Consider the following 55,615-nt stretch of genomic DNA (forward strand, 5'->3'; position numbering starts at 1 on the left):
GGTGGGCCTTGGCGCCTTCCTCCATGGTCAGGAAGAACTCGTTGGCCAGCGACTTCATGACCAGGGCCACCTTGGGCGGGCTCTGGGCCCACGAGGGCACGGCGGCCAGCAGACTGGCCAGGGCCAGCGCGGTGGAAAGGGTGCGGCGGGTCGAACGCATGGGGGTGGACTCCTGTTGTGATGCGTTGGGGGAGGCCGCCAATATAGGAACACCAAAACGTTTGCGCAAACGTTTGCGATCAGGGCTTTCCCGCGAGATCGTTACAAGAGGTGAGGGCGCCCCGCGCGCTCGGGCCCTGCGCTCAGGGCGCGAGCCGCTCGCGCACCCAGCCGCCGCCGTCCTGGCGGTAGTTCAGGCGGTCGTGCAGCCGGCTCTTGCGCCCCTGCCAGAACTGCCATGCGCTGGGCACCAGGCGGTAGCCGCCCCAGTGCGGCGGACGCGGCGGCTTGAGCAGGAACTGCGCGCCGTACCGGGCCGCATTGGCCACCAGCACGCCGCGGCCGGAGATCACCTGGCTCTGCGGGCTGGCCCAGGCGCCGATGCGCGAGTCCAGCGGGCGGCTGTCGTAATAGGCGTCGCTCTCGGCAGCGCTGGTCTTCTCGACCACGCCCTCGATGCGCACCACACGCTCGAGCTCGACCCAGTGGAACTGCAGCGCCGCATACGGGTTGCCGGCCAGCTCCTGGCCCTTGCGGCTGTCGTAGTTGGTGTAGAAGACCAGGCCGCGTGCGTCGTAGCCCTTGACCAGCACGATGCGGGTGGACGGCTTGAGGTCGCTGCCCACGGTGGCCAGCGTCATCGCGTTGGGTTCGGGCACCTGGGCCGCAATGGCCTCGCCGAGCCATTGGTCGAACTGCTGCAATGGGTCGGCGTGCGAAGCCGATTCGTCGAGTTCGGCGCGTTCGTAGCTCTTGCGCAGCGCGGCGATGGAGGTCTGGAGTTCGCTCATGGGCCCGGATTGTGCAGCGCCCGGCGCGTACCATGCCGGCCCTGCGCCTTCCTGTTCCCTGTCCCGCGATGATCGTCCGCCCCCGTCCCCATTGGCTGCACCTGCTGTTCGTGCGCCACGGCTCCATCCTTCCGCTGATCCTGCCGCAGCTGCTCTGGGCGCTGGCCTTTTCCATCGCCGTCACCGTGCTGCACGGCCAGGTGCTGCAGTGGAAGATCCCGCTCAACTTCGTGCCGTTCTCGCTGATCGGGCTCACGCTGGCGATCTTCCTGGGCTTTCGCAACAGCACCAGTTACAGCCGCTGGTGGGAGGCGCGCGTGCTGTGGGGCACCTTGCTGGTCGAGTGCCGCGCCGCGATGCGCCACGCGCTGACCCTGGTCGACGGGCCAGAGCAGGCGCCGGTTCTGGCGCGCCGGCTGATCGCGCTGGTGCATGCGTTGCGCCACCAGCTGCGGCGCAGCGATGCCGCGGCCGACCTGGCGCGGCTGCTGCCGCCCGAAGAGGCCGCGCGCGTGGCCGGGGCGCGCTTTCCGGCGGCCATGCTGCTGCAGATGGCCGGCGAGTGGCTGGGCGACATGCGCCGGCAGGGCCGGGTGGCCGCGCCGCTCGTGCCCGTGCTCGAGCAGCCGCTGGCCCAGCTGGGCAACGCGCTGGGCGGCTGCGAGCGCATCGCCGGCACGCCGATCCCGTTCACCTACAGCGTGATCATCCACCGCACCATCTACAGCTATGTGCTGCTGCTGCCGTTCGGCCTGGTCGACGCCATCGGTCCCATGACGCCCGTGATCGTGGCCTTCATCGCCTACACCTTCTTCGCGCTGGAGGCGCTGGGCTCGGAGATCGAGGAGCCGTTCGGCCTGGCCGCCAACGACCTCGCGCTGGACACCCTGTGCTGGACCATCGAGACCGCCGTGCTCGAAAGCCTGGGCCGCAGCGACGGGCCGCCTCAGCCGCAACCGCGCAATTTCCAGCTCACCTGATTGACGACTGAATATTCATTCGCCTAAGATCGGCGACGTGAAACCCAAGGACGACGACAAGCAGCAAGCCATCGCCAGCGCGACGTTCGCGCTCGTGGCCCAGGTCGGCCTGTCGGGCCTGACCATGGCGGCCATCGCGCGCGAGGCCGGCATTGCCACGGGCACGCTGTACGTCTACTACAAGTCCAAGGAAGACCTGCTCAACGCGCTGTACGAGCAGGTCAAGGGCGCGCTGGCGCGGCTGATCACCGAGGAGGCCACGGCAGCCATGCCGTTTCGCGCGCGTTTCCAGCGCAACTGGCTGCTGCTGCTGCGGCACCGCCAGGCCCATTACGCCGAGACGGTGTTCATGGAGCAGTACTACAACTCGCCCTGGTTCAGCGAGGCCTCGCGCCAGTTCTCGGCCCGGTTCACGGGCGAGTGCCTGGGTTTCTTCGACGAAGCGCGTGCCCAGCAGATCGTCAAGGACGTGCCCACCATGCTGCTGGCCGCGAGCTTCTTCGGCTCGGTGCGCGAGACCGCCAACCTGCTGCGCAGCGGCGACCTGCAAGACACGGAGGCGGCGCTGGCACAGGCGTTTTCGATCTTCTGGGACGGCATCAAGGCCTGAGCGCGGCGGACCACGGCCTCCCTCAAGAACACATAGAAGAATGAACATTCATTCGCCCAACTTCCCCACCCACGAAAGGTCCCCATGGCCACGCTGAACATCAATGGCAAGGACGTCCAGGTCGACGTCGACGACTCCACGCCCATCCTCTGGGCCTTGCGCGACACGCTCGGCATGACCGGCACCAAGTTCGGCTGCGGCGCGGCGCTGTGCGGCGCCTGCACCGTGCACATGAACGGCGCGGCGATCCGCTCGTGCGTCACACCGATCTCGGCCGCGGCCGGCCAGAAGATCACCACCATCGAGGCGGTGGCCGGCGACCGCGTCGGCAAGGCCGTGCAAGCGGCCTGGGTCAAGATCGACGTGGCGCAATGCGGCTACTGCCAGAGCGGCCAGATCATGAGCGCCACCGCGCTGCTGCAGTCCAACCCGCGGCCCAGCGATGCCGACATCGACGCCGCCATGGCCGGCAACATCTGCCGCTGCGGCACCTATGCGCGCATCCGCGGCGCGATCAAGGACGCCGCCGCGTCGCTGGCCTGACACCGGAGAACACCATGCATCTGCAAGACCTCAGCGCCGACCAGATCCACGCCATGCTGCCGCCTGCACTGGCCCGCCGCCTGGACGATGGCACCGACACGGGCGCCGCCGGCCTGCCACGGCGCAGCTTCCTGAAGATGACGGCCGTATCCGGCTTCGCACTCGGCGCGTTCCCGTTGTTGGCCGAGGCACAGGCTCCGGCCGCGGCCGGCCTCAAGCCCGCGCAGCAACCGGCCGCCTTCGTGAGCATCGCGAAAGATGGCACCGTCACCGTGACGGTGAACCGCCTGGAATTCGGCCAGGGCACGCACACGGGTCTCGCCATGGTGCTGGCCGAGGAGCTGGACGCCGACTGGAGCCGGGTGCGCGCCGTGCACGGCAGCCAGGCCATCGCCTATGCCGACCCGGCCTACGGCATGCACCTGACGGGCGGTTCCACCGCCATCAAGAACTCCTACACCCAGTACCGCGAGCTGGGCGCCCGCACCCGCGCCATGCTGGTGCAGGCCGCCGCCACGCAGTGGGGCGTGCCGGCCGCGTCGCTCGCCACCGAGCGCGGCGTGGTCATCGGCCCCGGCGGCAAGCGGGCCGACTACGGCGCGCTGGCCGAGGCGGCGATGCAGTTGCCCGTGCCGACCCAGGTCACGCTCAAGGACCCGAAGAACTTCAAGCTGATCGGCCAGCCCACCGGCCGCATCGATGCGGCGGCCAAGTCCAGCGGCCGGCAGGATTTCGGCATCGACGTGCGCCTGCCCGGCATGCTGACGGCCGTGTGCCAGCACCCGCCGGTGTTCGGTGGCAAGGTGGCGTCGGTGGACGATGCTGCCGCGCGCGCCGTGAAAGGTGTGAAGGCCGTGCTGCGCGTGCCGCTGCACAACGGCGGCGAGGGCGTGGCCGTGGTCGCCGACGGCTACTGGGCTGCCAAGCAGGGCCGCGACGCGCTCAAGCTGGAGTGGAGCGATGCCGGCCGCCAGAAGGTCGACAGCACGGCGCAGCTGGCCGCCTACCGCGCGCTGGCCGCCAAGACCGGCCACGTGAAGTACCAGGCCGACATGGCCCCGCTGGCGGGCGCGCCGCACAAGATCAGCGCCGAGTTCCATTTCCCCTACCTGGCCCACGCGCCCATGGAGCCGCTGAACTGCACCGTGCAGCTCACCGGCCGTGGCGCCGATGGCAAGGCCAAGCTCTGGGTCGGCACGCAGATGCCCGGCCTGGAAGCCGCCGCCGCCGTGCGCGTGCTGGGCATCCAACCCGAGAACCTGGCCATGGAGGTGCAGATGGCCGGCGGCGGCTTCGGCCGGCGCGGCCTGCCGACCAGCGACTTCGTGGTCGAGGCCTGCACCATCGCCAAGGCCGCGCAGGCCGCCGGCATCGAGGCGCCGATCCGCACGCTGTGGAGCCGTGAGGACGACATCCGCGGCGGCTACTACCGGCCCATGCATGTGCACCGGGCCGAGATCGGTTTCGACGCCAAGGGCAAGGTGCTGGCCTGGGACCACGTGATCGTGGGCCAGTCCATCATGGCGGGCACCTTCTTCGAGTCCGCCATGGTCAAGGACGGCGTGGACACCACCATGGTCGAGGGCATGCGCGCGCCCTACGAGGTGCCGATGCGGCTGTCGGCCCACCACCCAAAGGACAACGTGCCGGTGCTGTGGTGGCGCAGCGTGGGCTCGACCCACACCGCCTACGCGATGGAAACGCTGGTCGACGAGATCGCGCGTGCCACCCGGCAGGACCCGGTGGCCTACCGCATGGCGCTGATGGACGCCAAGGCCACGCGCCACCGCGCCGCGCTGCAGCTGGCGGTCGACCGCTCGGGCTATGGCAAGCGCCAGCTGCCCGCGGGCCGGGCCTGGGGCGTGGCGCTGCACGAGTCGTTCGACTCGGTGGTGGCCTATGTGGTGGAGGCCTCGGTGGAGAACGGCACGCCCAGGCTGCACCAGGTCACGGCCGGCTTGCACTGCAACCTGGCGGTGAACCCCAAGAGCGTGGAGGCGCAGATCCAGGGCGCTGCGCTGATGGGCCTGTCGATGTGCCTGCCGGGCGCGGCCGTCACGCTCAAGGACGGGGTGGTCGAGCAGAGCAACTTCGGCGACTTCGTGGTGCCGCGCATCACCGACATGCCGGCCATCGCGGTGCACATCGTGCCCAGCGCGGACGCGCCCACCGGCATGGGCGAGCCGGGCCTGCCGCCGCTGGCGCCGGCCTTCGCCAACGCCATCGCGCGGCTGACCGGCAAGCCGCTGCGCGAGCTGCCCTTCAAGCTGGCCTGATGGCGGTGCCGGCAGCGCCCGTCGTGCTGGTGCTGGCCTCCGGCCGGGGCGAGCGCTTCCGCGCCTCGGGCGGCCAGGTGCACAAACTGCAGGCGCTGCTGGCCGGCAAGCCGGTGTTGCAGCACACGCTGGATGCGGTGCGCGCGAGCGGGCTGGCCTGGCATCTGGAGGACGCGGGCCACCCGGGCATGGGCGACTCGATCGCGGCGGCCGTGCGAGCCACCCAGGGGGCAGGGGGCTGGCTGGTGCTGCCGGGCGACCTGCCGTTGATCGAGCCGGCGGCGCTGCTGCGCGTGGCCGCGGCGCTGCGTGGCGCGGCCGTCGTGCTGCCGCAGCATGCGGGCACGCGGGGGCACCCGGTGGGTTTCTCCGTGGCCTGCCGCGACGAACTGCTGGCCTTGTCCGGCGAAGCCGGCGCGGCCGCCATCGTGCAAGCGCGCAAGCGGGCAGGGCAGGTGCTGGAACTGGCGCTCGACGGCGCCGGCTGCGTGACCGACATCGACACGCTGGACGACCTGGCGCGGGCCGAGGCCGCGCTGCTCAACCGGCCAGCCTGAGCAGCTTCTCCAGCGCCTTGTCGCGGATCTGGTGGCGCTTGAGGCTCTCGAAGGTTTCGCGCGCGTAGTCCAGCGTGGTGCCGAAGCGTCCGCAGGACTGCGTGAACACGCGCCGGTAGTCCTCGTCGGTCAGCGTGCGCGTGAAGCTCGGGCTCTGGCGCGACAGCGTGAAGGCCAGCGCCTTGACCGGCCCCTCGGGCGTCATGCAGTGCAGCCAGCGCGGGTCGTACACGCCCATCAGCATCTCGCGCGCCCACAGGCGGTCCAGCACCGCGTCGCCGTCGCACTGCGGGATGCGGAACACCACGCCCTGGCAGCTGCCGCCGGTCAGCAGCGCGAACACCAGGCCTGGGCACTCCGGCGTGCCGCGGTTGATGCGGCTCCACATCTTGAGCGCGCGGTGCCAGCCGTGCACGCGCGCGAGCCGGTGCTCCACATGCTCGAACTCGGGCCGCCAGATCAGCGAGCCGTAGCCGAACACCCAGTAGTCCTGCTGGCCACCCCATTCGCGCCGCGTGCGCTCGAGCATCGGCAGGGGATCGCGCAGGGGCACGGGCAGGGGATTCGGTTTCACGGCCGCCACTCTAGCAAGCCCGGCGCCGCCCTGCTGTTTGGTAACCCACTGGTTACCCCCGGCGGTCGGCGCGGCACCCATCGGGAGTAGGATCACCGCGCCCCTCCAAGCCCCGCCGCGCCGCCCCCCGGCCCAGAACGATGAACACCCACACCACCGTCGCCGCCGTCACCGACCGCATCCGCACGCGCAGCGCGCCCGCTCGGGCGGCCTACCTCGAACGCCTGGCCGCCATGGCCGCGCGCACGCGCGGCTCCGACCGCATGGGCTGTGCCAACGTGGCGCACGCCTTCGCGGCCATGCCGTCCAACGACAAGTTCAAGGTCGTGGCCGAGCGCGCGCCCAACATCGGCATCGTCAATGCCTACAACGACATGCTGTCGGCGCACCAGCCGCTGCAGCACTACCCCGATCTCGTGAAGGACGAGGCGCGCCAGTTCGGCGCCACGGCCCAGGTGGCCGGCGGCGTGCCGGCCATGTGCGACGGCGTCACCCAAGGCCTGCCCGGCATGGAGCTCTCGCTGTTCAGCCGCGACGTGATCGCCATGGCCACGGCCGTCGCGCTCACGCACGACATGTTCGATGCCGCGCTGATGCTGGGCGTGTGCGACAAGATCGTGCCGGGCCTGTTGATCGGCGCGCTGCACTTCGGCCATCTGCCCACGGTGTTCGTGCCGGCCGGGCCCATGCCCTCGGGCCTGTCGAACAACGCCAAGGCCAAGGTGCGCGAACAGGCCGCGCAAGGCCTGGTCGGCCGCAAGGAGCTGCTGGAGGCCGAGTCCGCCGCCTACCACGCGGCCGGCACCTGCACCTTCTACGGCACGGCCAACAGCAACCAGATGCTGCTCGAAGCCATGGGCCTGCACGTGCCCAGCACGGCCTTCGTGGCACCGGGCGGGGCGCTGCGCGATGCGCTCACGCGCGAGGCCGCGCGCACGGTGCTGGGCTATGGCACGGCGCTGGACGGCCAGGCCGCCAAGGCGCGCGGCGCGGTCCCACCCATCGGCCAGTTGGTCGACGAGCGCGCCATCGTCAACGCCATGGTCGCACTGCTGGCCACCGGCGGCTCGACGAACCACCTGATCCACTGGGTGGCCGTGGCGCGCTCGGCTGGCATCACGATCGACTGGGACGACTTCGCCGCGCTGTCGGCCGCGGTGCCGCTGCTGGCCCGCGTCTACCCCAACGGCAGCGCCGACGTGAACCAGTTCCAGGCCGCGGGCGGCACCGGTTACGTGATCCGCGAGCTGCTGGATGCCGGCCTCATGCATGCCGACGTGCTGACCGTGCGCAGCGAGGGCATCCGCGCCTACACGCACGAACCAGCGCTGGCCGGCGCATCGCTCACCTGGCAGGCCACCGGCCCGAGCAAGGACGAGGCCATCGTGCGCCCCGCCAGCGCGCCGTTCAGCCCCACGGGCGGCCTGCAGCTGCTGCAGGGGCCGCTGGGTCGCAGCGTGATCAAGGTGTCCTCCGTGCCCGACGACCGCCATGTCATCGAGGCGCCGGCCCGCATCTTCGATTCGCAGGAAGACCTGCAGAAGGCCTTCGCAGCCGGCGAGCTGGAACGCGACCTGGTCTGCGTGGTGCGCTGGCAGGGCCCGCAGGCCAATGGCATGCCCGAGCTGCACAAGCTCACGCCGCCGCTGGCCGTGCTGCAGGGCAAGGGCTTCAAGGTCGCGCTGGTCACCGACGGCCGCATGAGCGGCGCCTCGGGCAAGGTGCCGGCCGCCATCCACGTCTCGCCCGAGGCCGCCGCGGGCGGCCCGCTGGCCCGGCTGCGCGACGGCGACGTGGTGCGCCTCGATGCGCCGGCCGGCCGCCTGGAGGTGCTGGTGCCGCAGGCCGAATGGGAGGCCCGCCCGCTGGCCACCATGCCCGAAGCCCTGCGCACTGCCAATGGCCTGGGCCTGGGCCGGGATTTGTTCGCCGGCATGCGCCGCAATGCCGCCACTGCAGAAGAAGGAGCGCCGACATGGCTGTGAAGAACCTTGCCACCCCACTGACCGCCCGCGACGTGATGCGCGACGCGCCGGTCATCCCCGTCATCGTGCTGCACGACGTGGCCCATGCCGTGCCGATGGCGCGTGCCTTGCTGGCCGGCGGCATCCGCATGCTGGAGGTCACGCTGCGCACGCCGCAGGCGCTGGCGTGCATGGAGGCCATCGCCCGGGACGTGCCCGAGGCCGTGGTCGGCGCCGGCACCATCCGCACGCCGGCCGACGTGGCGGCCTCGGTGCGGGCCGGTGCGCGCTTTGGCGTGAGCCCGGGCTACACCTCCAAGGTCGGCCAGGCCTGCCGCGATGCCGGACTGCCGCTCTTGCCCGGTGTGGCCACGGGCAGCGAGATCATGATGGCGCAGGAGGATGGCTTCACGGAGCTCAAGTTCTTCCCGGCGCTGCAGGCCGGCGGGATCCCCATGCTCAAGGCCTGGCAGGGGCCGTTCGGCGAGGTCAAGTTCTGCCCCACGGGCGGCGTGAGCGCGGCGAACGCAGGCGAATTCCTCGCGCTGTCCAACGTGGCCTGCGTGGGCGGCTCGTGGATCGTGCCGAACGACGCGATCGTCGCGGGTGACTGGGGCCGCATCGAGCAATTGGCCCGCGAGGCCGCCGCCCTGCCGCGCCGCTGACGGCGCCGCCCTTCGGCGCAGCGGAACACCGGCTTTCGCAATCGTTGATTGCCGGGGAGACCGGCGCGCGGGATGATCCGCGGCTTCTGACCAGGAGACGCCGCCCATGCCTTCCATTTCCGCGAGCCGCCGCGCGCTGCTGGCCCTGGCCGCCGCTTGCGCGCTGCCGGCCGCTGCCCAGTCCGGCTATCCGTCGCGCCCCATCGTGCTGGTCGTGCCGCAAGCGGCCGGCGGCACCAACGACATCGTGGGCCGCATCGTCGGCCAAAAGCTCGGTGAGGTGCTGGGCGGCAGCGCCGTGGTGGAGAACCGGCCCGGCGCGGGCGGCAACATCGGCACCCAGTACGTCGCACGCGGCCCCAAGGACGGCCACACCCTTCTGATGACCATCAGCAGCAGCCAGGCCATCAACCCCTCGCTGTACAAGAGCCCGGGCTTCGACCCGGTGAAGGATTTCGTCCCGCTGGGCCTGGTCGGCGCCGTGCCCAACGTGCTGCTGGTCAACCCGGCGTTTCCGGCCCAGAACCTCACCGAGTTCCTGGCGCTGGCGCGCAAGAGCGGCGACGCCTTGCAGTACGCGTCGGCCGGCAACGGCACGCTGAACCACCTGCTGGGCGAGATGCTCAACAGCATGGCCGGGCTCAAGCTGCAGCATGTGCCGTACAAGGGCGTCGCGCCGGCCTTGAACGACGTGCTGGGCGGCCAACTGCCCATGCTGTTCGCGAGCCTGCCGTCCGCGCTCTCGCACATCCAGGCCGGCAAGCTGCGGGCGATCGCCGTCAGCGGCGCCAAGCGCTCGCCGACGCTGCCCAACGTGCCGGCCATTGCCGAGGCTGTGCCCGGCTACGACGGCCAGCTCTGGATCGGCCTGTTCGCCCCCACCGGCCTGCCGGCGCCCGTGCAGGCCCAGCTGGAGGAGGGCATGCGCAAGACCATGGCGGCCAAGGACCTGCGCGACAAGCTCGAGCAGCAGGGCGTGGAGATCGCGCCGCCGACCACGCCTGCGCAGTTCGCTGCGCTGCTGCAAGACGACCTGGCCAAGTGGGCCCGCATCGTCAAGTCCTCCGGCGCTTCCGTCGACTGATTTCCCCTCTCCTGCACGCACCATGACCCTTCCGCTCCAAGGCATCACCGTCGTCTCGCTCGAGCACGCCATCGCCGCCCCGTTCTGCACCCGCCAGTTGGCCGACCTGGGCGCGCGCGTGATCAAGGTCGAACGGCCCGAGGTGGGCGACTTCGCGCGTGCCTACGACCAGCGCGTCAAAGGCCTGTCGTCCCACTTCGTCTGGACCAACCGGTCCAAGGAGAGCCTCACGCTGGATCTGAAGCATCCCGACGCCATGGCCGCGCTGAAAAAGCTGCTGGCCGGCGCTGACGTGCTGGTGCAGAACCTGGCCCCCGGTGCCGCCGCGCGCATGGGGCTGGACTACGCGACGCTGAGCAAGATGAACCCGCGCCTGGTGGTCTGCGACATCTCCGGCTACGGCGAGGACGGCCCCTACCGCGACAAGAAGGCCTACGACCTGCTGATCCAGAGCGAGGCCGGCTTCCTGTCGGTCACCGGCACACCGGAGCAGCCAAGCAAGGCCGGCAACTCGATCGCCGACATCGCCGCTGGCATGTACGCCTACACCAACATCCTGGCCGCGCTGCTGCGCCGCGCCAGCACGGGCGAGGGCGCGCACATCGATGTGTCCATGCTGGAGTCGCTGGCCGAGTGGATGGGCTTTCCGATGTACTACGCGTTCGACGGCGCCACGCCGCCGCCGCGCAACGCGGCCTCGCACGCCACCATCTACCCCTACGGCCCGTTCCAGGCCGGCGATGGCGGCACGGTGATGCTGGGCCTGCAGAACGAGCGCGAGTGGAAGGTCTTTTGCGACGTGGTGCTGCGCGACACGCCGCTGGCGACCGAGCCACGCTTTGCCAGCAACGCCCAGCGCAACGCCAACCGCGCCGCACTGGCCGCGCGCATCGACGAGACCTTCAGGGCGCTGTCGACCGACCAGGTGCTGGCGCGCCTCGACGAGGCGCAGATCGCCAACGCCCGCATGAACGACATGGCTGGCCTGTGGGCGCACCCGCAGCTCAAGGCGCGCGAGCGCTGGCAGCAGGTGGCCTCGCCGGCTGGCGAACTGCCCGCGCTGCTGCCGCCGGGCCGCAGCAACCGCTGGCAAGCCCGCATGGACGCGGTGCCCGCCGTCGGTGAGCATACGGATGCGCTGCTGCGCGAAGTCGGCCTGGATGAGTCCGCCATCGCCGCGCTGCGTGCGGCCGGGGCGGTCTGAAGCCCGGCCGGCCAGCCCACCCCCTTTCCCCAAAGACTGGAGACTCCATGCGTTTGTGTTCCCCCACCGGCATCCGCCGCTCCGTGGCCGTCGCCGCCGCCTTGTTGCTGCAGGGTGCGGCCTGGGCCCAATCCGCCTGGCCCGAGCGGCCCGTGACGATGGTCGTGCCGTACTCGGCCGGTGGGCCGACGGACGTGGTGGCGCGCATGCTGGCCATTCCCATGGCCAAGACGCTGGGGCAGCCGCTGGTGGTCGAGAACACCGTGGGCGCGGGCGGCACCATCGGCCCGGCGCGCGTGGCCAAGGCCCAGCCCAACGGCTACACCATCCTGATCCACCACATGGGCATGGCGACCGCGCCCGCGCTGTACAAGAAGCTGCCCTACGACCCGCTCAAGGACTTCGAGTACATCGGCCAGGTCATGGACGTGCCCATGACGCTGCTCTCGCGCAAGGACTTCCCGGCCAATACCTTCCCCGAGCTGCTGTCCTATGTGAAGCAGCACAAGGACAAGGTCACGCTGGCCAACGCCGGCATCGGCGCGGTTTCGCAGCTGTGTGGCATGCTGCTGGCCCACCAGATCGGCGTGGACCTGACCACCGTGCCCTACAAGGGCGCCGGCCCGGCGCTGGCCGACATCATGAGTGGCCAGGTCGATCTGATCTGCGACCAGACCACGCAGACCGTGCCAGTCATCAAGGACGGCCAGCGCGTGAAGGTGTTCGGCGTGACCACGCCCAAGCGCCTGGCCAGCCTGCCCGACGTGAAGACACTGGACGAGCAGGGCCTCAAGGGCTTCGACGTGAAGGTCTGGCACGGCGTGTACGCGCCCAAGGGCACGCCGCCTGAGGTGCTGGCCAAGATCAACCAGGCCTTGCGCAGCGCGCTGCAGGACGACATGGTCAAGCAGCGCCTGGCGGACCTGAGTTCGGAGATCGTGTCCATGGACAAGGTCACGCCCGAGGGGCTGCGCAGCCACCTCGTGGCCGAGACCGAGAAGTGGGGTAAGGTGATCAAGGCGGCGGGCGTCAGCGCCGAATGACCCGGCGCGCGGCGGTCAACGCAGGCCGCCGCCCTCAGCGCCTTCTGCACGCTGAATGAGCTCAACCTTGTAGCCGTCCGGGTCGGTCACGAAGGCAATCACCGTCGTGCCGCCCTTGACCGGGCCGGCTTCGCGTGTGACCTGGCCGCCCGCGGCCTTGATGCGCTCGCAGGCCGCGTAGGCGTCGGGCACGCCCAGCGCGATGTGGCCGTAGGCCGTGCCCATCTCATAGCTGTCCACGCCCCAGTTGTAGGTCAGCTCCAGCTCGGCGTGGTCCGGGTTGTTGCCGTAGCCGACGAAGGCCAGCGAGTACTTGTACTCGGGGTTCTCCGACGTGCGCAGCAGCTTCATGCCGAGCACCTGGGTGTAGAAGTCAATCGAGCGCTGGAGGTTGCCAACGCGCAGCATCGTGTGGAGTAGTCGCATGCGGCCATTTTGCCGCGACACCTTCATCCGCGTGCTTCGAACACCAGGCAGGTGGTGGTGGCGTGGGCGTAGAGTTTGTCGTCCGGCCCCACGATACGGGCCTCGGCCGTGGCCAACTGGCGGCCGCTGTGGACCACCTTGCCGATGGCGCGCAGCGGGCCGCTCTTGACAGTGGCGGCGCGCACGATGTTCACACCCAGCTCGGCCGTGGTGTAGCCGCGCCCGGCCGGCATGGTGGTGTGGATCGCGCAGCCCAGCGCCGAATCCAGCAGGGTGGCGAACCAGCCACCGTGCACGCTGCCCAGCGGGTTGTAGTGCATGAGCTGCGGCGTGCCCTGGAACACCGCGAGGCCGTAGCCGACCTCGACCAGGCCGAAATCCAGCGTCTCGGCGATGTGCGGGTAGGGCAGCTCGCCTGCCAGCATGGCCTGCATGATCTGAAGGCCGGTCTTGCCCGCCACCTGCTCGGGCCGCGCCAGGCCGGGCTTGCCACCGCCGGCCAGCATGCGGTGCTTGGTGCCCTCGAATTCCTGCTCCCAGCGGACGCGGGCTTCTTCTTCTGTGCTCATGTCTTCTCCATCGATTGCAGCCACAACTGTTGCAGCTACAATCATTCTATGGGAACCGCGCTCCAAGCCAAAGCCATGCCGCAGGGTTGCACCCATCTGCAGCTGCGCCAGCTGATGCGCCGCGTGGCACGGCTGTACGACGCCGAACTCGCCCAGGCCGGGCTCAAGACCACGCAGTTTTCGCTGCTCACGGCACTGGACAAGCTCGGCCCGGCCCAGCCTGGCCAGCTGGCGCGGACCTTGCGCCTGCAACCGTCCACGCTCACGCGCAACCTGCAGCCACTGGTGGCGGCCGGCTGGGTGGAGCAGGGGCCCGGCAGCGATGGCCGCAGCCGGCTGGTGGCGCTGACCGAAGCCGGCCGCGCCAAGCGCGCCGAGGCGCGCCAGCGCTGGAAGAAAGCCCAGCTGGAACTGAACCGGCTGCTGGGCGACGCGCGCGTGGCGGCGCTGCATGCACTGCTGCAGGAATCGCTGGCACTGCTGGCGCCGGAGCCGCTGGAGGCCGCCGAAGACGTGGCCTGAGGCGGCCGGACGGCCAGCCGGACCCGACGCGCGGCGCCCCAGGGTGCAGGCCCTGGCGTGGCGCTGTGCCAGCATGGTCTACTGTGAACATGCCCCCGCCCGACATTCCCCCCGACAGTGTCCGGCCGCCGCCGGCGGGGCCGCCGGACCCGGAGTTCGACTGGATGCTGGCGCCGGTGCTGCAGGGGCTCGGCGTGCAGGCCGAGCAGGAGCCGCTGCGCAGCGCTGTGGCCCAGAGCCAGCAGCGCTTCCTGGAGATGGCCGGCCGCACCGACCTCACGGCCCACACCCGCGCCAAGCAGGAAAGCCGGCGCGATGCGCAGGACCGCATCCGCATCGCCCAGCTGCAGCAGGAATTCGCCGCCCTCGATGTCCCGTTGCAGTCGCTGATGGACCGCGCCGTGCAGCGCACGCAGGAACTGCTGAACGCCGACGGCATGTCGCTGGAGCTGGTCGATGAGGCGGGCGTGCTGGTGATCGCTGCGGGCTCCGGCCTGCTGCGCGAGCAGGTCGGCCGACGCTCCAACATGGACATCAGCCTGTCGGCGAAAGCCTTGGCCCAGGGCCGCGTGATGATCAGCGACGACACGCTGTTCGACGACCGGCTGGACCGCGCGCGGGCCCGGGCCGATGGCGTGCGCTCCATGATCGTCGCGCCGCTGCGTTCGGGCGAGGGCATGGTCGGCGTGCTGCTGGCGGCCTACGCCGCGCCCCAGGCCTTCTACGACCGCGACATCGGCAACCTGCAGATCCTGGGCGAGACGCTGGGCGTGACGATCGACCGCCACCGCATGCACGCCCGGCTGCGCGAGGCGGCCGACAAGTACCGCGCGCTGTTCGACCTCAACCCGCAGCCCATGTTCGTGACCGAGATGCCGACGCTGCGCGTGCTGGCCGTGAACCGCAGCGCGGCCCAGATGTACGGCTATGAGCCGCAGGAGTTGCTCGGCAGGCCCATGACCGACCTGCGCGCCCCCGGCGAGACGGCGCCGCGCGTCGCCATGCCGGGCGACGCCTTCGCCAACCTGCGGCTGCGACACCGCCGCAAGGACGGCAGCGAATTCGATGTCGAGGTCTCCGGCACGACGATCGACTTCGCCGGCCGGCCCGCCCGCCTGGTGCGCAGCCTGGATGTCAGCGCGCGCCTGCGTGCCGAGGCCGCACTGGCCCGTGTGAGCCGGGCCCAGCGCATGCTGTCGGCCTGCAACGAGAGCCTGGTGCGCGCGAGCTCGGAGCAGTCGCTGCTGGAGGAGTTGTGCCGCATCACGGTGGACATCGGTGGCTATGCCATGGCCTGGGTCGGCTTCGCGCGCGACGATGCCGAGCGCAGCGTCGAGCCGGCTGCCAAGGTGGGCGACGAACGGGACTACATCGGCAGCTTCCCGATGAGCTGGGATGCCGACAGGCCGGCCGGGCAGGGCCCCGTGGGGCTCACCATCCGCACGGGCCAGCTCATCATCGTGCCCGACGTGGAGCACGACCCGCGCTGCGCGCTCTGGGCGGGCAATGCCCTGGCGCACGGCTACCGCGGCCTGGTCTGCCTGCCGCTGCGCGACGGTGAGCGCACCTTCGGCCTGTTCTACCTGTATTCGGGCGAGGTGGCGACGCCGCAGGACGACGAGGTCGCGTTGCTGCGCGCGCTGGCCGACGACCTGGCCTTCGGCCTCATGACCTTGCGCGCGCGCGAGCAGCAGCGCCTCACGCAGGAGGCCCAGCAGCGCGTGCAGACGGCCATGCTCAAGGTCGCGGCGGCGGTGTCGGCCAGCACCGGCACGGAGTTCTTCGAGCAGCTGGCGCTGAACATGGCCGATGCGCTGGGCGCGCAGGCCAGCTTCATCGCCACGCTGGAGCCGAAGTCGATGGTGGCGCGCACGCTGGGCGCCGTGGTGCACGGGCAGGTGCGTCGCAACTTCGACGCGCCGCTGGCCGGCAGCCGGCTGGCCGGCCTGCTGGGCCGAGGTGCGTTCGTGGTCACCGAGGGCGTGGCCGAGGCCTTCGCGCCCTATCCGCTGCTGGCCTCCATCGGCGGCCAGGCCTACGCCGGGCACAGCCTGTTCGACGCGAGTCAGCGCGTGAGCGGGCTGGTGCTGGTGGTGTTCTCCGAGCCGCTGCGCCACCAGGAATTCCTGGCCTCCACGCTGCGCATCTTCGCGGTGCGCGTGGCGGCCGAACTCGACCGCCGCCAGGCCGACGAGCACATCCGCCACCAGGCCTCGCTGCTGGACAAGGCGCGCGACGCCATCGTCGTGGCCGATATCGACGGCCGCGTGCAGTACTGGAACAAGAGTGCGGAACGGCTCTACGGCTGGCGCGCCGACGAGGCGATCGGCCAATCGGTGGCCAGGCTGCTGTTCGAGGACGAAGCCATGGGCGGCCACGCCCATGAGGAACTCATGGCCAGCGGCGAATGGAACGGCGAGGTGGCGCGGCGGCGCAAACTGGGCCAGTCCGTGCAGGTGGAGGCGCGCTGGACGCTGGTGCGCGACGAGCAGGGCGTGCCGCGCTCTGTGCTCATGATCGACACCGACATCACGCAGCGCAAGCAGGCCGAGGCCAAGATCCAGAAGCTGGCCTTCTACGACGGCCTGACCAGCCTGCCCAACCGTCAGCTGCTGCAGGACCGGCTGCACAAGGCGCTGGCCAGCTGCGTGCGCCACCGCACCGGCGGCGCGCTGCTGTGCATGGACCTGGACAACTTCAAGACCCTGAACGACACGCTGGGCCACGACAAGGGCGACATGCTGCTGCAGCAGGTGGCGATGCGCCTGGTGTCCTGCGTGCGCGAGGTCGACACGGTGGCGCGGCTCGGGGGCGACGAGTTCGTGATCGTGCTGGAGGAACTCAGCGCTGTGCCGCAGGAGATCGCCGTGCAGGCGCGCCGCGTGGGCGAGAAGATCCTGGCCGCGCTGGCCCAACCCTACCGGCTCGAAGGCTACGAACACCAGAGCACCGCCAGCATCGGCGTGGCCAGCTTCAGCGCCGGCACCGAGAGCGCGGGCGATCTGCTCAAGCAGGCCGACATCGCGATGTACCAGGCCAAGGCGGCGGGCAAGCACACGCTGCGCTTCTTCGATCCGGGCCTGGAGGCGGCCGTGACGGCGCGCGCGGCGCTGGAGGGAGACCTGCGCCAGGCCTTCGTGCAGCGCGAGTTCTTCCTGCAATACCAGCCGCAGGTCGATGGCGCAAGCCGCATCACGGGCGTGGAGGCGCTGGTGCGCTGGCGCCACGCGGCACGCGGCCTGGTCTCGCCGGCCGAGTTCATCCCGCTCGCCGAGGAGACCGGCATGATCCTGCTGCTGGGGCACCGCGTGCTGGAGATCGCTTGCCGGCAACTGGCCGAATGGGGCCGGCAACCGGCGCTGGCGGGGCTGACCATGGCCGTCAACGTCAGCGCGCGGCAGTTCCGGCACAACGAGTTCGTGCGCCAGGTGCGCTCGGTGCTCGACCAGACCGGTGCCGACCCGCAGCGGCTCAAGCTCGAACTGACGGAGAGCGTGCTGGTGGACGACATGCAGGCCATCGTCTCCAAGATGGACGCGCTGAAGGACCTCGGCGTGCGCTTCGCGCTCGACGACTTCGGCACCGGCTACTCCTCGCTGGCCTACCTCAAGAAGCTGCCGCTGGACCAGCTCAAGATCGACCAGTCCTTCGTGCGCGACGTGCTGGTGGACGCCAACGATTCGGCGATCGCGCGCACCGTGATCCGGCTCGCGCAAAGCCTGGGCCTGAACGTGATCGCCGAAGGCGTGGAGACGGCCGCGCAGCGCGACTTCCTGGCCAGCGAGGGCTGCCAGGCCTTCCAGGGCTATTTCTTCAGCCGCCCGCTGGTGGCCGAGGCGCTGGACCGGCTGCTGCGCGAGCAGGGCGTGGCCGGGCCCTGAGCGACTTCAGGCAGCCTGCGTGCCGTGCCAGGCCGCCGCGAACGCGCGGGCGTCCTGCGCCACGGCCACTGCGCTCTTGCCGGGCTTGTACAGCGCCGAGCCGATGCCGCAGCCGGCCGCGCCAGCGGCGCGCCACTTGGCGATGTTGGCCACCGAGACCCCGCCCACGGGCAGCAGCGGCGTGCCGGCCGGCAGCACGGCCAGCAAGGCCTTGACCACGGCGGGCGAGCCCATCTCGGCCGGGAACAGTTTGAGTCCGTGCGCGCCGGCCGCGAGCGCGCCGAAGGCCTCGGTCGGCGTCAGGATGCCGGGCAGGCAGACCATGCCCAGGCGCACGGCCTCGCGCACGACCTCGGCGTCGAAGTTGGGCGCCACCACCAGGCGGCCTCCGGCGCCGTGCACTTCGCGCACCTGGGCCGCCGTCAGCACGGTGCCCGCGCCGACCAGCTTGGACGGGTGGCTTGTGGCCAGCAGCGCAATGCTGTCCAGCGGCTGCGGCGAGTTGAGCGGCACCTCGAGCATGGCGAAGCCGGCCGCATCCAGCGCCCCGCCGATGGCGGGTGCCTCGGCCGGCGTCAGGCCGCGCAGGATGGCGACCAGGGGCAGGGTGCGCATGGCTGCGCTCAGGAGATCGTGGGTGGGCATGGGATCAATCCAGGATGCGGGCCAGGGCATGCAGCCCGGCCCAGGTGGCTTCGGCACCGAGCCGGCGGCTCGCAACGCCGTGGACTTCGAGCGCGAGCGCGTAGCGGGCTGCGAGCAACTCGGAACCGATCAGCACGACCGACGCATCGGACCTGGGCGCGGCACCGTGCAGCTCGGCACCGATCACGAGGCCGGAGAGGTAGCTGGCCATCCTGTCGGCATCCAGCTGGCCGAACAGCGTGAGCGCGCGGGCGCCGAAGGCGTGGTGCAGCAGGCCGCCCGCATCGCGCGCGCGGGCCACGCCCTGCACGAAGGCCGCCTCGTCGAACGGGGCCTCGGCGTTCAGTGTGCGCGCGAGGATGGAATGCTGGCTCAGCAGCGCATAGACCTCGCCGGTCATGAAACTGCGAAACCCGGTCACGCGGCCAGCCTCGGCCCGAGCCCATTTGCTGTGCGTGCCGGGCAGCACGAAGAGGCCGTCGGCCTGGCCGCTCAGCCGCATGGCGCCGAAGATCTGCACCTCCTCGCCGCGCATCACGTCGGGCAGGCCGCCCTGGTCCATGGACAGGCCCGGCACGATGGCCACCGGGCTGCGTGCGCCAGGCACCCAGGCCAGCTGTGCTGCGAGTTCGGCAAAGCCGGCCGGGCAGGGGCAGTAGGGTGCTTCCAGCCAGCCCTGGCGGCTGCCGGCCATGCCGGAGACCAGGCAGCGCGCGCTCTGGGCGCGCCAGTCGCCGAAGCACTCGTCGAGCACGGCCTCGAAGCCGCCGCCCGGCACGCTCAGGATGCCGCGTGCCAAGCCGCGCTGCTCCAGCACCTGGCCGTCGGCCGCGATGCGCGCGCCGCGCAGGGAACTCGTGCCCCAATCGATGGCGAGCAGGGGGGAAGAAGGGGAGGGCATGGGCGGCGTTTATACCGCGCCGGCACGGCAGGCCAGACGCGACAATGCCGGGTTTTCCGAGGACTTCCCAGATGCCCCACTTTCGCAAGACGATTCTGTTCACCGACACCGATGGCCGCGCCCGCTTCAAGGAGGAGGACGTGGCACTGGACGAAGGCACGCCGCAGTCAGCGCTGTCGGCGCTGCAGCCCAGCGGCGGCTACCAGCTGCGCGAGAGCCCGGTGGGCTTTCGCAGCCAGTTCCATGTGACGGTCACGCCGCAGTGGGTGGTGATCTTGTCGGGCCAGATGGAGATCGGCCTGCAGGACGGAAGCTCGCGCGTCTTCGGTCCTGGGGAGCATTTCTACTCGGCCGACGTGCTGCCGGCCGGCAGCACCTTCGACGCCAGCGTGCACGGGCATTGGAGTCGCCAGGTCGGCGACCAGCCCCTGCGCACGCTGTTCATCAGGGACTGAGCCGACTCAGCGGCCGTAGCCGCCGCCACCACCGAAGCCGCCGCGGGAACCGCCGCCGCCGTGGCCACCGCTGCGGCCGCCGCGACCGCCACCACCGCCGCCGAAGCCGCGGTTGCGGCCGCCTCCGCCCATGCTGTCCACGCTGGTGCGCATCGGATCAGGCTGACCGCCCGCGGTGTTGCGCGGTGCCGGCTTGGCACGGCCACCCAGCGTGGAAGTGCGCAGCGGATCGGGCTGGCCGTGGCCGCCACCGTTGCCGCCGTAGCCACCACCACCGCCGGCGCCGTTGTGGCGCGGGCCATTGTGGCCTCCGGCCGGTCGCCCGCCACCGCCTTGCGGTCCGCGTTGCTGCTGGCCTTGCGCCGAGCGGCCTGCGCCGTTGCCGCCTTGGCCACGGCCAGCACCACCACCACCGTTCTGGCCCTTGTTGTCGCGCATGCGCTGCATCATCTCGCTGCGCGCGGCCTTGGCCGCGGCGGCCATGACTTCGCGGCTCGGCGGCTTGCCGGCACCACCCCACAGGGTCTGGCGGCCCATGGCGATCGGCTCGCCCTTCTCGCCGGGCTCGGGGCCGAAGCCTTCCAGCACCTGCACCGGGATGCGCTGCTTGGTGAAGTCCTCGATGTCCTGCATGAAGCCTTCCTCGTCCATGCAGACCAGGTTCACGGCCTCGCCGCTGGCGCCGGCGCGGCCGGTGCGGCCGATGCGGTGCACGTAGTCTTCGCTGACGTTGGGGATCTCGTAGTTCACGACGTGCGGCAGCTCGTCGATGTCGATGCCGCGGGCCGCGATGTCGGTGGCCACCAGCGCGCGGATGTCGCCGCTCTTGAAGCCTGCCAGTGCCTGGGTGCGGGCACCCTGGCTCTTGTTGCCGTGCAGCGCCATGGCGGTCACGCCGTTCTTGGACAGGAACTCGGCCACGTGGTTGGCGCCGAACTTGGTGCGCGTGAAGACCAGCACCTGGCTCCAGTTGTGCTGCTGGATGATGTGCAGCAGCGCGGCCTTCTTCTTGGCGCGGCCGACCGGGTGGATCACCTGCGTGATGCGCTGCACCGTGGTGTTGCGCGGGGTCACCTGGATCGATTGCGGGTCGCGCAGCAGCGTGGCGGCCAGCTCGCGGATCTCGTCGCTGAAGGTGGCCGAGAACAGCAGGCTCTGCTTGGCCTTGGGCACCACGGCCAGCACCTTCTTCACGTCGTGGATGAAGCCCATGTCCAGCATGCGGTCAGCCTCGTCGAGCACCAGCATCTGCACCTGGCCCAGGTCCAGCACACCCTGCTGCAGCAGGTCGAGCAGGCGGCCGGGGGTGGCCACCAGCACGTCCACACCGGCCTTGACCTTGTTGATCTGCGGATTCATGCCCACGCCGCCAAAGACCACGGTGGAGGTGAGGTTCAGGTACTTGCCGTAGGTCTGGACGGATTCCTCGACCTGGGCGGCGAGTTCGCGCGTGGGCGTCAGCACCAGGGCGCGGATGCCCTTGCCGTTGAACTTGTTGCGCGGGGCTTCGGATTGCGAGAGGCGCTGCAGCAGCGGCAGCGTGAAGGCGGCGGTCTTGCCGGTGCCGGTCTGGGCGCCGCCGAGCAGGTCGCGGCCTTCGAGGATGACCGGAATGGCCTGGGCCTGGATCGCGGTGGGAGTGTCGTAACCCTGCTCGCGCACGGCTTGCAGGATGGCCGGAGCCAGGTTCAGTTCGTCAAATGTCATGGACAACAATGGGGCACCCTTCCAGGGCGCTATGGAATCGGCCTGTCGCGATGGGGAGCCATCGCACCAGTCTTAGGCAGACGTATTGGATTGAGAGTAGGGCGTCGGCTGCAGCAGTGATGCGCGAAACCCCCCAGCAGAGTGCTGGTGCGATGGCCAACTGGAAGGCCACCGACCGGCGCATTGTCGCACGCAGACGATAATCCCCCATTCGGCCGGTCTCCACGGCCCTTCTTTTTTGCTCTGTCCAGGACCTTCTGAATGGCCCAGTACGTCTACACCATGAACCGCGTCTCCAAGACCGTGCCGCCCAAGCGGCAGATCTTGAAAGACATCTCCCTGTCCTTTTTCCCCGGCGCCAAGATCGGCGTGCTGGGCCTGAACGGCTCCGGCAAGTCCTCGCTGCTCAAGATCATGGCCGGCGTCGACAAGGAATTCGAGGGCGAAGCCATCCCCATGGCCGGCCTGTCGATCGGCTACCTGGAGCAGGAACCCAAGCTCAACCCCGAGCACACGGTGCGCGAAGCGATCGACGAGGCCATGGGTGAGGTCAACGCCGCCAAGGCCCGGCTGGAGGAGATCTACGCAGCCTATGCAGAAGAGGGCGCCGACTTCGACGCGCTGGCGGCCGAGCAGGGCCAACTGGAGGCCGTGATCGCCGCGGCCGGCACCGACTCGGAGCACCAGATCGAGATCGCCGCCGATGCACTGCGCCTGCCGCCATGGGACGCCAAGATCGGCCTGCTGTCCGGTGGCGAGAAGCGCCGCGTGGCGCTGTGCAAGCTGCTGCTGTCCAAGCCCGACATGCTGCTGCTCGACGAACCCACCAACCACTTGGACGCCGAGTCGGTGGAGTGGCTGGAAGTGTTCCTGCAGCGCTTCAGCGGCACCGTGGTGGCCATCACCCACGATCGCTACTTCCTGGACAACGCGGCCGAGTGGATCCTGGAACTGGACCGCGGCCGCGGCATCCCATGGAAGGGCAACTACAGCACCTGGCTGGAGCAGAAGGGCGAACGCCTGGCGCAAGAGCAAAAGAGCGAGGAAGCCCACGCCAAGGCCCTGAAGAAGGAGCTGGAATGGTCGCGCCAGAACCCCAAGGCGCGCCAGGCCAAGAGCAAGGCGCGTCTGGCCCGCTTCGAGGAACTGTCGGACGTCGACTACCAGAAGCGCAACGAGACCAACGAGATCTTCATCCCCGTGGCCGACCGCCTGGGCCAGCAGGTGTTCGAGTTCAAGGACGTCAGCAAGAGCTTCGGCGACCGGCTGTTGATCGACAAGCTGAACTTCAACATCCCGCCGGGCGCCATCGTCGGCATCATCGGCCCCAACGGCGCCGGCAAGTCCACGCTGTTCAAGCTGATCGCCGGCCGGGAGCAGCCCGACAGCGGCGAGGTCATCGTCGGCCAGACCGTCAAAATGGCCTTCGTCGACCAGCACCGTGACGAACTCGCCGACAACAAGACCGTGTGGGAAGACATCTCGGGCGGGCTGGACATCATCAACGTCGGCAAGTTCCAGATGGCCAGCCGCGCGTACGCCGGCCGCTTCAACTTCAACGGCCAGGACCAGCAGAAGAAGGTCGGCAACCTGTCGGGCGGCGAACGCGGCCGGTTGCACCTGGCCAAGACGCTGATCCAGGGCGGCAACGTGCTGATGCTCGACGAGCCGTCGAACGACCTGGACGTGGAAACCCTGCGCGCGCTGGAAGACGCCCTGCTGGAATACGCCGGCACCGTGCTGGTCATCAGCCATGACCGCTGGTTCCTGGACCGCATCGCCACCCACATCCTGGCGGCCGAAGGCGACTCGCAATGGGTCTTCTACAACGGCAACTACCAGGAGTACGAGGCCGACAAGAAGCGACGCCTCGGCGAAGAAGGCGCCAAGCCCAAGCGCGTGCGCTTCAAGGCGCTGAAGTAATCAGTCGCCCGTGTCCAGGCGGCGCGCAAGGATGCGTTTGCGCGCCGCGTGGATGTTGTGCCGCAGCGCGTACAGCTCGTCCGCGTAGGAGAGCGGCACCGCCACCTTGTCGACCACGCGGTCGAGGTGATCCAGCTGCTGCAGCAGCCGGTCGGGCGATGCGTCGGCATCACCGGTGCGCGCCTCGATCTCGCGCAGTTGCGCGTACCAGCGGAACACGCGCTTGCGCACCCGGAAGGTGTAGAGCGGCGGCACCACGCGCGACAGCGGCAGCAGCAGCACCAGCAGGCCACCCAGCACCAGCCACATGCGTTCGACCAAGTTGCTGGCCCAGAACGGCAGGTAGCGCTGCCAGAACGGCGGCTGGCCGTTGATGGCGCGGTCGCCCTCGCTGCTGACGGGCAGTTCGCTGGTGCGCGTGTTCGGGAAGTCGCGCACGCGGTTGAACCAGCCGGCACCGCCGTGGATGCCTTGCGCGGCCTGCGCCAGCAGTTGGCGCAGCGCGGGATGGGTCTGCTCGCGCACCAGCAGCGAGGTCGTCGCCGCCAGCATGGAGACGTCGTCGCCCGGCAGGTCCTTGGCCAGGTCGACGATGCCCCGCGGCAGGCTCACGGACGAGAAGAACGGGAAGATCCGCGTGTAGGCATCGCTCTGGCGCAGGTCCACCAGCGCGACACCGGGCGCGCGCAGCAGGCGCTGCACCAGCGGTGACTCGGGGGCCGAGGCCAGCACCATCACGTCGAGCAGCCCGCCTTCCAGCGCCTCGGTGGCCGGGCTCTGCGCCAGGTGCGAGACCTGCATGGCGGCCGGGTCGAGCCGGTTGGCGCGCAGCATGCGCTCCAGGATGTCGGGCACGCCGCTGCCGGCCTTGTCCACGTTCACGCGCAAGGGCCCGAGCGCGGCCAGCGACTGCAATGGTCCCGCACGCCGCTGGGCCGGGCGCAGCGCGTCGGGCCGGTAGAAGATCCACAGCGGCTCGTAGAACAGCGCGCCCAGCGACTGCAGGCCGGCCTCCTCGTCGGCCACCGGGTCGGCGCTGCCGCCGCGCACAAAGGCCGCCTCGGCCTCGCCGCGGCGCAGCAGTGCGAGGTTGTCGAGCGAACCGTCCGTTGGCACCAGCTCCACCGTGATGCCATGGCTGCGCAAGGCATCGGCGTAGCGCTGGCCGAAGGCCGCGTAGGCGCTGCCGGCCGGGCCAGTGGCCAGCCGCAGGCTGGTCGGCGGCTGCGGCTGCAGGTACCAGTAGGCCGCGGCCAGGATGGCGATGGGCAGCAGCACCAGCGGGCCGGCAGAGACCAGCAGGTCGCGCAGGCCCAGCAGTGCGAGCCGCAGCGTGCGTGGCAGGGATGTCATGGGCGGGCGAAGTCGCGTGCCGCTGGCAACTGCAGGTCGCCCACGCGCACCGCCTCGGCCGCCCACACGGCCTGCAGCACGGCCCGCGCCACGGCCTCTGCCGCCATCGTCGCCAGCACCATCATGCCGGGCGAAGGCGACGGCGCGAGGCCCGTGGCCAGCGCGAACACCGTGTCGCCATCCGACATGGTGTGCACCGGGTTGATGGTCCGGGCCAGCCCGTCGTGGCCGGCCTGGGCCAGGCGGTGCGCCTGCGGCTTGGTGATGGCCGCATCGGTGGCGATCACTGCCAGCGTGGTGTTGGTGCCCGCCAGGATGGGGCGGGGCGCCTCGCCGGCCAGCAGTGCGCGGCGTGTGTCCAGCAGCGCCCGGCCATCGACCGTGCGCGCACCGGCGACCACGCGGCCCGTGGCCGGGTCGACCACGTCGCCGAGCGGGTTGGCGGCCACCAGCGCGCCGACGGTCACGCCGTCCACGCTGACGCTGGCCGTACCGATGCCACCCTTCATGGCGCGCGCCGCGCCGAACACCTTGCCCACCATGGCACCGGCGCCGGCGCCCACGTTGCCCTGCGTCGGCGCCGCGCGGCTGGCAGCGGCGCAGGCGGCATAGCCGGCGGCGGCGTCGGGGCGGATGCGGGCGTCGCCCAGGGGCAGGTCGAACAGCACGGCAGCCGGCACCAGCGGCACGGTGGCGAAACGCACGTCCAGTCCCACGCCTTGCTCTTCGAGCCAGCGCATGGCGCCGTCGGCCGTGGCCAGGCCGAACGCGCTGCCGCCGGCCAGCATCACCGCATGCACGCGTTCGACCAGGTTGGACGGTGCCAGCAGGTCGGTCTCGCGCGTGCCGGGCGCGGCGCCGCGCACGTCCACACCGGCCACGGCGCCGCCGCGCGCCAGCACCACGCTGCAGCCGGTCGGCCGGCGGGAATCGGTGAAATGGCCGACTTCGATGCCGGCCACGTCGGTGATGGCGCCGGCATGGGCCGGCCAAGTAGGCGAAGACATGGGCGGCGATTATGGGCGGGCCGGGCCCCACGATCTGTCCTTAAATTGGTGATAAATGCGCAGATCAATCGGACGGTATTGGCAATAATGAAGCCTTCGCCACACGCGCTTGCGGACCACAAGGGGCTGCACGGTTCGATGAGCTTTCTTCCCACCTCGTACGACGTCTGGGGCGTTCTGGCCTCCGTGCTGATCGCCAGCGCGGCGTCCTATGTGACGCTGGATCTGGCGCGGCGCGTGCGCCAGCCCGATCGGCTGGCGGCGCTGCTGTGGTGGTTGGGTGGATCGCTGGTGATGGGCACCGGCATCTGGTCCATGCACTTCGTGGGCATGCTGGCGTTCTCGCTGCCGATCCAGGTGGGCTACACGCCCGGGCTGACGGCAGCCTCCTTCGCCGCGGCGGTGTTCACCTCGGGCGTTGCCCTGGCCATTGCCAGCCTGGGGCGGCTGGGCCTGATGCGCGTGCTGGTCGGCGCCGGTGTCATGGGCCTGGGCATCTGTGCCATGCACTACATGGGCATGGCGGCGCTGGACATGGCGCCCGGTATCGTCTGGAACATGGGCTGGGTGGCGGCCTCGGCGGTGATCGCCGTCGGCGCCTCTGCGGTGGCGCTGTGGCTGTTCTTCTGGCTGCGCGGTTTCCAGGGCCTGCAGGGCTGGATCTACCAGATCGTGGCCGCGGCCGTGATGGGCCTGGCAATCGCCGGCATGCATTACGCCGGCATGGCGGCCGCCTCGTTCCCGCAGGACGCCGTCTGCCTGAGCGTGAACGCCCTCGGCGGCCGCGGGCTGGCCATCGCGGTGGGTGTGGCCTGCGTGCTGCTGTTGCTGCTGACGCTGGCGGTTTCCTCGTGGGACTACCGCATGCAGCGCCGCACGGCCAGGCTGTCGTCCTCGCTGCAGGCGGCCAACGCCGAGTTGCAGTCGGCCAACGACGAACTGCACCGGCGCGCCTTCAGCGACCCGCTGACCGGTCTGCCGAACCGGTTGCTGTTCGAGGACCGGCTGGCCCACGCCCTGTCGCGGCACGAACGCGCCGACGAGCGCATCAGCCAGCGCAAGGCCGAGCGCATCGGCGTGCTGTTCATCGACCTGGACGGCTTCAAGCCGGTCAACGACATCTTCGGCCACGCCGCCGGCGACGCGGTGCTCAAGGCCGCGGCCGGCCGGCTGCAGCAACTGGCGCGCAGCAGCGACACGGTGGCACGCGTGGGCGGCGACGAATTCCTGCTGCTGGTGGAAGACGCCGGCAGCGTGGCCGACTGCATGACACTGGGCGGCCGCGTGGCGCAGGCCCTGAGCCAGCCCTTCGATGTGGCAGGGCGCAGCGTGCAGATCGGCTGCTCCATCGGCGTGGTGGTCTATCCGGACCAGGGCGAGCGCAACAAGCTGGTCGCCAATGCGGACGCCGCCATGTACGTCGCCAAACGCAACGGCGGCAACAGTTGCGCGCTGTTCGAGGCGCACATGGACCGCAGCGCCGGCGAACAGCTGAGCCTGCTCAGCGACCTGCGCCAGGCCCTGGCGCGTGGCCAACTGGCCCTGCATTACCAGCCCAAGATCGATGGCAAGCGAGGCCAGGTGCACGGGGTGGAGGCGCTGCTGCGCTGGCAGCATCCCGAGCGCGGCCTGGTGGAGCCGGAGGAGTTCATCCCGCTGGCCGAGCGCTTCGGGCTCATCAACCAGCTCGGCGGCTGGGTCATCGAGGAGGCCTGCCGGCAGATGCATGCCTGGGCCGACCAGGGCCTGCGCATGCGCGTGTCGGTGAACCTGTCGGTGCACCAGCTGCGCGAGAGCGACCTGGTGCAGCGCATCGAGCAGGCGCTGCAGCGCAACTTCGTGCCGGCCTCGCAGCTGCTGTGCGAGATCACCGAATCGGTGGCCATGGAGGACATCAAGGCCACGCAGCGCACCTTCGACAACCTCGCGCGCATCGGCGTGTACCTGTCGATCGACGACTTCGGCACTGGCTACTCCAGCCTGAGCTACCTGCGCCAGTTGCCGGCCCGGCAGTTGAAGATCGACCGCAGCTTCGTGCAGGACCTGGAAAGCAGCAACGACGCACGCGCTGTGGTCGATGCGGTGATCCGCCTGTCGCACGCCCTGGGCCTGCGCGTGGTGGCCGAGGGCGTGGAGACCGCAGCGCAGCATGACATCCTGCTGCAGATGGGCTGCGACGAGCTGCAGGGCTACCACTTCGCCCGGCCGATGTCGGCACTGGCGTTGCAGTCCTGGGCGCAGGATGGCGACAACCACCGCGGTGCCGGCAACGCTCCGCTGGCGTTTTCCGACTCGGTGCTCGGCAACGTCTGATGCTCGGAAAATCGCACAAAAGTTTCGCCTGAATGGTACGATTCCAGTAACAAATAGAAGCCGCACTGCGCAGTTCGCGTGGGAGCGCGAGGCTGGAGGTGTTCCGATGCTCTATCTCCCGACTTCGCACGACCCCTGGGGCGTCCTGGCCTCGGTGGTGATCGCTGCGCTGGCGTCCTATGTCGCACTCGACCTGGCCGTGCGGGTGCACCGGCCGGAGCGGGCGGCAGCATTGCTGTGGGGATCGGGGGGCTCGCTGGTGATGGGTGTCGGCATCTGGTCCATGCACTTCATCGGCATGCTCGCCTTCTCCTTGCCCACCCGGCTCGGCTACAGCTACGGCCTGACCCTGGCATCGCTGTTTGCGGCGGTGCTGACCTCGGCCGTGGCGCTGGGCGTGGCCAGCCTGGGACGTCTGGACGCGACACGGCTGGTGGCCGGCGCCCTGGTCATGGGCACGGGCATCTGCGCCATGCACTATGTCGGCATGGCGGCGCTGGACATGTCGCCTGCCATCGTCTGGGATGCGGCCTGGGTGATCGCCTCGGCCATCATCGCGGTGGTGGCCTCGGGCGTCGCACTGTGGCTGTTCTTCTGGCTGCGCAGCTTCGACGACCTGCGGCGTCGGCCCTACCAGTTCGGTGCAGCCGCCGTCATGGGCCTGGCGATTTCGGGCATGCACTACGCCGGCATGCAGGCCGCGGCCTTTCCCGAGGGCACGGTCTGCCTGAGCATGGACGCGCTGGGTGGGTCCGGCCTGGCGGTGACGGTGGGCCTCGTCTGCGCGCTGCTGCTGGCCGCGACGCTGGCACTGGCCGCGCTGGACAGCCGGGTCCAGCGCAACACCGCGTCCCTGGGAGTTGCCCATGAACGGCTGCGAACGGCGGAATCGGCCAACGACGCACTGCACCGGCGCGTGTTCAGCGATGCGCTGACGGGTTTGCCGAACCGCCTGCTGTTCGAGGACCGGCTGTTGCACGCCCTGCAGCGGCACGACCGCGCGGCCGAGCGCGGCGGCACGCGCAAGCCCGAGAAGATCGGCGTGCTGTTCATCGACCTGGACGGCTTCAAGCCGGTCAACGACATGTTCGGCCACGCTGCCGGTGACACCGTGCTCAAGGAGGCCGCGGACCGGTTGCGGCGACTTGCCCGCAGCAGCGACACCGTGGCGCGCATGGGCGGCGACGAATTCCTGTTGCTGGTGGAGGATGCCGGCAGCGTGGCCGATTGCATGGCGCTAGCGGCGCGCGCGGTGCGCGTGTTGGACGCGCCGTTCGAGGTGGGCGGGCGCACCGTGCGGGTGGCCGGATCGGTCGGCGTGGCGGTCTACCCAGACCATGGCCTGCGCGACAAGCTGGTGGCCAATGCCGATGCGGCCATGTACGCGGCCAAGCGCAACGGCGGCAACGGCTGCGCCCTGTTCGAGGCGCACATGGACCTGAACACCGGCGAGCAGATGAGCCTGCTGAGCGACCTGCGCCAAGCCGCGGCCCGCGGCCAGTTGGTGCTGCACTACCAACCCAAGATCGACGGTCGGCGCGGGCAAATCCACGGCGTGGAGGCGTTGCTGCGCTGGCAGCATCCGGTGCACGGCATGGTGGCGCCGGACCGGTTCATCCCGCTGGCCGAGCGTTTCGGCCTCATCAACCAGTTGGGGGCCTGGGTCATTGAAGAGGCCTGCCGGCAGATGGCGGCCTGGGCCCGCGAAGGCCTGCACATGCGTGTGTCCATCAATGTCTCGGTCCACCAACTGCGCGAACCCGATCTGGTTCAGCGCATCGGCCGGGCCCTGCAGGCACACGCACTCGCGGCCTCGCAGTTGCTGTGCGAGATCACCGAGTCGGTGGCGATGTAGGACGTGCAGGAGACCCAGCGCGTCTTCGACGACCTGGCGCGCATCGGCGTGTTCCTGGCGATCGACGACTTCGGCGTCGGCTACTGCAGCCTGAGCTACCTGCGCCAGCTGCCGGCGCACCAACTCAAGATCGACCGCAGTTTCGTGCGGGACCTGGAACAGAGCAAGGATGCGCGCGCCGTGGTCGATGCCGTGATCCGGCTCGCGCATGCGCTGGGCCTGCGCGTGGTCGCCGAAGGCGTGGAAACCGCTGCCCAGAGCGAGATCCTGCTGCACATGGACTGCGACGAACTGCAGGGCTACCACTTCGCACGACCCATGCCGGCTGAAGCCTTGCTGGCATGGGCTCGCGGCCAGAGCCAGGGCCAAGCTGAGCCGCCGCTGGTGTTCACGGCCTCGGTGCTCGGGACGCTGTGAGGCGCGGCCTCAGCGGTTGCGCGACTTCATCGCGCGCTCGACCTCGCGCTTGCCTTCACGGTCCTTGATGGTGTCGCGCTTGTCGTGCTCGGCCTTGCCCTTGGCCAGCGCGATCTCGCACTTCACGCGGCCGTCCTTCCAGTGCAGGTTCAGCGGCACCAGCGTGTAGCCCTTTTGCTCGACCTTGCCCGTGAGGCGCTTGATCTGCTCCTTGTGCAGCAGCAGCTTCTTGGTGCGCACGGCGTCGGGGTTCACGTGCGTGGAGGCCGAGCGCAGCGGGTTGATCTGGCAGCCGACGATGAACATCTCGCCGTCGCGCACGATCACATAACCGTCGGTCAGCTGCACCTTGCCTTCGCGCAAGGCCTTCACTTCCCAGCCTTCCAGCACCATGCCGGCCTCGTACTTCTCCTCGAAGAAGTAGTTGAAGGCGGCCTTCTTGTTGTCGGCGATGCGGGAGGAGCTTGCTTGGGGTTTCTTGGCCATGGCCTGTGCAGGTGGGGACAAACGCCTGCGAAGCAAGCCTGTCTAGAATCCGGCGGAACCCGTGATTCTATGAAAACCGTCCAGAAGTCCGTCCTGATCTGGTACAGCGCTGAGCAGATGTTCGATCTGGTGGCCCAGGTCGACCAGTACCCCCAGTTCCTGCCCTGGTGCGACCGCGCCGCCGTGCTCGAGCGGCACGCAGACGGCATGACGGCCGAGGTCGGCATCGCGTTTGCCGGCATCCACCAGAGCTTCACCACGCGCAACACCCATGTGCCAGGCCGGCAGATCGGCATGCGGCTGGTCAAGGGGCCGTTCTCCAGGCTCGAGGGCGACTGGAGTTTCCAGCCCGTGGGCGACGGCACGCACGACGCCTGCCGCGTTGGCCTGGAGCTGCGCTACGGCTTTTCCAGCATGGCGTTGGGCGCTGTCGTCGGACCGGTGTTCGACCGCATCGCCGGCAGCCTGGTCGACGCCTTCGTCAAGCGCGCCGAGCAGGTCTACGGCGGATGACGCACTCCATCACCGTCGAGGTGGTGGCGGCCGCCGGGCCGCGGCAGGTGCTCGAGACCCGTGTGCAGTTGCCGTCCGGTGCCTGCCTGGCCGACGCCTTGCGGGCCGCCCAGGCGCAGCAGGCCTTCGCAGGCCTGGTGCTGGCCGATATGCCTACCGGCATCTGGGGGCGCAAGGCTGCTGCGTCGCAGCGCCTGCGCGAGGGTGACCGTGTCGAGTGCTACCGGCCGCTGCTCGTGGATCCCAAGGTCGCGCGGCGCGCGCGTTTCGCGCAGCAGGGTGCACGCGCGACGGGTCTGTTCGCCAAGCGCCGGCCAGGCGCCAAGGCCGGTTACTGAAGCTGGGCGCCCGGCGCGCAGTCGCGCGCGATGATGTCCTGCGTGCGGCGCGTCTCGGCAGCACGCTGGGCATCGTCGAGGAATTCGCGCTCGCCCTGGGCGTTGGTGCGCGTGATCCGGATGCCCGAATCCAGGCTGGCCTTGTTCTGCCGCGCGCGCGCGCAATTTTCGGCGCGCGCCTTGGCCTGCACCTCCTGCGCGGCCTTCTGCCTGGCGGCTTCGGCGGCCTCGGCCTGCTGGCGGCGCTGCTCGAGTTCCTTGTCCTGGCCGCCGGGGGGGGCGGGCAGAGCGGCGGCCGGTGCCGAGGCCGGCGCCGGAGCGGGAGCCACAGCGCGCAGCGTGCCGCTGGGCCGCTGCACGATGTTCCTGTCGGGAATGTCGGCCGGCGGCGGCCGGTCGCTGAACACAGGCTTGCCATTGGCGTCGCGCCACATCCATTGGGCCGCAGCCGGCATGGACAGGGCCGTACCAAGGGCAAGCAACAGAGCAACCGCAGTGCGCATCGGGGCAGTGTAGCGGTCGGCTTCCGCGCAAATCTCACGCGGGTACAATCTTTTTTTTGGAGCTTTCTCATGCGCCTCCTCGGAAAAGCGCTCACCTTCGACGATGTGTTGCTGGTGCCGGCGTTCTCCCAAGTCCTGCCCAAGGACACGTCCCTCGCGACGCTCTTCTCCCGCAACATCAAGTTGAACCTGCCGCTGGTGTCCGCTGCCATGGACACCGTGACAGAGGCGCGCCTGGCGATCGCCATCGCGCAAGAGGGCGGCATGGGCATCGTGCACAAGAACCTCACGGCGCAGCAGCAGGCCGCCGAAGTGGCGCGCGTCAAGCGCTACGAATCCGGCGTGCTGCGCGATCCGGTGGTGATCACCGCGGACCACACGGTGCTGCAGGTGATGCAGCTGTCCGATGAGCTGGGCATCTCCGGCTTCCCGGTGCTGGAAGGCGGCAAGGTCATCGGCATCGTCACCGGCCGCGACCTGCGCTTCGAGACCCGCTACGACGTCAAGGTGCGCGACATCATGACGCCGCGCGAGCGGCTGATCACCGTGCCCGACGGCACCACGCTGGTCGACGCGAAGGCGCTGCTCAACAAGCACAAGCTCGAGCGCCTGCTGGTCGTCAACGACGCCTTCGAGCTCAAGGGCCTGATCACCGTCAAGGACATCACCAAGCAGACCAGCTTCCCGAACGCGGCGCGCGATGCCTCGGGCCGCCTGCGCGTGGGCGCGGCCGTCGGCGTGGGCGAGGGCACCGAGGAGCGTGTCGAGGCCCTGGTCAAGGCCGGTGTCGACGCCATTGTGGTCGACACGGCCCACGGCCACAGCAAGGGCGTGATCGAGCGCGTGCGCTGGGTCAAGCAGAACTACCCGCAGGTCGACGTGGTTGGCGGCAACATCGCCACCGGGGCGGCCGCGCTGGCGCTGGTGGAAGCCGGTGCCGACGCGGTCAAGGTCGGTATCGGCCCGGGCTCGATCTGCACCACGCGCATCGTGGCGGGTGTCGGCGTGCCGCAGATCATGGCGGTGGACAGCGTGGCCACAGCACTGCAAGGCTCCGGAGTCCCGCTGATCGCCGACGGCGGCATCCGCTACAGCGGTGACATCGCCAAGGCCATCGCAGCCGGCGCCCACACGGTGATGATGGGCGGCATGTTCGCCGGCACCGAAGAGGCGCCCGGCGAGGTGATCCTGTTCCAGGGCCGCAGCTACAAGAGCTACCGCGGCATGGGCAGCATCGGCGCGATGCAGCAAGGCAGCGCCGACCGCTACTTCCAGGAAGCGACCACCGGCAATCCCAACGCCGACAAGCTCGTGCCCGAAGGCATCGAAGGCCGCGTGCCCTACAAGGGTTCGATGATCTCCATCGTCTACCAGATGGCCGGCGGCGTGCGTGCCAGCATGGGCTACTGCGGCTGCGCCACCATCGAAGAGATGCGCAGCCAGGCCGAATTTGTGGAGATCACCACGGCCGGCATCCGCGAGAGCCATGTGCACGACGTGCAGATCACCAAGGAAGCGCCGAACTATCGGGCAGAATGACCCGCGTCCCCCAACCGTATACAAGGAGCGATCCATGGGTCTGATGTCTTTCATCAAGGAAGCCGGCGAGAAGCTGTTCGGCAAGAAGCCCGAGGTGGCCGCGGCCGCCGCCGAGCCCAGCAGCCAGGAGAAGCTGGCCGCGGCGAACGCAGTGGCCTCCAAGGCCATCGGCGACTACATCCGTACGCAGAACCTGCCGGCCGATGCCCTGACGATCGCTTTCGACGGTGCGACCCAGGTCGTGACCGTGTCCGGTACCGTGGCCACGCAGGAGATCAAGGAAAAGATCGTCCTGTGCTGCGGCAACGTGGAAGGCGTGGTCGGCGTCAACGACGAGATCGTCTCGACCGAGCCGGCCGACCTGAGCCAGTACCACACCGTGGTGCGCGGCGACACGCTGTCGGCCATCGCCAAGAAGTTCTACGGCAACGCCAACGCGTACCCGAAGATCTTCGAGGCCAACAAGCCCATGCTCTCGCACCCGGACAAGATCTACCCCGGCCAGGTGCTGCGCATTCCGCCGCAGGCCTGATCCCCACGCATCTCCACGGCACGGGCAGCACACGCTGCCCGTTTCACTTTCGCAAGCCATGAACCACGACAAGATCCTCATCCTCGACTTCGGCTCCCAGGTCACGCAGCTGATCGCCCGGCGCGTGCGCGAGGCCCACGTGCTCAGCGAGGTCCATCCCTGTGACGTGACGGATGAATGGGTCCGTGCCTACGCGGCCGACGGCCACTTGAAGGGCGTGATCCTGTCGGGCAGCCATGCCAGCGTCTACGAGGACACCACCGACAAGGCGCCGCAGGCCGTGTTCGAGCTCGGTGTGCCGGTGTTGGGCATCTGCTATGGCATGCAGACCATGGCGCACCAGTTGGGCGGCAAGGTCGAGGGCGGCCACAAGCGCGAGTTCGGTTTCGCCTCGGTGCGCGCGCGTGGCCACACCCGGCTGTTCGACGGCATCGAGGACTTCGCCACGCCCGAGGGCCATGGCATGCTGGACGTCTGGATGAGCCATGGCGACAAGGTCACCGAGCTGCCGCCCGGCTTCAAGCTCATGGCCAGCACCGACAGCTGCCCCATCGCCGGCATGGCCGACGAGGCGCGCCGCTTCTACGCCGTGCAATTCCACCCCGAGGTCACGCACACCAAGCAGGGCCACGCGATCCTGGAACGCTTCGTGCGGGGCATCTGCGCGGCGAATGCCGACTGGGTCATGAAGGACCACATCGCCGAAGCCGTGGAGCAGATCCGCGCGCAGGTCGGCGACGAGGAGGTGATCCTGGGCCTGTCCGGTGGCGTCGATTCCAGCGTCGCTGCGGCCTTGATCCACCGCGCCATCGGCGACCAGCTGACCTGCGTGTTCGTGGACCACGGCCTGCTGCGCCTGAACGAGGGCGACATGGTCATGGACATGTTCGTCGGCCAGCTGCACGCCAAGGTGATCCGCGTCGATGCCAGCGACCTGTTCCTGGGCAAGCTGGCCGGCGTCAGCGACCCCGAGGCCAAGCGCAAGATCATCGGCGGCGAGTTCGTCACGGTGTTCAAGCAGGAAGCAGCCAAGCTGACCAGCGCTGGTGCCAAGGGCGCCAAGTGGCTGGCCCAGGGCACGATCTACCCCGACGTGATCGAGTCCGGCGGCGCCAAGAGCAAGAAGGCCGTCACGATCAAGAGCCACCACAACGTGGGCGGCCTGCCCGAGCAGCTGGGCCTCAAGCTGCTGGAGCCGCTGCGCGACCTGTTCAAGGACGAGGTGCGCGAACTCGGCGTGGCACTCGGCCTGCCGCCCGAGATGGTCTACCGCCACCCCTTCCCGGGCCCGGGCCTGGGCGTGCGCATCCTGGGCGAAGTGAAAAAGGAATATGCCGACCTGCTGCGCCGCGCCGACGCGATCTTCATCGAGGAGCTGCGCAAATTCCGCGACGACGCCACCGGCAAGACCTGGTACGACCTGACCAGCCAGGCCTTCACCGTGTTCCTGCCGGTCAAGAGCGTGGGCGTGATGGGCGACGGCCGCACCTACGACTACGTGGTCGCGCTGCGTGCCGTGCAGACCAGCGACTTCATGACGGCCGACTGGGCCGAGCTGCCCTATGCGCTGCTCAAGAAGGTGTCCAGCCGCATCATCAACGAGGTGCGCGGCATCAACCGCGTGACCTACGACGTGAGCAGCAAGCCCCCCGCGACCATCGAGTGGGAGTGAACTCCTGCCTGCAGGCCGAGTCTGCCCCCCAACCACCATCCGTTTTCCTGTCCCTGCGCACCGTGCAAGCCAACCGTTCCCTGCTCCTCTCCGCCGTCCTCGCGATCGCCGCCGGCGGCTTCGTCCCATCCACCGCGTCCTTCGCCGCGCAGCATGCCTCCAAGGCGGCGTCCAGCAAGGCTGCAGCGCAGAAGAAGGGGGCGACAGCGCCTTCCGTCACACCATCCACCGAACCCGGCGGCCCGCCGGTGCTGGCGGCCAAGGCCTGGCTGGTGATGGACTACGACTCCGGCCAGGTGCTGGCGTCCGAGAACCCCGATGAGGCGCTGCCACCGGCCTCGCTGACCAAGATGATGACCAGCTTCCTGGTCGAGCAGTCCATCCGCAACGGCAAGCTCAAGCAGGACGATCTCGTCTCGGTCAGCGAGAACGCCTGGTGCCGGGGCTCGGGCACCGAGTCCTGCATGTACCTGCCGCTCAACAGCCAGGCCACGGTGATCGACATCCTGCGCGGCATCATCGTGCAGTCGGGCAACGACGCGTCCAAGGCGATCGCCGAGCACATCGCCGGAACCGAGGAGAACTTCGCCAAGCTCATGAACACCGAGGCCAAGCGCCTGGGCATGGCGCAGACGAACTTCGTCAATGCCACGGGCCTGCCGGATCCCGCACACAAGGCCTCTGCGCGCGACCTCGCGATCCTGGCGCGCGCCATCATCCACGACAGCGCCGACTTCTATCCGATCTACGCCGAGCGCGAGTTCACCTACAACAAGATCAAGCAGGGCAACCGCAATGCCTTGCTCTACACCGATCCCACGGTGGATGGCCTGAAGACCGGCCACACCCAGGAAGCAGGCTACTGCCTCGTCACCTCGTCCAAGCGCAACGGCATGCGCCTGATCACCGTGATCCTCAATGCCAACAGCATGCAGGCGCGCGCCGACCAGACGCGTGCGCTGCTGAGCTGGGGCTTCGGCCGCTTCGAGAAGGCCACGCCCATCCAGCCGGATGCGCAGGTGGCGCTGGCCAAGGTCAGCTTCGGCAAGGCCGACACGGTGCCCGCCGTGCTGGGCGCGCCCTGGACCATCACCGTGCCCAAGGGCCAGAAGCTGGAGACGGCGGCCCAGATCAATGCCGAGCTGGAGGCCCCCGTGGCCAAGGGCGCGGTGATCGGCAAGGTGGTGGCCACGGCGGGCGGCAAGCCCGTGGCCGAGGCGCCACTGGTCGCGCAGACCGATGTCGAGCGCGCGGGCTTCCTGCTGCGAGCCTGGCAGCACCTGCTGCGCCTGTTCGGCAAGTAAGCCGCCCGGCGTCGGCCTGACAGGGCTCTTGCAGCACGGCACACCATGCCGGCCCTTGCCGACGCCCATCTGCGCCAGGTCCTTGCCGCCATGGCGGGCCCGGCGGCCCGCCCGCGGGAGGACCAGCTGGCCGCCGTCGCCGCGCTGGTCGAACAGCGCGACCGCGTGCTCGTCGTGCAGGCCACGGGATGGGGCAAATCCGCCGTGTACTGGGCCGCGACCTCGGCCCTGCGTGCCACCGGAGGCGGCCCCACGCTGATCGTCTCGCCGCTGCTCGCGCTGATGCGCGACCAGGTCGATGCGGCGGCCCGTGCAGGCCTGCGCGCAGCCACCATCAATTCGACCAACCTCGACGACTGGGACACCGTCTTCGAGGACATCGCGGCCGACCGGCTGGATGTGCTGCTGGTGTCGCCCGAGCGCCTGGGCAACGCCGGCTTCGCCCGGCGCCTGCCCCAGCTGCTGGCCACCAGCGGGCTGGTCGTCATCGACGAAGCGCACTGCATCTCCGACTGGGGCTTCGACTTCCGCCCCGACTACCAGCGCCTGTCCAGGACGCTGCTGGGCATCGCGGCCGGCACGCCCGTGCTGGCCACGACCGCCACGGCCAACCACCGCGTGACCGAGGACATCGCGCGCCAGCTTGGGCCGGACACGCGCACGTTCCGCGGCTCGCTCGCGCGCTCATCGCTGCGCCTGGCCGTGGTGCCCGGGCTGGGGCCGCTGGAGCGGCTGGCCTGGGTGGCGGACGCGCTGGACAGCTTCGCCGGCTCGGGCATCGTCTACGCGCTGACCGTGGCCGACACCGAACGCATCGCCGGCTTCCTGCGGTCCTGCGGCTTCGACGTGGCGGCCTACCACGGAGGCCTGGAGCCGGACGCGCGCCAGCGCATCGAGGACGACCTGCGCCGCAATGCGCTCAAGGCCGTGGTCGCCACCTCCGCGCTGGGCATGGGCTACGACAAGCCCGATCTGGCCTTCTGCATCCACGTCGGCTCGCCCTCGTCGCCCGTGGCCTACTACCAGCAGGTCGGCCGCGCCGGCCGCGCGCTCGACGACGCCCTGGCCGTGCTGTTGCCGGCCGAGACCGATGCGCGCATCTGGGCCTACTTCGCGACGGCCGGCGTGCCCGACGAGCGGCGCGTGGGCCAGATCCTCGGCGCGCTGGCCACCGGCGCGCAGGGCCTGGTGGCGCTGGAGAACAGCACCGGCATCCGGCGCGGCCGGCTGGAAGGCCTGCTCAAGATCCTGGCGGTGGAGGAGGTGGTGCAGCGCGAAGGCTCGGCCTGGGCCTTGAGCGGCAAGCCCTGGACCTTCGACGCCGCGCGCTGGCAGGCGCTGGGTGCGGTGCGCGAACGCGAGGCAGGCCTGATGCGCGCCTTCGCCGCGGGCCAGGGCTGCCTGATGCGCTTCCTGCAGGAGGCGCTGGACGACCCCGCGCCCAGCGACTGCGGCCGCTGCAGCGTGTGCACCGGCCGCCTGCCTGCGCCCGGAGCGCAGCCCGGCCCGGCGCGCGTGGAGGCGGCGCGGGTGTACGCGCGCGGGCAGGACGTGGTCATCGAGCCGCGCAAGCTCTGGCCCACGGGCGGCGCGCGCAAGGGCCGCATCGCGGCCTGCAGCGAGGGCCGCGCGCTGGCCTTCGCCGACGACGCGGGCTGGGCCGATGTGCTGCTGCCGCTGTTCTCCGCGCCCGATGCGCCAGCGCCGCAGGCGGTGCTCGACGGTGTGGTGGCCGTGCTCGGCCGTTGGCGGGCCCGCTGGGGCGCACGTCCCATGGCCGTGGTGCCCATGCCCTCGGGCACGCACCCGATGCTGCTGCAGTCCGTGGCCGAGCATGTGGCGCGCAAGGGGCGCTTGCCGGTGGTGGATGCGCTGCAGCTGGCGGGGCCGCTGCCCGATGCCGACCTCGCCTCGGGCGCCAAGGTGGCGGCGCTGCATCGGGCGGTGGTGCTGCAGGCCGGGGTGGAGGTGCCGCGCGGGCCGCTGCTGCTGGTCGCGGACCGCTACCGCAGCGGCTGGACCGTGACCGTGGCCGCCGCGCTGCTGCGCGAGGCGGGGGCGCCGGCCGTGTTGCCGCTGGTGCTGCACCAGGCGCCTTGAGGGTGGCGGTTCGAGAAGCCCCAAAGCCCCTTGGCGCCGGCTGCTTCATGGCGTAGGGCAGTGCTCGCAAGGGCTTGGTGAGCGACTTCGGCAGCGTGGCATGAAGTGGGTGTCGGCCCTTGGCCACGCCGCAGAAAGCGCTGACGCTACAGGCGCACCAAGGCCAGCCTGGCCGCCAGTGCGACGAAAGTCACCGCGAAAGCCCGCCGCATCCAGTGGAGGACACCCGGACGCGAAAGAACACGGTCGCGGAAACTGGCAGCGATGACCCCATAGGCAGCGAAGACGGCGAACGTCATTGCCATGAAGGCGAGCGACAGCTCCAGCATGGTGCGTGTGGGCCGCGCTTCGCCGGGGCCGATGAACTGCGGCAGGAAGGCAAAGAAGAAGATCGACAGCTTGGGATTGAGCAGGTTTGCGAGGACCGCCTGCTGGATGACTTTCCCATCTGAATCGGCGAGACCGTCGGGCGCGATCTGCAAAGGCCCATCTGCCCGAAGCGTCATCCATGCCATGTAGAGCAGATAGGCAACGCCGACATACTTGATCGCTTCGAAGGCCATGGGACTGGCATGCAGGAGCGCAGCCAGACCGGTGATCGCTGCGAGCATGTGGGGCAGGGTCCCTAGCGTGCAACCCACGGCGGCGACGACCGACGCCCGTGCACCGCGCGCGAGACCAGCGGCCAGTGTCACGAGAGCGCCGGTTCCAGGCGACGCGATGATGACCAGGGACGTGAGCAGGAATTCGACGTTCATCGCACCGGCACCTCTGTGAGGGACGCTGCAGGCCAGAGCGCCGGGATTGCAACCTGCAACTGCGCGACCAATCGATCGACATCTGCATCCGCCGTGCCGTGCATGGCCTCCGCGACGATGAGCGCGTCTGTCGTCGTCTCCCGGACTGCCGAATGGCCGCTTTGCCGGTTCGCCCAACGCCGTGCGTGTGCGCGGCAGTTGTCGTCGGCGAAGATGATTTCCCCCGGGTCCGGATGCTCAATGTCTCCCGCAAATGTCACGTAGGTCTCCGTGCCAAGCGCAGGCCGCACCTGCAGCTTGCCATCGACCCTGGCGAGGTCGATTGCAGCGATGGGGATGGCATGCGCCGCTGACACGGCATTGCACAGGTCGACCAAGGGATGGACCGACGGCAGGTCGCCTTCCTTGCGAAGCCGGCGCACAAGCGCTTCAGCGGCGCAGCGGTACTGGGTTGGCTTCAATCCCATCTTCGCGAAAGCGCGCCGCCAAGCCTGGATTTCCGGCAGCTCACTCTCAGGTGCAAGTGCGATGCGCTCCCTGGCGACCGCGACGAAGTGGGCAATGTGCCTTGCCGCCGGGGCGGTGGATGTGAGGCCTTCCAGGCGAAGCACCCGCGTGCAAAGCTCAGGAAAGTCGCGGCGAATGCATGTGGCGTAGGAGAACAGCAAGATCGTGCCTTCGGCAAAGGGGGAGGGATTCGGCCCTGATCCTCCCCGCCGTCGGCCCACACGTCTTGAATGAAATTGCAGGCTCAGCCAACCGCCTTGGCGTACGTCCCCGGCGCCATGCCGAAACTGCGCACGAAGAGCCGCGTCATGTGGCTCTGGTCGGAAAAGCCACTATCCGCGGCCGCTTCGGCAAGCCGCGCCCCACCATCGATCAGATGGCGCGCGTGGTGGATGCGCCGCTGCATGAGGTAAGCATGGGGCGTCAGGCCAGTCGCCCTGGCGAAGGTTCGCAGGAACTGGTAGCGGCTGAGCCCGGCTTCGTGCGCCAGCGCGGACAGCGTCAGCGCCGCCACTGGATTCCCATCCATCAGGGCACGTGCCGACGCGATCCCGGGCGGGATGGACCCTGCATCGTCACGCCTGGCTTGCATCAAGCCGCCCAGCAAGAGCAACAGCGTCTCGTCCGCCTCCAATCCACCGTGGGCTGTGACGGGTGCCGTGATGACCTGGAAAAGCTTCCTGAAGAGGCTCGCCAGATGTTTGTCCGTGATTCTGGGCTGCGTGAACTCGATGGAAGATGCGGCCCATCCTTCAGAAAGCTCGGTGGTCAGCTTGGCAACGAGCGCAGGTTCCAGGTAGAGCATCCGCCAGGCCCGCCCGCCATCACCGATGGGTGCACCGTCATGCACTTCGCCAGGATTGACCGTGATGATCTCTCCCGCGACCGCTTCCACCACACCCCGGCCGCTCGCTGATCTCTGTGCGCCGCGCGTGATCAAGCCAATGCCGTACTGCTCGTGCGTATGACGGTGGAACGTGAGCGTCGTGTCGGCCTCCACGGCCTCCACGCCACTGGTCGAGCAGCGCAGCAGATCGAATCGCATGCGTTTCATTGGCAACCAAGGCGCGCCACATGCGCTTGAGGTTCGGCCGCACTGGATGGATGCGGGCCGACAGGCCGAATGAAAGTAGCAGCCACGCGACTGCTTGCCGATGGGGTGAAAACGTCCACTGGAAGCTCTGCTTCACCAGCCCGCTGGCGGACAAGTGAAATGGCAGGGGCCGTGGATTCCAGCAATTCGTTCAACGGACGCAAGAAAACGACTCCTCAATACCGGATTGCAGCACGCGATCTTGCCACCAAGCTGGCTGTATGCCCGCGGTGGCACAGGCGCGTTGCACAACGCGATTGAAAACGCCCCCGTCGGGCCCACCTGGGAGACCTGCAGACAACGAACTGGAACCGAAGATGCCTTACACCAAGTCTCCTGAAGCCATTGCCCGACTCACGCCCGAGCAGTTTCGCGTGACCCAGCAAAGCGGCACCGAACGTCCCGGCACCGGCGAGTACCTGGATAACCACGCGCCAGGCATCTATGTGGACATCGTCTCGGGCGAACCGCTGTTCGCATCGTCCGACAAGTTCGAGTCGGGCTGCGGTTGGCCCAGCTTCACCAAGCCCATCGTGCCCGCGTACGTGAACGAGTTGCGCGACACCAGCCATGGCATGGTGCGCACCGAGGTCCGGTCGGCGCATGGGGACAGCCACCTCGGCCACGTCTTCCCCGACGGGCCGGCCGACCGCGGCGGCCTGCGCTACTGCATCAATTCGGCCTCGCTGCGCTTCGTGCACCGCGACGCCATGCAGGCCGAGGGCTACGGCGAGTACCTGAACCAGGTCGAGGAGCTTTGAGATGGCGACCGAACGCGCAGTGCTGGCGGGCGGCTGCTTCTGGGGCATGCAGGATCTGATCCGCAGGATGCCGGGCGTCGTCTCGACACGGGTGGGCTACACGGGCGGCGATGTGCCCAACGCCACCTACCGCAACCACGGCAGCCATGCCGAGGCCATCGAGATCGTGTTCGATCCGGCGGTGCTGCGCTATCGGCGCCTGCTCGAGTTCTTCTTCCAGATCCACGACCCGACCACGCCGAACCGCCAGGGCAACGACCGCGGCATGTCCTACCGCTCGGCGATCTTCTTCGCCTCCGATGCCCAGCGGCGCGAGGCGTTGGACACCATCCAGGACGTGCAAGCCTCGGGCCTGTGGCCGGGCAAGGTGGTGACGGAAGTGGCACCCGTGGGCGACTTCTGGCAGGCCGAGCCGGAACACCAGGACTACCTGGAGCGGCATCCCGGCGGCTACACCTGCCACTTCGCGCGGCCCGGCTGGGTCTTGCCCCGGCGCGCTGCGGCCTGACGGGCCGTCACGCCCAGCGGCCAGCCGCTCAACGGCGCGGCAGGTTTCAGCCGCAGCGCAGATCCTGCAGCAGGCGCTTGGCCCCTTCGCCTGCGGGCCAGGTGGAGGGGCCGCGCACGGCGGCGCGCATGCCCCCTCGTCGCCGGGGGCGCTATCGCGCGCCTCGCGCTGCGCGGCCTGCCACAACAAGGGATCGATGCGCGGCACGAGCAGAGGAGGGATTGCAGTTCCTGTGCAGGGACGCGCATGGGCGGCGCCGTGGTGGCGGCTGCGCCATGCCCTTTCGGGCGCGGGCACGCCGCTCCAGCCACTCGAAGATGCCCATGCCAGCCAGTATGGCCAGCACGAACCCTGCGAGGTCCAGGAAGCCCAGCCCCCTGGTCGGATCGGCCATGCCGGAGACGATGAGGCCGAGGCCGAAGACCAGGCCTGCGAGCAGAGCGGTGACGAGGGGCATCGCAGGCCGTGGCCGCTGGTGGCCTCCGCGAGATGGCCGTCAGGACGCGGAACACGGACGCGGTCAGTGCGCCGAGGCTGCCGAAGCCCCCAGCCCGGTCTCCGAGCGCACCTGCTGCGCCGCGAACAGCGCGCGTTCCTTCTCGGCCTGGCGGCTCTTGTCAAGCACCGAGAACAGCCAGATGCCGACGAAGCCGATGGTCATCGAGAACAGCGCGGGCGAGGCGTAGGGGAAGGGCGCCGAGCCCACCGGGTGGCCCAGCGTGGCCTCCCAGACCGAGGGCGACAGGATCGTCAGGCCGACCGAGGAGATCAAGCCGAGGAAACCGCCGATGACGGCGCCGCGCGTCGTGCAGTCCTTCCACATGATCGACAGGAACAGCACCGGGAAGTTGGCCGAGGCCGCCACCGCGAAGGCCAGCGAGACCATGAAGGCGATGTTCTGCTTCTCGAACGCAATGCCCAGCACCACGGCCACCACGCCCAGCGCCAGCGTGGTGATGCGCGAGACGCGCAGCTCGGAGGTGCTGTCGGCCTTGCCGTGCTTGATCAGCGTGGCGTAGATGTCGTGCGAGACGGCCGAGGCGCCCGACAGCGTGAGCCCGGCCACCACCGCGAGGATGGTGGCGAAGGCCACGGCCGAGATGAAGCCGTAGAACACGTTGCCGCCGACCGACTTGGCCACCAGCACCGCCGCCATGTTCGACGCACCGGCGCCGCCGTGGATCACGCCCGTCACGGTGTCGGCGAACTCGGGGTTGGTCAGCACCAGCGTGATCGCGCCGAAGCCGATGATGAAGATCAAGAGGTAGAAGTAGCCGATCCAGACCGTGGCCCAGCCCACCGACTTGCGCGCTTCCTTGGCGTCCGGCACGGTGAAGAAGCGCATCAGGATGTGCGGCAGGCCGGCCGTGCCGAACATCAGCGCCATGCCGAAGGAGATCGCCGAGATCGGGTCCTTCACGAAGCCGCCCGGGCCCATGATGGACAGGCCGATGGTGGCCGCCTCCTGCGGCGTCTTGCCGGTGTTGGACGCGATCTGGGTGCGCACCTCGACCGACCTGGCGAACAGCGCCTCGGGTGAGAAGCCGAACTGCGCCAGCACCATGATGGCCATGAAGGTCACGCCCGACAGCAGCAGCACGGCCTTGATGATCTGCACCCAGGTGGTGGCCGTCATGCCGCCGAACAGCACGTAGACCATCATGAGCACGCCCACGATGACCACGGCCACCCAGTAGTCCAACCCGAACAACAGCTTGATGAGCTGGCCCGCGCCGACCATCTGCGCGATCAGGTAGAAGGCCACGACCACCAGCGTGCCGGAGGCCGCGAACGCGCGGATCGGGCCCGGCTTGAAGCGGTAGCCGGCCACGTCGGCGAAGGTGAACTTGCCGAGGTTGCGCAGCCGCTCGGCCATCAGAAAGGTCAGGATGGGCCAGCCGACGAGAAAGCCAATGGCGTAGATCAGCCCGTCGTAGCCGGTGGCCATGACGGCCGCCGAGATGCCCAGGAAGGACGCGGCCGACATGTAGTCGCCCGCGATGGCCAGGCCGTTCTGGAAGCCCGTGATGCCGCCGCCCGCGGTGTAGAAGTCGGAGGCCGACTTGGTGCGGCCTGCGGCCCACTTGGTGATGTAGAGCGTCGCCAGCACGAAGACCGCGAACATGCCGATCGCGATCCAGTTGGTCGGCTGCTTGGCGGCCTGGCCGACGTCGCCGCCGGCGGCCTGTGCGAGGCCTGCACAGGCGGCCAGCGCCAGTGCGAGGAACGTGTTGCGGCGCGTGTTCATTGCGTGGCGTCCTTCAGGATCTGGGCGGTCTCACGGTCGTACTCGCCGTTGGCGCGGCGGATGTAGAGCAGCGTGATGAGGATGGTGAAGACGATGACCCCCAGGCCGATCGGGATGCCGATGCTCGTGACACCGCTGCCGATGGCCCGGGCCAGGAAGGGTTTGTCGAAGGCGATGAGTCCGATGTAGCCGTAGTAGACGGCCAGCATCAGGACCGTGAGCGTCCAGCCGAAGCGGTTGCGTTTGCGCCGCAGCGCCTGGTATTGGGGGTGGGACTGGATGCGTTGCACCACATCCGTCGGGGCCTTGGCCATGCTTGTCTCCAGGTAGTGTTCCTGGAGCGCATCTTCTGCGTGGCGCGCGCGCTTGCGGTGGCGGCGCAATCATTCGTCATACGCGGCCGCGAGATCGTGCTTACTCCCAGCTGACATCGGCCGCGAACAGGTAGCCCGCGCCATAGACGGTCTTGATGATGGCGGGCTCGTGCGGGTCGGGTTCGATCTTCTTGCGCAGGCGCGAGATGCGCACGTCGATGCTGCGGTCGGTGGGCGAGAGGTCGCGCTCGCCCATGAGCTGTTCGCGCGTGAGGATCTGGTGCGGGCGCTCGACGAAGCAGCGCAGCACCTGGGTCTCGGCCGTGCCGAGCAGATGTTCGCTGCCGTCGGGCGCGCGCAGCACATTGGCCGCGCAGTCGATGCGCCAGCCCAGGAAGTTGGCGTAGCGGCGCTGGCCCGGTGCGCTGCCTGCGGCCGCGCCGCGGCGGCGCAGGATGCTGCGCACGCGGGCCACGAGTTCGCGCGACTCGAAGGGCTTGGTCACGTAGTCGTCGCCACCGAGTTCCAGGCCCATCACGCGGTCGGCCGTGTGGCCTCGGCCGGTCAGGATCAGCACGCCGGCGCTGGAGGCCGCGGCAATGCGGCGCATGAGGTCCAGGCCGTCCATGTCGGGCAGGCCCAGGTCGACGATGCACAGGTCGGGCTTCTCGAACTGCAGCCGGCGCAGCACGGCACCGCCCGTGCCGAACACCTCGCAGGCGAAGCCGAAGTCGCGCAGCGCGGTCAGCACGAGCCTGGCCACGTCGGCATCGTCCTCGATGACGTAGACCAGGGCGGGCGGGGCGCTGGCGTCGTTGCCGGTGCGGTGGTGTGTCTCGGCACTCATGTTCTTCCTTGTTCGATGGCCGCTGCCAGCTGCTCCGTGGTGAAGGGCTTGCGCAGCAGCGGGCTGCCCGCATCGCGGGGCCAATCGTCGGGCACGTTGCCGGTCATGATGACCACGGCCTTTGCATAGTGGCCCGCGCGTGCGGCCCGGGCCAGCTGCACGCCGTCCAGCGGGCCGGCCATCACGAGGTCGGTCAGCACGAGCGCGATGTCGGGCGTGGCCGCCAGGAGTTTCTGCGCCTCGGCCAGGCGCTCGGCTTCCAGCACCACGTAGCCGAGCTCCAGCAGGTTGCGCCGCACCACGCGGCGCACCTGGGCGTCGTCGTCCACGAGCAGGGCCAGGCCACGCTGGCGCGTCGCGGCGCGCGCGGCGGGCTGCGCCAGTCGCGGCGCCTCGGCCGGGGCCTGTGCGGCTGGCAGCCAGACCGACACCGTCGTGCCCTCGCCGGGCGCGCTGCGCACGTCCACGGCGCCACCGGACTGCTTGATGAAGCCGTAGACCACGGCCATTCCGAGGCCCGTGCCGCGGCCGCCGCGCTTGGTCGTGAAGAAGGGCTCGAACAGGTGGGCCAGGGTGTGGGCGTCCATGCCGGTGCCGTTGTCCTGCACGTCGATGCGGATCGCATCGCCGGGCGACAGTTGCAGCGGCAAGGCGGCAGCCGCATCGATGCGCGTGGCGCAGGCGCGCAGGCGGATGCGCGCGGCGGGCCCCTGCGCTTCGCAGGCGTCGCGCGCGTTAAGCACCATGTTGATGAGGGCCTGCTCGAGCAGCGTGGGGTCGATCCAGGTCCACAGCGGCTCGCTGCCGGCGTCGATCTCCAGCTGCAAGGAGTCGGGCAGCACGCGGCGCACCAGACCGGCCACGGTGGCGAGCAGGGCGCCTACGCTGACCGAATGGGCCTGCAGCGGCTGGCGCCGCGCGAAGCTCATGAGGCCCTTGACGAGGTCGGCGCCGCGGCGTGCGGCCCCCAGTGCGGGCAGCACGTACTCCTGCGTGGCGGCATCCTCGGGCTGGCTGCGCGCGAGCGCGTCCAGGTTGCCGATGACCACGGTCAGGATGTTGTTGAAATCGTGCGCCAGGCCGCCCGTGAGGTGTGTCAGCGATTCGAGCTTGTGCGCGCGCGCCAGCAGCACCTGGGCACGGCGCTCCTCGGTGATGTCGAAGGTCAGCTCGAAGCAGCCGCTCACGCTGCCGTCGCCCGCGCGTTCGGGCACCAGCGAGGTGCGCACGATGCGATGTTCGCCGTGGGCGGTCTGCAACTCGTACTCGAAGCTCTGGGACTGCCCGCGCAGCGCGCGCAGCACGCGCGGCCGCACGCCCGCGTAGACCGCATCGCCGAGGAAGGCGCGGGCGCTGGCCCGGTCCGGCGCACCGGTGTCGACGCCGAACCAGTCGTGGTAGGCGCGGTTCAGGTAGCGGTAGGTGCGGCCGGCATCGAAGAAGCCCACGGCGGCGGGGATCGAGTCCATCACCAGGCGCATGCGCTGCTCGCTGCGCTGCAGCTCGGCCGTGCGTTCGGCCACGCGGGCTTCCAACTGTTCGGTGTGGGCGCGGATGGTGGCTTCCGCATGCCGTTCGGCCGTCACATCGGAGTACAGCGTCACGAAGCCATGGCCGGGCACGGGCTCGCCCCGGATGCGCAGCACCTGGCCGCCCGGCCGCGTGCGCTCGATCTCGTGCGCGCGAAAAGCCCGCGCGGCCGCCACGCGCTCGGCCACGAGCGCGGCCGCGTTGCCGGGGCCGTACTCTCCGCGCTCGGCGTTGTAGGCGATGAAGCTCTCGAACGGCGCGCCCACGTAGCCCATGGCCTGCGGAAAGTCGAGCAGCTTCAAGTACGCGCGGTTCCAGGCCACGAGCTTGAGGTCGCGGTCGAAGATGGACAGGCCGCGGTCCAGCAGGTCCAGGCCGGCCTGCAGCGTCAGGTAGCGTGCGAGCGGCGCGCTGGCGTCGGAGGACGGGTCGTGGGTGGGCATGGCGTCGGCCCGAGCGTAACGCCTGCGACGGCATCGGGGCATGGTGCAAACATTTGTTAAGTTTGGGGCACGGTCGTGCAACGTTCCTGGTAGATGCTGGTGGCCAATGTGACGGGCGATGTGATGCAATCGTCCCGTTCCAACCATCCGCATCGTGCACCAGGAGACGAGATGACCGAAGCCACCGCCCAGTACGCACCGCCGCCGGAGCTGGCCCGCAATGCCCATGTGTCCGGCCGAGCGGCCTACGACAAGCTGGTGGCCCAGGCCGAGACCGACCCCGAGGGCTACTGGGGCAGCCTGGCGCGCGAGTTCATCAGCTGGCAGCACCCGTTCACCCAGGTGCTGGACAGCAGCCAGGCGCCGTTCTTCAAGTGGTTCGCCGACGGCACGTTGAACGTCTCATACAACTGCCTGGACCGCAACGTCGAGCGCGGCCTGGGCGCCAAGACCGCACTGATCTTCGAGGCCGACGACGGTCAGGTCACCAAGGTCAGTTACAGCGATCTGCTGGAGCGCACCTGCCGCATCGCGAACGGGCTCCGCTCGCTGGGCGTGCAAAAGGGCGACCGCGTCGTCATCTACATCTCCATGTCGATCGACGGCGTGGCGGCCATGCAGGCCTGCGCGCGCATCGGCGCCATCCATTCCGTGGTGTTCGGCGGCTTCTCGGCCCAGGCGCTGCGCGACCGCATTGCCGACACCGGCGCCTCCATCGTCATCACGGCCGACCAGCAGGTGCGCGGCGGCAAGCAACTGCCGCTCAAGGCCATCGTCGACGAGGCCATTGGCCTGGGCGGCTGCGAGAGCGTGCGCAACGTGCTGGTGGCCCGCCGCACAGGCGGGGCCGTGCCATTCCTGGCGCCGCGCGATCTCTGGCTGGCCGAACTGACAGAGGGGCAACCGTCCAGGTGCGAACCCGAATGGGTCGAGGCCGAGCACCCGCTGTTCCTGCTCTACACCTCGGGCTCCACGGGCAAGCCCAAGGGCGTGCAGCACTCCACGGGCGGCTACCTGCTGCAGGCGGCCGTGACCACCAAGTGGACCTTCGATTTGAAGGACGACGACGTGTTCTGGTGCACGGCCGACATCGGCTGGGTCACGGGCCACAGCTACATCACCTACGGGCCGCTGGCGCTTGGCGCGACCGAGATCGTGTTCGAAGGCGTGCCGACCTACCCGGACGCGGGCCGCTTCTGGAAGATGATCCAGGACCACAAGGTGACGGTGTTCTACACGGCGCCGACCGCGATCCGCTCGCTGATCAAGGCCGCCGAAGGCAACGAGACCGTGCACCCCAAGCAGTACGACCTGTCCAGCCTGCGCATCCTGGGTTCGGTCGGCGAGCCGATCAACCCCGCCGCCTGGGAGTGGTACCACGCGCACGTGGGCGGTGGCCGCTGCCCCATCGTCGACACCTTCTGGCAGACCGAGACGGGCGGCCACATGATCACGCCGCTGCCGGGCGCCACCACGCTGGTGCCGGGCTCGTGCACGCTGCCGTTCCCGGGCATCGCTGCCGCCATCGTCGATGAAACGGGCAACGACGTGCCCCACGGCCACGGCGGCATCCTGGTCGTCAAACGCCCCTGGCCCGGCATGATCCGCACCATCTGGGGCGATGCCGAGCGCTTCGTCAAGAGCTACTACCCGCCCGAGCTCAAGGGCTACTACCTGGCCGGCGATGGCGCGATCCGCGACGCGCAGACCGGCTACTTCACGATCACGGGCCGCATCGACGACGTTCTGAACGTTTCGGGCCACCGCATGGGCACCATGGAGATCGAGTCGGCCCTGGTGGCCAAGACCGATCTCGTTGCCGAGGCGGCCGTGGTCGGCCGGCCCGACGACACCACGGGCGAGGCGGTCTGTGCCTTCGTCGTGCTCAAGCGCCCGCGCCCGCATGGCGAGGAGGCCAAGCAGATCGCCAAGGAGCTGCGCGACTGGGTGGCCAAGGAGATCGGCCCGATCGCCAAACCCAAGGACATCCGCTTCGGCGACAACCTTCCGAAGACGCGCTCGGGCAAGATCATGCGGCGGCTGTTGCGCTCCATCGCCAAGGGCGAGGCGATCACACAGGACACCAGCACGCTGGAGAATCCGGCCATCCTGGAGCAGTTGGCCCAGCCCAACTGATTCGACAAGGACTGTTCAAGGGTCTTGCGCAGGCCACCCTGAATCCGGTAAAACCCTTTGTTTGCTGCACTGCGTTTCGCCACCGTGGCGCGAACGCAGGCTTTGCAGAAACCGCGCACACCTAGCGCTCGGGGGATTCAATGTCTGAACTGGTCATGGCCCTGGGCGGCGGCGCTGCGGTGTTCGTGTTGTGGCGCCTCGTGCGGCCGCGCGTTGATCCGGCCGGTGACCTGTATGCGCTGGCCGTTTCGGACTTCGGCGCCGGGGCCGGCAGCGATGCGCAAGCCGCCGACCTGCACCACTGGCAGGCCCTGGGCCGTTTCGATTTCGCGGTCACCGACACAGAGCGCCACCAGGCCGTGCTGCGGGCGGCGCTGGCCGAACTCGGCCCCATGTGCATGGCGACCCTGCATGCGCCCAGGGAGGTGGGCGGCCGGGTCGAGGTGCGCGTTGGTGGCCACCGCGTGGGCTTTCTGTTTGATGGCGATGCCTCGCGCTTCCAGCGCCGCCTGGCCTACGAGAGCCGGCCGGGCCAGACCAGCCAGTGCGGTGCCCGCATCGTGGAGGCCGTCGAAGGCAACCGGCAGACCATGACCATTCTGCTGGACCTCAAGCCGTTCCGGCATTGAGGCGCACGGCGCTCAGGCGCGGCCTGGCAGCAGCAGCCTCTTGCGCGGCGTGGGTTCGGGCAGCACGAGTTGCGCCTCGCGCGACACGCGCACGCAGTCCTTGAGATGTTCCTCGCCGAGGAAGCGGATCGCGCTGTAGCCGACCAGCGCCGAGATCGCCTGGCCCGCGAACGGCACGTACTTGGCGGCCTGCTTGGCGGTGAGCCGCATGCCCACGGCGGCAGCGGCCTTGAGCACGAGGTCGCGCGTGATGAACTTGCCGATCAGCACGGAGCCGACCATGTTGACGGCTTTTTGCACCTGGTCGCGCTGGCGCGGCTCCAGGCGCTCGATCTGCTCGGGCGTGAGGCCGAATTCGGCGCTGACCGCGGGAATCAGGCGCGACAGCACAGCTGCATCGACGGCCCAGTCCAGGCCCGGCACCGGCACGGCACTGGCGGCCGCAGCGACCATGGCCTTGCCGTGCAGCAGGCGCCGGCCGCGCCGCACGGCGGCGAGCAGCCGCTCGTCGCCCTGGGCCAGTTCCAGCGCCGTGGCCATGGTGCTTACTTGCCCTTGACCATCCCGTAGACGAGCAGCAGCACGACGGCACCGACGATGGACGCGATCCAGCCGGCTGGATCACCCTGCGCGTACCAGCCCATCTTCTGGCCGGCCCAGCCCGCGAGGAGCGAGCCCGCGATGCCCAGGATGGACGTCATGATGATGCCCAGCTTGTCGTCGCCAGGCTTGAGCGCACGGGCCAGCAGGCCCACGATGAAGCCGACGATGATGGTGCCGATCAAAGAGAACATGGTGTATGCAATGAAAGTGGAAGGCCGCAGCAATGTACATGAAGCCCGGCCGGCCGCTTGTCAGGAAGTTTCCAATTGCTCGGACAGTCCGAGCCACTCTTCTTCCTGCGCGCTCAGTTGCGCATCGACCTGCTTGAGCCGGCGGCCGGCCTCGGCGATCTCGGCCGGCGGCAGCGGCTGGGTGAGCCGTTGTTCCAGCGCCGCCTTCTCCTCGGTGAGCGCGGCCATGCTGCGGTCCAGCTTCTCGATCTGCTTCTTGATCGGGCGCAGGCGTTCGTTCTGCTCCTGGCGGCTCTGGGCGTCCTGCTTGCGCTGGACGGCGGCCGGTGCCGGCGCGGCGGCGGCCTTGGGCGCGGGTGCTGCCTTGAGCTCCTCGCGCAGGCGCTTGGATTCCTCGAGCAGGTAGCGCTGGTAGTCGTCCAGGTCGCCGTCGAAGGGTTCGACGCCGCCGCGCGAAACCATCCAGAACTCGTCGCAGACCGAGCGCAGCAGGGCCCGGTCGTGACTGACCAGCATGACCGTGCCCTCGAACTCGTTGAGCGCCATGGCCAAGGCCTCGCGGGTCGCCAGGTCCAAATGGTTGGTCGGCTCGTCGAGCAGCAGCAGGTTGGGGCGCTGCCAGACGATCATGCACAGCACCAGGCGCGCCTTCTCGCCACCGCTCATGCTGCCCACGGCCTGCTTGACCATGTCGCCGCTGAAGTTGAAGGTGCCGAGGAAGCTGCGCAGGTCCTGCTCGCGCGTGGCCTGGCCGGCCAGCCTGCCCGCGGCCGTGGTTTCCTTGACGAGCTGGATCATGTGTTCCAGCGGGTTGTCAGCCGGGCGCAGCACGTCGAGTTCCTGCTGCGCGAAGTAGCCAATGTTCAGGCCCTTGCCTTCGGTGATCTGGCCTTCGATGGGCTGCAGTGCACGCGCCACCGTCTTCACCAGCGTCGACTTGCCCTGCCCGTTGGCGCCCAGGATACCGATGCGCTGGCCGGCCAGCACCGATTTGTTGACCTTCTGCACGATCACCGTGGGCGGCGTGCCAGCGGGCGCGTCGCCTGGCGGCGGGTAGCCGAAGGTGCAGTCCGCCATCGACAGCATCGGGTTAGGCAGGTTGGCAGGCTCTTTGAACTCGAAGCTGAACTCGGCCTCGGCCAAGAGTGGCGCGATCTTCTCCATGCGGTCCAGCGCCTTGACGCGGCTCTGCGCCTGCTTGGCCTTGCTGGCCTGGGCCTTGAAGCGGTTGATGAACTTCTGCAGGTGGGCGATCTTGTCCTGCTGCTTGGCGAACGAGGCCTGCTGCAACTCCATCTTCTCGGCGCGCATGTCCTCGAACTTGGTGTAGTTGCCGCCGTAGCGGTTGAGCTTGGCGGCCTCGATGTGCACCGTCACGTCGGTGATCGCGTCCAGGAACTCGCGGTCGTGGCTGATCACCAGCAAGGTGCCCATGTAGCGCTTGAGCCAGGCTTCCAGCCAGACCAGGGCGTCCAGGTCCAGGTGGTTGGTCGGCTCGTCGAGCAGCATCAGGTCGGACGGACACATCAGCGCACGCGCCAGCTGCAGACGCATGCGCCAGCCGCCCGAGAAGCTGTTGACCGGGTTGTCGAGTTCGGTGGTCTTGAAGCCCAGGCCGAGGATCAGCGCCTGCGCGCGCGCCTGGGCATCGCCCGAGCCGGCGTCGTACAAGGCCATGTAGGCATTGGCCATGCGCTCGCCGTCGTCGGAGGCTTCGGCGGCGGCCACCTCCTGTTGCGCGGCCAAGAGCGTGGTGTCGCCCTCGATCACGAAGTCGGTGGCGCTCTGCTCGGTCTCGGGCATGTCCTGCGCCACCTGGGCCAGGCGCCACTGCGGCGGCACGTAGAAGTCGCCGCCGTCTTCGTGCAGCGTGCCGTTGAGCAGCGCGAACAGCGTGGATTTGCCAGCGCCGTTGCGGCCGACCAGGCCGACCTTCTCGCCGGGGTTGATGGTGACGCTGGCGCTGTCGAGCAGCACTTTGGCGCTGCGGCGCAGGACGACGTTCTTGAGGGTGATCATGGTGAACCGGATCACCACGCTGCGGTGATCGAAAGGATTAAAGGAGGCCGAGTGCTTCGCGCGTCACCAGCAGCACCTGGTCTGCGCCAGCGCTGGTGTCCAGCCACACGACTTCGAGGGCAGGGAATGCAGCCTCGAAGTAGGGGCGCTCATTGCCGATTTCCAGCACCAACACCGCGAAAGGGGCCATTTTCGCAGAAAGCTCCTGCAGCAGCCTGCGCACGAAGTCCATCCCGTCTTTCCCGCCTGCCAGCGCCAGCGTCGGCTCGGCCTGGTATTCGGCGGGCAGGGCGGCCATGCTGGCGCTGTTGACGTAGGGCGGATTGCACAGCACCAGGTCGAATGGGCCGGACACGCCGGCCAGTCCGTCAGATTCAATGAGCGTGATGCGGTCGGCCAGCGCGTGTTTGTCCACGTTGATGCGGGCCACGGCCAGCGCGTCGGGCGACAGGTCGGCAGCCTCCACTTGAACGTCGGGCCAGGCCATGGCCGCCAGCACCGCCAGGCTGCCGTTGCCCGTGCACAGGTCCAGCACGCGGTGCGTGTGTTCGCCCAGCCAGGGGTCGATGCTGCCATCGGCCAGCAGTTCGGCGATGAAGGAACGCGGCACGATGGCGCGCTCGTCCACGTAGAAGGGCACGCCCTGCAGCCAGGCCTCGTGCGTGAGGTAGGCCGCAGGCTTGCGGCTGGCGATGCGCTCGTCCAGCAGCGCATCGACCTGGGCCTGGCCGTTGGCGTCCACACGCTGCTCGGCCACATCGTCCAGGGCATCCAGCGGCAGGCCCAGGCGCCACAGCACCAGCCATGCGGCCTCGTCGAACGCGTTGAGCGTGCCGTGGCCGAAGGCCACGCCGGCCTGCTCCAGCCGCGTGGCCGCGGCCTCGATGGTCTGCAGGACGGTGCTCACCGCAGCGACCGGTCCAGCCGCTCCAGCACGCCGCGGTAGATGTTCTTGAGCGGTTCGATGTCGGCCACGCGCACGTTCTCGTCGATCTTGTGGATGGTGGCGTTGGGCGGGCCGAGTTCGATGACCTCGGGGCAGATCTGGGCGATGAAGCGGCCATCGCTGGTGCCGCCCGTGGTCGACAGTTCCGTCGTCAAGCCGGTCTCCACCGTGATCGCCTCGCGCACGGCGTCGACCAGCGGGCCCGGCGTGGTCAGGAACGGCAGGCCGCCCACGGTCCAGTCCAGCCGGTATGCCAGGCCATGGCGGTCCAGCACTTCGCGCACGCGCTGCTGCAGGCCTTCGGCCGTGGACTCGGTGCAGAAGCGGAAGTTGAAGTCGATCACCACCTCGCCCGGGATCACGTTGCTCGCACCCGTGCCGCCGTGGATGTTGCTGATCTGGAAGCTGGTCGGCTGGAAGAAGGCGTTGCCCTGGTCCCAGGTGGTCGCGGCCAGCTCGGCCAGCGCCGGCAGCGCCTGGTGGATCGGGTTGCGCGCCAGCTGCGGATAGGCGATGTGGCCCTGGATGCCCAGCACCGTGAGCTTGCCGCCCATGGTGCCGCGCCGGCCGTTCTTGACCATGTCGCCGGTCTGCTCGACCGAGGTCGGCTCGCCGACGATGCACCAGTCGATGCGCTCGCCGCGCGCACCCAGCCGCTCGCAGACCACCAC

50 protein-coding genes and 2 pseudogenes (1 of these 52 cut by a window edge) are annotated in these 55,615 nt (G+C 69.4%); 27 read left to right on the top strand and 25 right to left on the bottom strand.

What is annotated here, in order from left to right; translation table 11 throughout:
* Nucleotides 1-160, bottom strand: a pseudogene (locus tag ASF45_RS35120) (sugar ABC transporter substrate-binding protein); the annotation flags it as partial.
* 142 nt (nucleotides 161-302) lie between these two features.
* A complete protein-coding gene (gene pdxH, locus ASF45_RS08505; RefSeq protein WP_056659970.1) occupies nucleotides 303-950 on the bottom strand; it encodes a pyridoxamine 5'-phosphate oxidase in 648 nt (215 codons plus the stop codon).
* Nucleotides 951-1,018: 68 nt separating this feature from the next.
* Here pdxH and ASF45_RS08510 point away from each other — a divergent pair, with 68 nt between their 5' ends.
* The 5 genes from ASF45_RS08510 (at nucleotide 1,019) to ASF45_RS08530 (ending at nucleotide 5,916) form a co-directional block, all read left to right on the top strand.
* Complete coding sequence (locus ASF45_RS08510) at nucleotides 1,019-1,930, top strand: bestrophin family protein (protein WP_056659973.1); 912 nt, start codon at nucleotides 1,019-1,021, stop codon at nucleotides 1,928-1,930.
* A 37-nt stretch (nucleotides 1,931-1,967) separates the two neighbouring features.
* Nucleotides 1,968-2,540 (top strand): TetR/AcrR family transcriptional regulator, encoded by a 573-nt coding sequence (locus ASF45_RS08515; protein ID WP_056659976.1) that lies wholly within the window; start codon nucleotides 1,968-1,970, stop codon nucleotides 2,538-2,540.
* 84 nt (nucleotides 2,541-2,624) lie between these two features.
* Nucleotides 2,625-3,083: a (2Fe-2S)-binding protein gene (locus ASF45_RS08520; protein ID WP_056659979.1), complete on the top strand. Its 459-nt coding sequence runs from the start codon at nucleotides 2,625-2,627 to the stop codon at nucleotides 3,081-3,083.
* 53 nt (nucleotides 3,084-3,136) lie between these two features.
* The gene (locus ASF45_RS08525) at nucleotides 3,137-5,359 is read left to right on the top strand and encodes a xanthine dehydrogenase family protein molybdopterin-binding subunit (RefSeq protein ID WP_056660348.1); all 2,223 of its coding nucleotides are present in this window, start codon (nucleotides 3,137-3,139) and stop codon (nucleotides 5,357-5,359) included.
* Complete coding sequence (locus tag ASF45_RS08530; RefSeq protein ID WP_056659982.1) at nucleotides 5,359-5,916, top strand: NTP transferase domain-containing protein; 558 nt, start codon at nucleotides 5,359-5,361, stop codon at nucleotides 5,914-5,916. The genes ASF45_RS08525 and ASF45_RS08530 overlap by 1 nt, the downstream gene beginning before the upstream one ends.
* Here the strand turns inward: ASF45_RS08530 and ASF45_RS08535 are convergent.
* Entirely contained in the window at nucleotides 5,900-6,445 is a 546-nt protein-coding gene (locus ASF45_RS08535; protein WP_056660351.1) for a gamma-glutamylcyclotransferase, read from the bottom strand. The genes ASF45_RS08530 and ASF45_RS08535 overlap by 17 nt on opposite strands.
* Before the next feature lie 185 nt (nucleotides 6,446-6,630).
* On the opposite strand from ASF45_RS08535, the gene edd reads away from it, so the two are divergent.
* The 5 genes from edd to ASF45_RS08560 all read left to right on the top strand — a co-directional run bounded on the left by edd (nucleotide 6,631) and on the right by ASF45_RS08560 (nucleotide 12,450).
* Entirely contained in the window at nucleotides 6,631-8,475 is a 1,845-nt protein-coding gene (gene edd, locus ASF45_RS08540; RefSeq protein ID WP_056659985.1) for a phosphogluconate dehydratase, read from the top strand.
* Nucleotides 8,466-9,119: a bifunctional 4-hydroxy-2-oxoglutarate aldolase/2-dehydro-3-deoxy-phosphogluconate aldolase gene (gene eda / locus ASF45_RS08545; RefSeq protein ID WP_056659988.1), complete on the top strand. Its 654-nt coding sequence runs from the start codon at nucleotides 8,466-8,468 to the stop codon at nucleotides 9,117-9,119. Before edd ends, eda begins: the two co-directional genes overlap by 10 nt.
* Nucleotides 9,120-9,225: 106 nt before the next feature.
* Nucleotides 9,226-10,203 (top strand): tripartite tricarboxylate transporter substrate binding protein, encoded by a 978-nt coding sequence (locus tag ASF45_RS08550; RefSeq protein WP_056659991.1) that lies wholly within the window; start codon nucleotides 9,226-9,228, stop codon nucleotides 10,201-10,203.
* 22 nt (nucleotides 10,204-10,225) lie between these two features.
* Nucleotides 10,226-11,407, top strand: coding sequence for a CaiB/BaiF CoA-transferase family protein (locus ASF45_RS08555; RefSeq protein WP_056659994.1), 1,182 nt, complete (start codon nucleotides 10,226-10,228; stop codon nucleotides 11,405-11,407).
* A gap of 47 nt (nucleotides 11,408-11,454) precedes the next feature.
* On the top strand, nucleotides 11,455-12,450 hold the full coding sequence (locus ASF45_RS08560) for a tripartite tricarboxylate transporter substrate-binding protein (RefSeq protein WP_056659997.1): 996 nt from the start codon (nucleotides 11,455-11,457) through the stop codon (nucleotides 12,448-12,450).
* A 15-nt stretch (nucleotides 12,451-12,465) separates the two neighbouring features.
* Here ASF45_RS08560 and gloA read toward each other — a convergent pair whose 3' ends face one another.
* Nucleotides 12,466-12,876, bottom strand: a complete 411-nt coding sequence (gene gloA / locus ASF45_RS08565) for a lactoylglutathione lyase (RefSeq protein ID WP_056660354.1) — start codon at nucleotides 12,874-12,876, stop codon at nucleotides 12,466-12,468.
* A gap of 23 nt (nucleotides 12,877-12,899) precedes the next feature.
* Nucleotides 12,900-13,445 (bottom strand): PaaI family thioesterase, encoded by a 546-nt coding sequence (locus ASF45_RS08570; protein WP_056660000.1) that lies wholly within the window; start codon nucleotides 13,443-13,445, stop codon nucleotides 12,900-12,902.
* A gap of 48 nt (nucleotides 13,446-13,493) precedes the next feature.
* Here ASF45_RS08570 and ASF45_RS08575 point away from each other — a divergent pair, with 48 nt between their 5' ends.
* Together ASF45_RS08575 and ASF45_RS08580 are read left to right on the top strand one after the other, a co-directional pair.
* Nucleotides 13,494-13,967, top strand: coding sequence for a MarR family winged helix-turn-helix transcriptional regulator (locus tag ASF45_RS08575; RefSeq protein WP_056660003.1), 474 nt, complete (start codon nucleotides 13,494-13,496; stop codon nucleotides 13,965-13,967).
* A gap of 89 nt (nucleotides 13,968-14,056) precedes the next feature.
* Complete coding sequence (locus tag ASF45_RS08580; RefSeq protein WP_156472910.1) at nucleotides 14,057-17,848, top strand: EAL domain-containing protein; 3,792 nt, start codon at nucleotides 14,057-14,059, stop codon at nucleotides 17,846-17,848.
* 6 nt (nucleotides 17,849-17,854) lie between these two features.
* On the opposite strand, the gene ASF45_RS08585 is transcribed toward ASF45_RS08580, so the two are convergent.
* Both ASF45_RS08585 and ASF45_RS08590 read right to left on the bottom strand, forming a co-directional pair.
* Nucleotides 17,855-18,463 (bottom strand): 2-dehydro-3-deoxy-6-phosphogalactonate aldolase, encoded by a 609-nt coding sequence (locus tag ASF45_RS08585; protein ID WP_235580860.1) that lies wholly within the window; start codon nucleotides 18,461-18,463, stop codon nucleotides 17,855-17,857.
* A 34-nt stretch (nucleotides 18,464-18,497) separates the two neighbouring features.
* Nucleotides 18,498-19,394, bottom strand: a complete 897-nt coding sequence (locus ASF45_RS08590) for a 2-dehydro-3-deoxygalactonokinase (RefSeq protein ID WP_056660012.1) — start codon at nucleotides 19,392-19,394, stop codon at nucleotides 18,498-18,500.
* A gap of 71 nt (nucleotides 19,395-19,465) precedes the next feature.
* Between ASF45_RS08590 and ASF45_RS08595 the strand changes: the two genes are divergently transcribed.
* On the top strand, nucleotides 19,466-19,849 hold the full coding sequence (locus ASF45_RS08595; RefSeq protein ID WP_056660015.1) for a hypothetical protein: 384 nt from the start codon (nucleotides 19,466-19,468) through the stop codon (nucleotides 19,847-19,849).
* A gap of 6 nt (nucleotides 19,850-19,855) precedes the next feature.
* Here the strand turns inward: ASF45_RS08595 and ASF45_RS08600 are convergent, their stop codons facing one another.
* Nucleotides 19,856-21,556 (bottom strand): DEAD/DEAH box helicase, encoded by a 1,701-nt coding sequence (locus tag ASF45_RS08600; protein ID WP_056660018.1) that lies wholly within the window; start codon nucleotides 21,554-21,556, stop codon nucleotides 19,856-19,858.
* Between the two features lie 261 nt (nucleotides 21,557-21,817).
* Between ASF45_RS08600 and ettA the strand changes: the two genes are divergently transcribed.
* Nucleotides 21,818-23,479: an energy-dependent translational throttle protein EttA gene (ettA, locus tag ASF45_RS08605; RefSeq protein WP_056660021.1), complete on the top strand. Its 1,662-nt coding sequence runs from the start codon at nucleotides 21,818-21,820 to the stop codon at nucleotides 23,477-23,479.
* Here the strand turns inward: ettA and ASF45_RS08610 are convergent, their stop codons facing one another.
* Nucleotides 23,480-24,832: a TAXI family TRAP transporter solute-binding subunit gene (locus ASF45_RS08610; RefSeq protein ID WP_056660024.1), complete on the bottom strand. Its 1,353-nt coding sequence runs from the start codon at nucleotides 24,830-24,832 to the stop codon at nucleotides 23,480-23,482.
* A complete protein-coding gene (locus ASF45_RS08615; RefSeq protein ID WP_056660028.1) occupies nucleotides 24,829-25,839 on the bottom strand; it encodes a P1 family peptidase in 1,011 nt (336 codons plus the stop codon). The genes ASF45_RS08610 and ASF45_RS08615 overlap by 4 nt, the downstream gene beginning before the upstream one ends.
* Nucleotides 25,840-25,977: 138 nt before the next feature.
* On the opposite strand from ASF45_RS08615, the gene ASF45_RS08620 reads away from it, so the two are divergent.
* Both ASF45_RS08620 and ASF45_RS08625 read left to right on the top strand, forming a co-directional pair.
* On the top strand, nucleotides 25,978-28,152 hold the full coding sequence (locus tag ASF45_RS08620; RefSeq protein ID WP_056660357.1) for a bifunctional diguanylate cyclase/phosphodiesterase: 2,175 nt from the start codon (nucleotides 25,978-25,980) through the stop codon (nucleotides 28,150-28,152).
* A 106-nt stretch (nucleotides 28,153-28,258) separates the two neighbouring features.
* Nucleotides 28,259-30,424: pseudogene (locus ASF45_RS08625) on the top strand (putative bifunctional diguanylate cyclase/phosphodiesterase).
* Between the two features lie 9 nt (nucleotides 30,425-30,433).
* On the opposite strand, the gene smpB reads toward ASF45_RS08625, so the two are convergent.
* Entirely contained in the window at nucleotides 30,434-30,910 is a 477-nt protein-coding gene (gene smpB, locus ASF45_RS08630; RefSeq protein ID WP_056660032.1) for an SsrA-binding protein SmpB, read from the bottom strand.
* A gap of 69 nt (nucleotides 30,911-30,979) precedes the next feature.
* On the opposite strand from smpB, the gene ASF45_RS08635 reads away from it, so the two are divergent.
* Entirely contained in the window at nucleotides 30,980-31,423 is a 444-nt protein-coding gene (locus ASF45_RS08635) for a type II toxin-antitoxin system RatA family toxin (protein ID WP_056660034.1), read from the top strand.
* Nucleotides 31,420-31,761 (top strand): RnfH family protein, encoded by a 342-nt coding sequence (locus ASF45_RS08640; protein ID WP_056660037.1) that lies wholly within the window; start codon nucleotides 31,420-31,422, stop codon nucleotides 31,759-31,761. Before ASF45_RS08635 ends, ASF45_RS08640 begins: the two co-directional genes overlap by 4 nt.
* Here the strand turns inward: ASF45_RS08640 and ASF45_RS08645 are convergent.
* Nucleotides 31,755-32,264, bottom strand: coding sequence for a DUF4124 domain-containing protein (locus ASF45_RS08645; protein WP_056660040.1), 510 nt, complete (start codon nucleotides 32,262-32,264; stop codon nucleotides 31,755-31,757). The genes ASF45_RS08640 and ASF45_RS08645 overlap by 7 nt on opposite strands.
* Nucleotides 32,265-32,333: 69 nt before the next feature.
* On the opposite strand from ASF45_RS08645, the gene guaB reads away from it, so the two are divergent.
* From guaB to ASF45_RS08670, 5 genes are all read left to right on the top strand, one after another.
* Complete coding sequence (gene guaB, locus ASF45_RS08650; RefSeq protein ID WP_056660043.1) at nucleotides 32,334-33,803, top strand: IMP dehydrogenase; 1,470 nt, start codon at nucleotides 32,334-32,336, stop codon at nucleotides 33,801-33,803.
* Nucleotides 33,804-33,837: 34 nt separating this feature from the next.
* Nucleotides 33,838-34,335 carry a peptidoglycan-binding protein LysM gene (gene lysM / locus ASF45_RS08655; protein ID WP_056660046.1) on the top strand — a complete coding sequence of 166 codons (498 nt, stop codon included), beginning with the start codon at nucleotides 33,838-33,840 and terminating at the stop codon, nucleotides 34,333-34,335.
* A 58-nt stretch (nucleotides 34,336-34,393) separates the two neighbouring features.
* The gene (gene guaA, locus ASF45_RS08660) at nucleotides 34,394-36,007 is read left to right on the top strand and encodes a glutamine-hydrolyzing GMP synthase (protein WP_056660049.1); all 1,614 of its coding nucleotides are present in this window, start codon (nucleotides 34,394-34,396) and stop codon (nucleotides 36,005-36,007) included.
* A 62-nt stretch (nucleotides 36,008-36,069) separates the two neighbouring features.
* Nucleotides 36,070-37,311 (top strand): D-alanyl-D-alanine carboxypeptidase family protein, encoded by a 1,242-nt coding sequence (locus ASF45_RS08665; RefSeq protein WP_056660360.1) that lies wholly within the window; start codon nucleotides 36,070-36,072, stop codon nucleotides 37,309-37,311.
* A gap of 45 nt (nucleotides 37,312-37,356) precedes the next feature.
* The gene (locus ASF45_RS08670; RefSeq protein ID WP_056660052.1) at nucleotides 37,357-39,411 is read left to right on the top strand and encodes an ATP-dependent DNA helicase RecQ; all 2,055 of its coding nucleotides are present in this window, start codon (nucleotides 37,357-37,359) and stop codon (nucleotides 39,409-39,411) included.
* A gap of 146 nt (nucleotides 39,412-39,557) precedes the next feature.
* Here ASF45_RS08670 and ASF45_RS08675 read toward each other — a convergent pair whose 3' ends face one another.
* The 3 genes from ASF45_RS08675 to ASF45_RS08685 form a co-directional block, all read right to left on the bottom strand.
* Nucleotides 39,558-40,169: a LysE family translocator gene (locus ASF45_RS08675; RefSeq protein ID WP_056660055.1), complete on the bottom strand. Its 612-nt coding sequence runs from the start codon at nucleotides 40,167-40,169 to the stop codon at nucleotides 39,558-39,560.
* Nucleotides 40,166-40,837, bottom strand: coding sequence for a B3/4 domain-containing protein (locus ASF45_RS08680; RefSeq protein WP_056660058.1), 672 nt, complete (start codon nucleotides 40,835-40,837; stop codon nucleotides 40,166-40,168). The genes ASF45_RS08675 and ASF45_RS08680 overlap by 4 nt, the downstream gene beginning before the upstream one ends.
* 83 nt (nucleotides 40,838-40,920) lie before the next feature.
* Nucleotides 40,921-41,730, bottom strand: a complete 810-nt coding sequence (locus ASF45_RS08685; RefSeq protein WP_056660061.1) for an AraC family transcriptional regulator — start codon at nucleotides 41,728-41,730, stop codon at nucleotides 40,921-40,923.
* A 356-nt stretch (nucleotides 41,731-42,086) separates the two neighbouring features.
* On the opposite strand from ASF45_RS08685, the gene msrB reads away from it, so the two are divergent.
* Nucleotides 42,087-42,530 (top strand): peptide-methionine (R)-S-oxide reductase MsrB, encoded by a 444-nt coding sequence (gene msrB, locus ASF45_RS08690; RefSeq protein ID WP_056660064.1) that lies wholly within the window; start codon nucleotides 42,087-42,089, stop codon nucleotides 42,528-42,530.
* Nucleotide 42,531: 1 nt separating this feature from the next.
* A complete protein-coding gene (msrA, locus tag ASF45_RS08695; protein WP_056660067.1) occupies nucleotides 42,532-43,038 on the top strand; it encodes a peptide-methionine (S)-S-oxide reductase MsrA in 507 nt (168 codons plus the stop codon).
* A 151-nt stretch (nucleotides 43,039-43,189) separates the two neighbouring features.
* Here the strand turns inward: msrA and ASF45_RS37065 are convergent, their stop codons facing one another.
* The 5 genes from ASF45_RS37065 to ASF45_RS08715 form a co-directional block, all read right to left on the bottom strand.
* The gene (locus tag ASF45_RS37065; RefSeq protein WP_369802109.1) at nucleotides 43,190-43,495 is read right to left on the bottom strand and encodes a DUF6691 family protein; all 306 of its coding nucleotides are present in this window, start codon (nucleotides 43,493-43,495) and stop codon (nucleotides 43,190-43,192) included.
* A gap of 63 nt (nucleotides 43,496-43,558) precedes the next feature.
* Nucleotides 43,559-45,286, bottom strand: a complete 1,728-nt coding sequence (locus tag ASF45_RS08700) for a cation acetate symporter (protein ID WP_056660070.1) — start codon at nucleotides 45,284-45,286, stop codon at nucleotides 43,559-43,561.
* Nucleotides 45,283-45,600 carry a DUF485 domain-containing protein gene (locus tag ASF45_RS08705; protein WP_056660363.1) on the bottom strand — a complete coding sequence of 106 codons (318 nt, stop codon included), beginning with the start codon at nucleotides 45,598-45,600 and terminating at the stop codon, nucleotides 45,283-45,285. Before ASF45_RS08705 ends, ASF45_RS08700 begins: the two co-directional genes overlap by 4 nt.
* Before the next feature lie 100 nt (nucleotides 45,601-45,700).
* A complete protein-coding gene (locus ASF45_RS08710) occupies nucleotides 45,701-46,447 on the bottom strand; it encodes a response regulator transcription factor (protein WP_056660073.1) in 747 nt (248 codons plus the stop codon).
* On the bottom strand, nucleotides 46,444-48,420 hold the full coding sequence (locus ASF45_RS08715) for a PAS-domain containing protein (RefSeq protein ID WP_056660076.1): 1,977 nt from the start codon (nucleotides 48,418-48,420) through the stop codon (nucleotides 46,444-46,446). Before ASF45_RS08715 ends, ASF45_RS08710 begins: the two co-directional genes overlap by 4 nt.
* 171 nt (nucleotides 48,421-48,591) lie before the next feature.
* On the opposite strand from ASF45_RS08715, the gene acs reads away from it, so the two are divergent.
* Both acs and ASF45_RS08725 read left to right on the top strand, forming a co-directional pair.
* Nucleotides 48,592-50,556 (top strand): acetate--CoA ligase, encoded by a 1,965-nt coding sequence (gene acs, locus ASF45_RS08720; RefSeq protein ID WP_056660079.1) that lies wholly within the window; start codon nucleotides 48,592-48,594, stop codon nucleotides 50,554-50,556.
* Between the two features lie 140 nt (nucleotides 50,557-50,696).
* Complete coding sequence (locus ASF45_RS08725) at nucleotides 50,697-51,185, top strand: hypothetical protein (protein ID WP_156472911.1); 489 nt, start codon at nucleotides 50,697-50,699, stop codon at nucleotides 51,183-51,185.
* A gap of 12 nt (nucleotides 51,186-51,197) precedes the next feature.
* Here ASF45_RS08725 and ASF45_RS08730 read toward each other — a convergent pair whose 3' ends face one another.
* The 5 genes in view from ASF45_RS08730 to dapE are tightly spaced (at most 60 nt apart) and all read right to left on the bottom strand, a layout consistent with a single transcriptional unit that may run on beyond the window.
* Nucleotides 51,198-51,725, bottom strand: a complete 528-nt coding sequence (locus ASF45_RS08730) for a hypothetical protein (protein ID WP_056660085.1) — start codon at nucleotides 51,723-51,725, stop codon at nucleotides 51,198-51,200.
* A gap of 5 nt (nucleotides 51,726-51,730) precedes the next feature.
* A complete protein-coding gene (locus ASF45_RS08735) occupies nucleotides 51,731-51,979 on the bottom strand; it encodes a GlsB/YeaQ/YmgE family stress response membrane protein (RefSeq protein WP_056660089.1) in 249 nt (82 codons plus the stop codon).
* Nucleotides 51,980-52,039: 60 nt separating this feature from the next.
* Nucleotides 52,040-53,998 carry an ABC-F family ATP-binding cassette domain-containing protein gene (locus ASF45_RS08740; protein WP_056660366.1) on the bottom strand — a complete coding sequence of 653 codons (1,959 nt, stop codon included), beginning with the start codon at nucleotides 53,996-53,998 and terminating at the stop codon, nucleotides 52,040-52,042.
* A gap of 37 nt (nucleotides 53,999-54,035) precedes the next feature.
* The gene (gene prmB / locus ASF45_RS36350; RefSeq protein ID WP_056660092.1) at nucleotides 54,036-54,905 is read right to left on the bottom strand and encodes a 50S ribosomal protein L3 N(5)-glutamine methyltransferase; all 870 of its coding nucleotides are present in this window, start codon (nucleotides 54,903-54,905) and stop codon (nucleotides 54,036-54,038) included.
* On the bottom strand, nucleotides 54,902-55,615 hold the 3' portion of the coding sequence (dapE, locus tag ASF45_RS36355; protein WP_056660095.1) for a succinyl-diaminopimelate desuccinylase. The gene runs 444 nt beyond the window's last position; 714 of the gene's 1,158 nt are visible here — the last part of the coding sequence; the start codon falls outside the window, past its right edge — the gene reads right to left on this strand; its stop codon occupies nucleotides 54,902-54,904. The genes prmB and dapE overlap by 4 nt, the downstream gene beginning before the upstream one ends.

Source organism: Pseudorhodoferax sp. Leaf265 (assembly GCF_001422365.1).
Taxonomy (GTDB): Bacteria; Pseudomonadota; Gammaproteobacteria; order Burkholderiales; family Burkholderiaceae_C; genus Pseudorhodoferax.

Bases quoted from the DNA above. Each gene is read 5' to 3' on its own strand.
- ASF45_RS08575 (WP_056660003.1), top strand. From the start codon at position 13,494: ATGGGAACCGCGCTCCAAGCCAAAGCCATGCCGCAGGGTTGCACCCAT.
- eda (WP_056659988.1), top strand. From the start codon at position 8,466: ATGGCTGTGAAGAACCTTGCCACCCCACTGACCGCCCGCGACGTGATG.
- msrA (WP_056660067.1), top strand. From the start codon at position 42,532: ATGGCGACCGAACGCGCAGTGCTGGCGGGCGGCTGCTTCTGGGGCATG.
- ASF45_RS08590 (WP_056660012.1), bottom strand. From the start codon at position 19,394: ATGCCCTCCCCTTCTTCCCCCCTGCTCGCCATCGATTGGGGCACGAGT.
- ASF45_RS08550 (WP_056659991.1), top strand. From the start codon at position 9,226: ATGCCTTCCATTTCCGCGAGCCGCCGCGCGCTGCTGGCCCTGGCCGCC.
- ASF45_RS08735 (WP_056660089.1), bottom strand. From the start codon at position 51,979: ATGTTCTCTTTGATCGGCACCATCATCGTCGGCTTCATCGTGGGCCTG.
- ASF45_RS08530 (WP_056659982.1), top strand. From the start codon at position 5,359: ATGGCGGTGCCGGCAGCGCCCGTCGTGCTGGTGCTGGCCTCCGGCCGG.
- smpB (WP_056660032.1), bottom strand. From the start codon at position 30,910: ATGGCCAAGAAACCCCAAGCAAGCTCCTCCCGCATCGCCGACAACAAG.
- ASF45_RS37065 (WP_369802109.1), bottom strand. From the start codon at position 43,495: ATGCCCCTCGTCACCGCTCTGCTCGCAGGCCTGGTCTTCGGCCTCGGC.
- ASF45_RS08710 (WP_056660073.1), bottom strand. From the start codon at position 46,447: ATGAGTGCCGAGACACACCACCGCACCGGCAACGACGCCAGCGCCCCG.
- ASF45_RS08705 (WP_056660363.1), bottom strand. From the start codon at position 45,600: ATGGCCAAGGCCCCGACGGATGTGGTGCAACGCATCCAGTCCCACCCC.
- ASF45_RS08580 (WP_156472910.1), top strand. From the start codon at position 14,057: ATGCCCCCGCCCGACATTCCCCCCGACAGTGTCCGGCCGCCGCCGGCG.
- ASF45_RS08525 (WP_056660348.1), top strand. From the start codon at position 3,137: ATGCTGCCGCCTGCACTGGCCCGCCGCCTGGACGATGGCACCGACACG.
- ASF45_RS08615 (WP_056660028.1), bottom strand. From the start codon at position 25,839: ATGTCTTCGCCTACTTGGCCGGCCCATGCCGGCGCCATCACCGACGTG.
- ASF45_RS08700 (WP_056660070.1), bottom strand. From the start codon at position 45,286: ATGAACACGCGCCGCAACACGTTCCTCGCACTGGCGCTGGCCGCCTGT.
- ASF45_RS08620 (WP_056660357.1), top strand. From the start codon at position 25,978: ATGAGCTTTCTTCCCACCTCGTACGACGTCTGGGGCGTTCTGGCCTCC.
- guaB (WP_056660043.1), top strand. From the start codon at position 32,334: ATGCGCCTCCTCGGAAAAGCGCTCACCTTCGACGATGTGTTGCTGGTG.
- ASF45_RS08715 (WP_056660076.1), bottom strand. From the start codon at position 48,420: ATGCCCACCCACGACCCGTCCTCCGACGCCAGCGCGCCGCTCGCACGC.
- lysM (WP_056660046.1), top strand. From the start codon at position 33,838: ATGGGTCTGATGTCTTTCATCAAGGAAGCCGGCGAGAAGCTGTTCGGC.
- ASF45_RS08570 (WP_056660000.1), bottom strand. From the start codon at position 13,445: ATGAGCACAGAAGAAGAAGCCCGCGTCCGCTGGGAGCAGGAATTCGAG.
- acs (WP_056660079.1), top strand. From the start codon at position 48,592: ATGACCGAAGCCACCGCCCAGTACGCACCGCCGCCGGAGCTGGCCCGC.
- ASF45_RS08640 (WP_056660037.1), top strand. From the start codon at position 31,420: ATGACGCACTCCATCACCGTCGAGGTGGTGGCGGCCGCCGGGCCGCGG.
- ASF45_RS08560 (WP_056659997.1), top strand. From the start codon at position 11,455: ATGCGTTTGTGTTCCCCCACCGGCATCCGCCGCTCCGTGGCCGTCGCC.
- ASF45_RS08600 (WP_056660018.1), bottom strand. From the start codon at position 21,556: ATGACATTTGACGAACTGAACCTGGCTCCGGCCATCCTGCAAGCCGTG.
- ASF45_RS08535 (WP_056660351.1), bottom strand. From the start codon at position 6,445: ATGCTCGAGCGCACGCGGCGCGAATGGGGTGGCCAGCAGGACTACTGG.
- ASF45_RS08740 (WP_056660366.1), bottom strand. From the start codon at position 53,998: ATGATCACCCTCAAGAACGTCGTCCTGCGCCGCAGCGCCAAAGTGCTG.
- guaA (WP_056660049.1), top strand. From the start codon at position 34,394: ATGAACCACGACAAGATCCTCATCCTCGACTTCGGCTCCCAGGTCACG.
- ASF45_RS08645 (WP_056660040.1), bottom strand. From the start codon at position 32,264: ATGCGCACTGCGGTTGCTCTGTTGCTTGCCCTTGGTACGGCCCTGTCC.
- ASF45_RS08610 (WP_056660024.1), bottom strand. From the start codon at position 24,832: ATGACATCCCTGCCACGCACGCTGCGGCTCGCACTGCTGGGCCTGCGC.
- ASF45_RS08635 (WP_056660034.1), top strand. From the start codon at position 30,980: ATGAAAACCGTCCAGAAGTCCGTCCTGATCTGGTACAGCGCTGAGCAG.
- ASF45_RS08510 (WP_056659973.1), top strand. From the start codon at position 1,019: ATGATCGTCCGCCCCCGTCCCCATTGGCTGCACCTGCTGTTCGTGCGC.
- msrB (WP_056660064.1), top strand. From the start codon at position 42,087: ATGCCTTACACCAAGTCTCCTGAAGCCATTGCCCGACTCACGCCCGAG.
- gloA (WP_056660354.1), bottom strand. From the start codon at position 12,876: ATGCGACTACTCCACACGATGCTGCGCGTTGGCAACCTCCAGCGCTCG.
- ettA (WP_056660021.1), top strand. From the start codon at position 21,818: ATGGCCCAGTACGTCTACACCATGAACCGCGTCTCCAAGACCGTGCCG.
- ASF45_RS08670 (WP_056660052.1), top strand. From the start codon at position 37,357: ATGCCGGCCCTTGCCGACGCCCATCTGCGCCAGGTCCTTGCCGCCATG.
- ASF45_RS08730 (WP_056660085.1), bottom strand. From the start codon at position 51,725: ATGGCCACGGCGCTGGAACTGGCCCAGGGCGACGAGCGGCTGCTCGCC.
- ASF45_RS08675 (WP_056660055.1), bottom strand. From the start codon at position 40,169: ATGAACGTCGAATTCCTGCTCACGTCCCTGGTCATCATCGCGTCGCCT.
- edd (WP_056659985.1), top strand. From the start codon at position 6,631: ATGAACACCCACACCACCGTCGCCGCCGTCACCGACCGCATCCGCACG.
- ASF45_RS08595 (WP_056660015.1), top strand. From the start codon at position 19,466: ATGCCCCACTTTCGCAAGACGATTCTGTTCACCGACACCGATGGCCGC.
- ASF45_RS08520 (WP_056659979.1), top strand. From the start codon at position 2,625: ATGGCCACGCTGAACATCAATGGCAAGGACGTCCAGGTCGACGTCGAC.
- ASF45_RS08725 (WP_156472911.1), top strand. From the start codon at position 50,697: ATGTCTGAACTGGTCATGGCCCTGGGCGGCGGCGCTGCGGTGTTCGTG.
- ASF45_RS08585 (WP_235580860.1), bottom strand. From the start codon at position 18,463: ATGCGCACCCTGCCCCTGGTCGCCATCCTGCGCGGCCTGACGCCGGCC.
- ASF45_RS08685 (WP_056660061.1), bottom strand. From the start codon at position 41,730: ATGAAACGCATGCGATTCGATCTGCTGCGCTGCTCGACCAGTGGCGTG.
- pdxH (WP_056659970.1), bottom strand. From the start codon at position 950: ATGAGCGAACTCCAGACCTCCATCGCCGCGCTGCGCAAGAGCTACGAA.
- ASF45_RS08555 (WP_056659994.1), top strand. From the start codon at position 10,226: ATGACCCTTCCGCTCCAAGGCATCACCGTCGTCTCGCTCGAGCACGCC.